The 57671-nt window shown below is 38.3% G+C and carries 57 protein-coding genes, 1 tRNA gene and 1 pseudogene (2 of these 59 only partly in view); 31 read left to right on the top strand and 28 right to left on the bottom strand.

From position 1 onward, the window contains the following. Positions 1-78, bottom strand: partial view of an acetyl-CoA C-acetyltransferase gene (locus O1450_RS06155; RefSeq protein ID WP_269230090.1) — the beginning only. The gene continues 1449 nt to the left of window position 1, outside the view; 78 of the gene's 1527 nt are visible here — the first part of the coding sequence; it begins with the start codon at positions 76-78; its stop codon lies beyond the left edge, outside the window. A gap of 224 nt (positions 79-302) precedes the next feature. On the opposite strand from O1450_RS06155, the gene O1450_RS06160 reads away from it, so the two are divergent. From O1450_RS06160 to O1450_RS06175, 4 genes are all read left to right on the top strand, one after another. Beyond that, positions 303-1694 (top strand): 3-oxoacyl-ACP reductase, encoded by a 1392-nt coding sequence (locus O1450_RS06160; RefSeq protein ID WP_269230091.1) that lies wholly within the window; start codon positions 303-305, stop codon positions 1692-1694. Between the two features lie 66 nt (positions 1695-1760). Continuing rightward, positions 1761-2615, top strand: coding sequence for a MaoC family dehydratase (locus O1450_RS06165; RefSeq protein ID WP_004661494.1), 855 nt, complete (start codon positions 1761-1763; stop codon positions 2613-2615). An 82-nt stretch (positions 2616-2697) separates the two neighbouring features. Continuing rightward, on the top strand, positions 2698-3951 hold the full coding sequence (locus tag O1450_RS06170) for a serine hydrolase domain-containing protein (protein ID WP_269230092.1): 1254 nt from the start codon (positions 2698-2700) through the stop codon (positions 3949-3951). A 218-nt stretch (positions 3952-4169) separates the two neighbouring features. Then, positions 4170-4586: a hypothetical protein gene (locus tag O1450_RS06175; protein ID WP_269230093.1), complete on the top strand. Its 417-nt coding sequence runs from the start codon at positions 4170-4172 to the stop codon at positions 4584-4586. 84 nt (positions 4587-4670) lie between these two features. Here the strand turns inward: O1450_RS06175 and O1450_RS06180 are convergent. Both O1450_RS06180 and O1450_RS06185 read right to left on the bottom strand, forming a co-directional pair. After that, positions 4671-5177: pseudogene (locus tag O1450_RS06180) on the bottom strand (GNAT family N-acetyltransferase). Positions 5178-5192: 15 nt separating this feature from the next. After that, complete coding sequence (locus O1450_RS06185; protein ID WP_269230094.1) at positions 5193-5783, bottom strand: TetR family transcriptional regulator; 591 nt, start codon at positions 5781-5783, stop codon at positions 5193-5195. Positions 5784-5908: 125 nt separating this feature from the next. Here O1450_RS06185 and O1450_RS06190 point away from each other — a divergent pair, with 125 nt between their 5' ends. Further along, a complete protein-coding gene (locus O1450_RS06190) occupies positions 5909-7399 on the top strand; it encodes an MFS transporter (protein ID WP_269230095.1) in 1491 nt (496 codons plus the stop codon). Positions 7400-7597: 198 nt separating this feature from the next. After that, a complete protein-coding gene (locus tag O1450_RS06195; RefSeq protein WP_269230096.1) occupies positions 7598-7975 on the top strand; it encodes a hypothetical protein in 378 nt (125 codons plus the stop codon). Positions 7976-8044: 69 nt separating this feature from the next. Here O1450_RS06195 and O1450_RS06200 read toward each other — a convergent pair whose 3' ends face one another. Both O1450_RS06200 and O1450_RS06205 read right to left on the bottom strand, forming a co-directional pair. Then, entirely contained in the window at positions 8045-8638 is a 594-nt protein-coding gene (locus O1450_RS06200) for a Maf family protein (protein WP_269230097.1), read from the bottom strand. Further along, on the bottom strand, positions 8638-9021 hold the full coding sequence (locus O1450_RS06205) for a DUF2237 family protein (RefSeq protein WP_269230098.1): 384 nt from the start codon (positions 9019-9021) through the stop codon (positions 8638-8640). Before O1450_RS06205 ends, O1450_RS06200 begins: the two co-directional genes overlap by 1 nt. Positions 9022-9160: 139 nt before the next feature. Here O1450_RS06205 and O1450_RS06210 point away from each other — a divergent pair, with 139 nt between their 5' ends. From O1450_RS06210 to O1450_RS06225, 5 genes are all read left to right on the top strand, one after another. Beyond that, the gene (locus O1450_RS06210) at positions 9161-10348 is read left to right on the top strand and encodes a phosphoglycerate kinase (RefSeq protein WP_004661505.1); all 1188 of its coding nucleotides are present in this window, start codon (positions 9161-9163) and stop codon (positions 10346-10348) included. A gap of 139 nt (positions 10349-10487) precedes the next feature. Continuing rightward, positions 10488-10730 carry a hypothetical protein gene (locus tag O1450_RS06215; protein ID WP_269230099.1) on the top strand — a complete coding sequence of 81 codons (243 nt, stop codon included), beginning with the start codon at positions 10488-10490 and terminating at the stop codon, positions 10728-10730. 115 nt (positions 10731-10845) lie between these two features. Next, entirely contained in the window at positions 10846-11295 is a 450-nt protein-coding gene (locus O1450_RS06220) for a transposase family protein (protein ID WP_269230100.1), read from the top strand. Positions 11296-11300: 5 nt separating this feature from the next. Continuing rightward, complete coding sequence (locus O1450_RS16545; RefSeq protein ID WP_442865405.1) at positions 11301-11396, top strand: hypothetical protein; 96 nt, start codon at positions 11301-11303, stop codon at positions 11394-11396. A gap of 180 nt (positions 11397-11576) precedes the next feature. Then, positions 11577-11966 (top strand): hypothetical protein, encoded by a 390-nt coding sequence (locus O1450_RS06225; protein WP_269230101.1) that lies wholly within the window; start codon positions 11577-11579, stop codon positions 11964-11966. 129 nt (positions 11967-12095) lie between these two features. Here O1450_RS06225 and O1450_RS06230 read toward each other — a convergent pair whose 3' ends face one another. Next, the gene (locus O1450_RS06230) at positions 12096-13526 is read right to left on the bottom strand and encodes a pyridoxal phosphate-dependent aminotransferase (RefSeq protein ID WP_269230102.1); all 1431 of its coding nucleotides are present in this window, start codon (positions 13524-13526) and stop codon (positions 12096-12098) included. 238 nt (positions 13527-13764) lie between these two features. On the opposite strand from O1450_RS06230, the gene msrB reads away from it, so the two are divergent. Next, the gene (gene msrB, locus O1450_RS06235) at positions 13765-14184 is read left to right on the top strand and encodes a peptide-methionine (R)-S-oxide reductase MsrB (RefSeq protein ID WP_269230103.1); all 420 of its coding nucleotides are present in this window, start codon (positions 13765-13767) and stop codon (positions 14182-14184) included. Next, a complete protein-coding gene (locus tag O1450_RS06240; protein ID WP_087536210.1) occupies positions 14181-14669 on the top strand; it encodes a glutathione peroxidase in 489 nt (162 codons plus the stop codon). The genes msrB and O1450_RS06240 overlap by 4 nt, the downstream gene beginning before the upstream one ends. Before the next feature lie 51 nt (positions 14670-14720). Here O1450_RS06240 and O1450_RS06245 read toward each other — a convergent pair whose 3' ends face one another. From O1450_RS06245 to O1450_RS06255, 3 genes are all read right to left on the bottom strand, one after another. Beyond that, positions 14721-17870, bottom strand: a complete 3150-nt coding sequence (locus O1450_RS06245) for an efflux RND transporter permease subunit (RefSeq protein ID WP_269230104.1) — start codon at positions 17868-17870, stop codon at positions 14721-14723. A gap of 1 nt (position 17871) precedes the next feature. Then, positions 17872-19062 carry an efflux RND transporter periplasmic adaptor subunit gene (locus O1450_RS06250; RefSeq protein ID WP_269230105.1) on the bottom strand — a complete coding sequence of 397 codons (1191 nt, stop codon included), beginning with the start codon at positions 19060-19062 and terminating at the stop codon, positions 17872-17874. A gap of 161 nt (positions 19063-19223) precedes the next feature. Next, entirely contained in the window at positions 19224-19676 is a 453-nt protein-coding gene (locus O1450_RS06255; RefSeq protein WP_004661566.1) for an Lrp/AsnC family transcriptional regulator, read from the bottom strand. Positions 19677-19810: 134 nt separating this feature from the next. Here O1450_RS06255 and O1450_RS06260 point away from each other — a divergent pair, with 134 nt between their 5' ends. After that, the gene (locus tag O1450_RS06260) at positions 19811-20431 is read left to right on the top strand and encodes a LysE family translocator (protein WP_269230106.1); all 621 of its coding nucleotides are present in this window, start codon (positions 19811-19813) and stop codon (positions 20429-20431) included. Positions 20432-20481: 50 nt separating this feature from the next. On the opposite strand, the gene dapC is transcribed toward O1450_RS06260, so the two are convergent. From dapC to O1450_RS06280, 4 genes are all read right to left on the bottom strand, one after another. Further along, the gene (gene dapC / locus O1450_RS06265) at positions 20482-21651 is read right to left on the bottom strand and encodes a succinyldiaminopimelate transaminase (RefSeq protein WP_269230107.1); all 1170 of its coding nucleotides are present in this window, start codon (positions 21649-21651) and stop codon (positions 20482-20484) included. A gap of 81 nt (positions 21652-21732) precedes the next feature. After that, the gene (glnD, locus tag O1450_RS06270; RefSeq protein ID WP_269230108.1) at positions 21733-24396 is read right to left on the bottom strand and encodes a [protein-PII] uridylyltransferase; all 2664 of its coding nucleotides are present in this window, start codon (positions 24394-24396) and stop codon (positions 21733-21735) included. A gap of 24 nt (positions 24397-24420) precedes the next feature. Further along, on the bottom strand, positions 24421-25638 hold the full coding sequence (purT, locus tag O1450_RS06275) for a formate-dependent phosphoribosylglycinamide formyltransferase (protein ID WP_269230431.1): 1218 nt from the start codon (positions 25636-25638) through the stop codon (positions 24421-24423). Positions 25639-25758: 120 nt separating this feature from the next. Next, positions 25759-26148: a tautomerase family protein gene (locus O1450_RS06280; RefSeq protein ID WP_269230109.1), complete on the bottom strand. Its 390-nt coding sequence runs from the start codon at positions 26146-26148 to the stop codon at positions 25759-25761. A gap of 194 nt (positions 26149-26342) precedes the next feature. Here O1450_RS06280 and O1450_RS06285 point away from each other — a divergent pair, with 194 nt between their 5' ends. Then, positions 26343-26807 (top strand): hypothetical protein, encoded by a 465-nt coding sequence (locus O1450_RS06285; protein WP_269230110.1) that lies wholly within the window; start codon positions 26343-26345, stop codon positions 26805-26807. A gap of 55 nt (positions 26808-26862) precedes the next feature. Here O1450_RS06285 and O1450_RS06290 read toward each other — a convergent pair whose 3' ends face one another. Together O1450_RS06290 and O1450_RS06295 are read right to left on the bottom strand one after the other, a co-directional pair. Beyond that, positions 26863-27147 (bottom strand): hypothetical protein, encoded by a 285-nt coding sequence (locus O1450_RS06290; protein ID WP_269230111.1) that lies wholly within the window; start codon positions 27145-27147, stop codon positions 26863-26865. Positions 27148-27358: 211 nt separating this feature from the next. Beyond that, positions 27359-28063 carry a Crp/Fnr family transcriptional regulator gene (locus tag O1450_RS06295; protein WP_269230112.1) on the bottom strand — a complete coding sequence of 235 codons (705 nt, stop codon included), beginning with the start codon at positions 28061-28063 and terminating at the stop codon, positions 27359-27361. Between the two features lie 106 nt (positions 28064-28169). Between O1450_RS06295 and O1450_RS06300 the strand changes: the two genes are divergently transcribed. Continuing rightward, positions 28170-28703, top strand: a complete 534-nt coding sequence (locus O1450_RS06300) for an Mpo1 family 2-hydroxy fatty acid dioxygenase (protein ID WP_269230113.1) — start codon at positions 28170-28172, stop codon at positions 28701-28703. Positions 28704-28837: 134 nt separating this feature from the next. Next, on the top strand, positions 28838-29413 hold the full coding sequence (locus O1450_RS06305; protein ID WP_269230114.1) for a hypothetical protein: 576 nt from the start codon (positions 28838-28840) through the stop codon (positions 29411-29413). A 28-nt stretch (positions 29414-29441) separates the two neighbouring features. Here O1450_RS06305 and O1450_RS06310 read toward each other — a convergent pair whose 3' ends face one another. Next, the gene (locus O1450_RS06310; protein ID WP_269230115.1) at positions 29442-29603 is read right to left on the bottom strand and encodes an alpha/beta fold hydrolase; all 162 of its coding nucleotides are present in this window, start codon (positions 29601-29603) and stop codon (positions 29442-29444) included. A gap of 61 nt (positions 29604-29664) precedes the next feature. Between O1450_RS06310 and O1450_RS06315 the strand changes: the two genes are divergently transcribed. Beyond that, positions 29665-29853 (top strand): helix-turn-helix domain-containing protein, encoded by a 189-nt coding sequence (locus O1450_RS06315; RefSeq protein ID WP_269230116.1) that lies wholly within the window; start codon positions 29665-29667, stop codon positions 29851-29853. On the opposite strand, the gene O1450_RS06320 is transcribed toward O1450_RS06315, so the two are convergent. The 8 genes from O1450_RS06320 to O1450_RS06355 all read right to left on the bottom strand — a co-directional run bounded on the left by O1450_RS06320 (position 29846) and on the right by O1450_RS06355 (position 38344). Then, complete coding sequence (locus O1450_RS06320; RefSeq protein WP_269230117.1) at positions 29846-30691, bottom strand: GGDEF domain-containing protein; 846 nt, start codon at positions 30689-30691, stop codon at positions 29846-29848. The genes O1450_RS06315 and O1450_RS06320 overlap by 8 nt on opposite strands. A gap of 21 nt (positions 30692-30712) precedes the next feature. Next, entirely contained in the window at positions 30713-31804 is a 1092-nt protein-coding gene (gene ychF / locus O1450_RS06325) for a redox-regulated ATPase YchF (RefSeq protein WP_250748766.1), read from the bottom strand. Between the two features lie 99 nt (positions 31805-31903). Further along, positions 31904-32563, bottom strand: coding sequence for a methionine ABC transporter permease (locus O1450_RS06330; protein ID WP_269230118.1), 660 nt, complete (start codon positions 32561-32563; stop codon positions 31904-31906). Then, positions 32544-33614 carry a methionine ABC transporter ATP-binding protein gene (locus O1450_RS06335; RefSeq protein WP_269230119.1) on the bottom strand — a complete coding sequence of 357 codons (1071 nt, stop codon included), beginning with the start codon at positions 33612-33614 and terminating at the stop codon, positions 32544-32546. The genes O1450_RS06330 and O1450_RS06335 overlap by 20 nt, the downstream gene beginning before the upstream one ends. An 11-nt stretch (positions 33615-33625) precedes the next feature. Further along, the gene (locus tag O1450_RS06340) at positions 33626-34456 is read right to left on the bottom strand and encodes a MetQ/NlpA family ABC transporter substrate-binding protein (RefSeq protein ID WP_169111052.1); all 831 of its coding nucleotides are present in this window, start codon (positions 34454-34456) and stop codon (positions 33626-33628) included. Positions 34457-34483: 27 nt separating this feature from the next. Next, complete coding sequence (locus tag O1450_RS06345; protein WP_269230120.1) at positions 34484-35896, bottom strand: LLM class flavin-dependent oxidoreductase; 1413 nt, start codon at positions 35894-35896, stop codon at positions 34484-34486. Next, complete coding sequence (locus O1450_RS06350; protein ID WP_269230121.1) at positions 35896-37119, bottom strand: SfnB family sulfur acquisition oxidoreductase; 1224 nt, start codon at positions 37117-37119, stop codon at positions 35896-35898. The genes O1450_RS06345 and O1450_RS06350 overlap by 1 nt, the downstream gene beginning before the upstream one ends. 13 nt (positions 37120-37132) lie before the next feature. Continuing rightward, a complete protein-coding gene (locus tag O1450_RS06355) occupies positions 37133-38344 on the bottom strand; it encodes an SfnB family sulfur acquisition oxidoreductase (protein WP_269230122.1) in 1212 nt (403 codons plus the stop codon). Positions 38345-38702: 358 nt separating this feature from the next. Between O1450_RS06355 and O1450_RS06360 the strand changes: the two genes are divergently transcribed. Beyond that, complete coding sequence (locus O1450_RS06360; protein ID WP_269230123.1) at positions 38703-39473, top strand: glutathione S-transferase family protein; 771 nt, start codon at positions 38703-38705, stop codon at positions 39471-39473. A gap of 457 nt (positions 39474-39930) precedes the next feature. Further along, positions 39931-40401, top strand: coding sequence for an Lrp/AsnC family transcriptional regulator (locus O1450_RS06365; protein WP_004911804.1), 471 nt, complete (start codon positions 39931-39933; stop codon positions 40399-40401). Between the two features lie 42 nt (positions 40402-40443). On the opposite strand, the gene O1450_RS06370 is transcribed toward O1450_RS06365, so the two are convergent. Together O1450_RS06370 and O1450_RS06375 are read right to left on the bottom strand one after the other, a co-directional pair. Then, positions 40444-41193 (bottom strand): YebC/PmpR family DNA-binding transcriptional regulator, encoded by a 750-nt coding sequence (locus O1450_RS06370; RefSeq protein ID WP_005054547.1) that lies wholly within the window; start codon positions 41191-41193, stop codon positions 40444-40446. A gap of 142 nt (positions 41194-41335) precedes the next feature. Further along, positions 41336-41881, bottom strand: coding sequence for a 1-acyl-sn-glycerol-3-phosphate acyltransferase (locus O1450_RS06375; RefSeq protein ID WP_269230124.1), 546 nt, complete (start codon positions 41879-41881; stop codon positions 41336-41338). Between the two features lie 279 nt (positions 41882-42160). Between O1450_RS06375 and O1450_RS06380 the strand changes: the two genes are divergently transcribed. After that, a tRNA-Ile gene (locus O1450_RS06380) sits at positions 42161-42237 on the top strand. Positions 42238-42335: 98 nt separating this feature from the next. Here the strand turns inward: O1450_RS06380 and O1450_RS06385 are convergent. Beyond that, positions 42336-43181: a hypothetical protein gene (locus O1450_RS06385; RefSeq protein ID WP_125269827.1), complete on the bottom strand. Its 846-nt coding sequence runs from the start codon at positions 43179-43181 to the stop codon at positions 42336-42338. A gap of 110 nt (positions 43182-43291) precedes the next feature. Here O1450_RS06385 and O1450_RS06390 point away from each other — a divergent pair, with 110 nt between their 5' ends. Together O1450_RS06390 and O1450_RS06395 are read left to right on the top strand one after the other, a co-directional pair. Next, positions 43292-43471: a helix-turn-helix domain-containing protein gene (locus O1450_RS06390; protein WP_269230125.1), complete on the top strand. Its 180-nt coding sequence runs from the start codon at positions 43292-43294 to the stop codon at positions 43469-43471. Between the two features lie 148 nt (positions 43472-43619). Continuing rightward, complete coding sequence (locus O1450_RS06395; protein WP_269230126.1) at positions 43620-45785, top strand: DUF3987 domain-containing protein; 2166 nt, start codon at positions 43620-43622, stop codon at positions 45783-45785. Positions 45786-45971: 186 nt separating this feature from the next. On the opposite strand, the gene O1450_RS06400 is transcribed toward O1450_RS06395, so the two are convergent. Next, positions 45972-46298: a hypothetical protein gene (locus tag O1450_RS06400; RefSeq protein ID WP_269230127.1), complete on the bottom strand. Its 327-nt coding sequence runs from the start codon at positions 46296-46298 to the stop codon at positions 45972-45974. Positions 46299-46584: 286 nt separating this feature from the next. Between O1450_RS06400 and O1450_RS06405 the strand changes: the two genes are divergently transcribed. The 8 genes from O1450_RS06405 to O1450_RS06440 form a co-directional block, all read left to right on the top strand. Continuing rightward, a complete protein-coding gene (locus O1450_RS06405) occupies positions 46585-46911 on the top strand; it encodes a helix-turn-helix domain-containing protein (protein WP_269230128.1) in 327 nt (108 codons plus the stop codon). A gap of 64 nt (positions 46912-46975) precedes the next feature. Continuing rightward, on the top strand, positions 46976-49180 hold the full coding sequence (locus O1450_RS06410; protein WP_269230129.1) for a type I restriction-modification system subunit M: 2205 nt from the start codon (positions 46976-46978) through the stop codon (positions 49178-49180). Beyond that, positions 49180-50343, top strand: a complete 1164-nt coding sequence (locus O1450_RS06415) for a restriction endonuclease subunit S (protein ID WP_269230130.1) — start codon at positions 49180-49182, stop codon at positions 50341-50343. Before O1450_RS06410 ends, O1450_RS06415 begins: the two co-directional genes overlap by 1 nt. 44 nt (positions 50344-50387) lie before the next feature. Next, entirely contained in the window at positions 50388-53678 is a 3291-nt protein-coding gene (locus O1450_RS06420) for a type I restriction endonuclease subunit R (RefSeq protein WP_269230131.1), read from the top strand. Between the two features lie 170 nt (positions 53679-53848). Continuing rightward, positions 53849-55798, top strand: coding sequence for a hypothetical protein (locus tag O1450_RS06425; RefSeq protein WP_269230132.1), 1950 nt, complete (start codon positions 53849-53851; stop codon positions 55796-55798). 9 nt (positions 55799-55807) lie between these two features. Further along, positions 55808-57049, top strand: coding sequence for a hypothetical protein (locus tag O1450_RS06430; protein ID WP_269230133.1), 1242 nt, complete (start codon positions 55808-55810; stop codon positions 57047-57049). Further along, positions 57042-57422: a hypothetical protein gene (locus tag O1450_RS06435; RefSeq protein ID WP_126132582.1), complete on the top strand. Its 381-nt coding sequence runs from the start codon at positions 57042-57044 to the stop codon at positions 57420-57422. Before O1450_RS06430 ends, O1450_RS06435 begins: the two co-directional genes overlap by 8 nt. Further along, positions 57423-57671: the beginning of an AAA domain-containing protein gene (locus tag O1450_RS06440; RefSeq protein WP_269230134.1), read on the top strand. The gene runs 1503 nt beyond the window's last position; only the first 249 of its 1752 coding nucleotides appear in the window; the start codon lies at positions 57423-57425; the stop codon falls past the right edge of the window.

A 57671-nucleotide genomic window follows, 5' to 3' on the forward strand; every position in this document is an offset into this window, starting at 1 on the left:
AGTTGCTTTTGATGTATTTGACACAGTCTCTTGAGCAGAATTCTCGACTGCTGGATTTTCTTGAGTTGTTTTGCTCATAAGGCTTTTCCAAGCATAATTGCGATATTCTTGCTATAACCATAGCATATTTCCAATACTGCTGTATTGACTAGAATGACGCTTTAGACCACATTCAGGTCAAGACATCCAGACATGAAGTCAAGTATGATTTATTGTGAGTCAATCAAACATTGGTTTCATGTTATTTTGCTGACATGGTTTAGATGTTTGTAAAAAATTCATTTGTATGAGAGATAATAATCATGACCGATCAATACCAAGCATTTACACAATCACCTTTGGGTAAATTTGTTGTAAAAAATTTAGGTTTACCATCACCAGTTAGCTTAGATCGTTTTGAAAGTGCCCAACCTGTTGTAAATGGTGCCGTATTGCTTGGCGCAGCACCTTCAAGCACTATTTCTGCTTCTATTGCACAAGTTCTTAGCAATATCCATGCAGATAGTTATGTCGGCAATAATGTTGAATTACAACAAACGGCTGCAAAAGTAGGTTTAAATCTTCGTCCTTTAAATGCGGATGATAAAGAGTCTAAATTTAAAGCAGTGGTGTTTGATGCATCTGGTATCCAAGATTCAGAACAATTAAAAGCGTTGTATAACTTTTTTAATCCAATCGCTCGCCAAATTTCAAGTTCAGGTCGTGTGATTGTCATTGGTACAACACCTGAAACAGCAAAGACTGTAAAACAAGCAATTGCACAACGTGCGCTTGAAGGTTTTGTGAAGTCTGCTGGTAAAGAATTCAAAAAAGGTATTACTGCTCAAGTGGTTTATGTAGACCAAGGTGCAGAAGCAAACTTGGAATCAACGCTACGTTTCTTAATTTCACCACGTTCAGCTTATGTTTCTGGTCAAGTGATCCGTATTTCTAAAGCAGAAACAGTGAAATTAGATTGGGCTAAGCCACTTGCGGGTAAAACTGCACTCGTAACAGGTGCAAGCCGTGGTATCGGTGAAGCAATTGCACAAGTATTGGCACGTGACGGCGCACATGTGATTTGCTTAGATGTTCCTCAACAACAAGCTGATCTTGAGCGTGTTGCGGGTTCAATTGGTGGTTCAGTATTGGCAATCGATATTACTGCTGCTGACGCTGGCGAGAAAATCAAAACTGCTGCTGCTAAACAAGGCGGTTTGGATGTAATCGTACACAATGCTGGTATTACTCGTGACAAAACTTTGGCAAACATGAAGCCAGAGCTTTGGGATCTAGTCATCAACATTAACTTGTCTGCAATTGAACGTGTTAACGATTACTTACTTTCTAATGATGGTTTAAATGCAAATGGTCGTATCGTTTGTGTATCATCAATCAGTGGTATTGCGGGTAACTTGGGTCAAACCAACTATGCAGTGTCTAAAGCAGGCGTAATTGGTTTGGTTAAATTTACTGCACCAACATTGAAGAATGGTATTACGATCAACGCGGTTGCACCAGGCTTCATTGAAACTCAAATGACTGCCGCGATTCCATTTGCGATTCGTGAAGCAGGTCGCCGTATGAACTCAATGAACCAAGGTGGTTTACCTGTAGATGTTGCTGAAGCAATTGCTTGGTATGCTTCTACTGGTTCAACAGGTGTGACAGGCAACGTTGTTCGCGTATGCGGTCAAAGCTTGTTGGGCGCTTAAGCGTTAAAAGTTTTGAAGAGGGGTGCTTGTGCATCCCTTTTTTATAAAAATATAGAAAGGTTCATTATGAATACACGCCATTTTAGTCAATTACCAAAGCCTTACTTAGCTTATCCAAAAGTTATTCAAGGTTTAATTTTTAAAAAGCCAAAAGGCGAAAAAGTATTACCACAAGTTGAATACGTGGTAGATACACTTAACATTGATGCAAAACATTTAGAAAGCTATAACGAAATTTGTGGTTTTAAAAATGATGGTTTTGTTCCTGCAATTTATCTAGCTGTGTTGTCTCAAAGCTTGCAAATGCACATGATGACCAGCGAAGCATTTCCATTCGCAATTTTAGGTTTGGTGCATATTCGTAACCAAATCAAACAAACACGTAAAATCGCTGTAAATGAGCAAATTACGTTGTCATGTAAATTTGGCGAACTTCAGCCACATGATAAAGGCTTACAATTCGATTTCATTACAACTGCCAAAGTGGGCGGTGAAGTGGTGATGGAAAGTTTAACGACTTATTTATCACGTCAAAAAACTGAGAAAAAAGCTTCTGAAAAATCGAAAGAATCTAAAGAGCCTGCATATCAGCCAAAAGCAGAATGGAATATTTCTGAGAATACTGGTCGCCGCTACGCATTGATTTCAGGTGATTTTAACTTGATTCATATTCATGCTGTCACAGCTAAAGCCTTTGGTTTTAAACAAGCGATTGCACATGGCATGTGGAGTAAGGCGAAAGCGTTAGCAAGCATTGAGTTACCTGCGGCTTATGAAGCAGATGTTTGGTTTAAATTGCCAATGTATTTACCATCAACTGTTGAGTTTTTAACAGCTGCTGAATCAAAACAAACTGATTTCTTGATTCGTAACGTTAAATCTAAAAAGCCGCATGTTGCGGGAACAGTAAAAGCACTTTAATACTGAATAGTATTATTGAGTCAGCCCTTTTGTTCGCAAGAGGGTTATTCTAAAAAATATAAATATCATAAGGATATGTGCATTGATTAAAGAGATTTTATTTGCCGATACGCATAACTATCATGGCAAGGTTGATGAGCGTTTTATTGACTTAGCAATCCAATTCAGTCGTTTTCAGGATGCGAGAAGCCATCAGGGTGGCGCTGCATTGGTGGTATATTTCCAAGGTCAGAAAGTTGTTGATATTTTTACAGGCAAAAAATCTCAAGAACAAGATTGGCAATCTGATACTTTGGCAATGTGTTATTCGACAGGTAAAGGAATTTTAGCAACGCTTGCACATATTTTAGTAAGTGAAGGCTTACTGGATTATGATCAGCCAATTGCACATTATTGGTCTGAGTTTGCCCAAAATGGTAAAGCCAATATTACATTACGTCATGTTTTATCGCATCAAAGTGGTTTATTCGATATCCGCAATACGATTGAGACAGCAACAGAAATGTTGGATTGGTCGCATATGTTAGAGGTAATGGCGGCTGCTACGCCACGTTTTGCAGCAGGACAAAGCTTTGCTTATCAACCGCTGACTTATGGTTGGCTCGTAGGTGGGGTCATTGAAAAAGCAGCGAAACAGCCTTTAAGTTGGTTAATGCAGCGTTATCTGGTGCAACCGCTTGAATTGGATGGTGCATATTTTGGTACACCAAACTCTGAATTACAGCGAGTTGCTCGGTTACTTGAAAAACCTAAAAAACCATCTGCACCAAAGCCACAAGTTAAAAAAACTGATCAACCTCGCAAAGCCTCATTATCAGAAAAGTTCTTAGAACTTTCAGGGCAAAGCCCTCAAGATTTCCAAGATGCCATGATTCCAAAAGGCATGCGTAATTTTAGCTTCTATAGTGATGCTGGTTTACAAGCTGTTATTCCAGCGGCAAATGGAGTCTTTACCGCAGATAGTTTGGCAAAAGTCTATGCGATGCTTGCCAATCAAGGACAGTGGAATGGTCAACAATTGATTCGTCCAGAAGTGTTTAAGCAGTTAAGCACCGTACAATCTAAAGCACGTGATCGAGTGATGCCAATTCCAATGCATTGGCGTTTGGGTTATCACCGTATTTTGACGATGGGCAAACGTGCGCCACATGGTTTTGGTCATGTTGGTTTTAATGGTTCTGGAGCGTGGTGTGATCCAGATCGTGAACTGAGTTTTGCTTATACGCATAATTTTAATATTACCTCTGCAACGGGTGATTATCGTTTGTGGGGTTTAAGCCAAGAGACCTTGCGTTGTGCAGATGCTATTTTAAATGGAAAGAAAGGGTGGTTTTAGATTGGGAAAACCATTTATTTAATTGCAAATAAAAATGATTTTATAAACTTTGATTAGGAAAAGTCTATAAAAAAGTCTTTTTATCCATGATGGTGAGTGCAAAACTTGGTTGGATGATATAGGACATTACTCTATTTGGGAAGGTTAGTCGATTCAGCTAATATCTTTTAAAGTTGATTAAATTTAACTTAATTTTTTAGAGAGTTTGGGCAATAAATATGAGTCAAATTAGATCAAAAGATTTAAGTCTAGTCGATTTACATAAGCATGGAGTGTGGACTTGGAGTTCAGATTTATACCAAGCGGAAGATTTGCTAGTAGCTGTGTCGATGAAATCAGAAGAAGGATTGGCTGAGTTTGAAACATTGCTAATTCATGCAGTGTTTACATTAGCAAATGGACAAATATTAGAAGGAATCATCGTTTATGATCTAGATTTAGAAACGGTGTTTGCGATTGAATTATTTATTGAAGATACCAGAATTGCTTTAAACCAATATTTACCAGACATTTCTTTAAAAGAGCTAAAACAAAATACTACGTTGAATACAGAGATAAATAGCCAAATTTTTCCAATAAGGTTTGAAGCAATCCCAAGGACATTTTCAACAATAAAAGGGGAATTTAGCTTTTAATTGTCTGACTAATTTATAAACTACCAAGCTAGTGATTATTGAATTTGACATAAGCTTAACTTTACATTTCTCTTTTTAACTAACTTAATCTTGATAGGGCGGAATATGATAAATCACCGACTCATATTTCCTTTGCATCTCGTATCCAACAATAGTTCCACCTAGAAAATTAGCCAGTTTACGACTAGGCTGATTTTCGACTGTAACTGGATATAAAAAATATTGAACTGGATGGCTAGAAGCCTAACACAATACTTCTAAAATCGCTTCTTTGGCAAAACTTTGATTGTGACAATTTTCCCGAATCCATAAGCCAAATTCTGGTGTCGAAGTGTGTAAATGATGAATACCAATTAAGCCAATAAACAGATGGGTTCCTTTATCACGTAGAACAAAATGATGGTCGGTATACTTTGTTTCAGCAATTAGCCATTTTTGACCGATTTGCTCCAACTCTTTGAAGCTTTGAGCAGGTTCCCAAATCATATAACGGGTTAAAGTTGTTGTTACGTAAGGATAGATGTCGGCAAGATCATCCATTTGAAATAGAAATAAATCGAATCTTTGACTTTGTAAGAATGGTACTTTCATTTTTATTTCATTTCTTTAGATTCTATTCTTAAAAAGTTCTGCCTGAATAATCGCGTCAGTATGTCTTTTAAAATCTACCTCATTTAAACCATTCAAACCCAGTTTATAAATGCCTTCTAGTCCACAGACAAAAGCAATCAATCGCCAAGCAATATCATGACTATTCGTGTCAAATTGAAATTCCCCTTGAGCTTGACCTTCATCAATCATGCGTACAATCGAAAGATGCCAATCTTGCATTGCAATATTATAGGCAAATTTAATTTCTTGATCCTGATCAATTAAAACTTCAGCTTCATTCCACAGTCGTAAGTAGGGTTGAATTTGTTCAATATTTTCACATCCAAGTAGAAGTGAAAGACGTTGTAAATAATTTGTTGTATTCACTTGGCTTTCAATCTCATCAAGTTGCTGCATAAGCTTAATAAATGCTTCTGCTTTGAGGTGTGAGTTAGATGCAAAGTGATGGTGGACTTGTCCTGTCGAGGTTTGGGCTTCTGTGGCAATACGGCGAACGGTCATCGCAGAGAAACCTTCATTCAAAGCAACTTGCATGGCTGCTTGTAGAATCATTTCACGACGTTGTTCTTTATTTAAATAAGCCATACTTTCAGTGCCTTAGGCGATAGTCACAAACACGAACAAAATAACGTATATTTTGAAATTGGACAAGTGTCCAGTTTCGCTTATAATAATGCTAATTTGAACGCGTGTCCAATTTAGAGAAATTTATGTCTAGCAAGTGGTTAATTCTTGCAATCGTTGTATTGATCTACCTCCCTGTATCAATTGATGCAACTGTCCTCCATGTCGCAACACCGACGTTGAGTGAGTCACTTTCATTATCGGCAAATGAGTTGCTGTGGATTATTGATATTTATTCTTTGGTCATGGCAGGTCTTATTTTGCCGATGGGGGCATTGGGAGATCGTATTGGCTTTAAAAAGCTCATGGTGATTGGTGGGATTTTATTTGGTCTAGCATCATTGGCCGCTGCCTTTTCTTTTACCGCATATGCACTGATTGGTTCTCGTGCTTTATTGGCTGTTGGTGCAGCCATGATTTTGCCTGCCACTTTATCTGCGGTTCGTAATACTTTTCTTGATGAAAAACAACGTAATTTTGCTCTAGGCATTTGGGCGACAGTCGGCGGTGGTGGTGCAGCCTTTGGCCCATTACTGGGTGGTTTTCTATTGGAGCATTTTCATTGGGGTTCAGTCTTCTTGATTAATGTTCCGATTATGCTTGCTGTCATTATTTTTACTATATTTGTCATTCCGAAACAGACGGGGCAACCCAAACAACATCTCAATTTATTACAAGCTATTGTTTTAGTGATTGCCATCCTAAGTATGATCTATGCGATCAAGACTGTAATGCACGGCTTTAGCATCTGGTCAGTTTTGATCTTTGCAGTGGGTTTTAGTTTGTTGATTGGCTTTATTCGTACACAGCTCACATCAACCTCTCCAATGATTGATATTCAATTATTCAAACATCCTGTGATTGCGACAGGTGTCGTGATGGCGATTGTATCAATGATGGCTTTGGTTGGCTTTGAGTTGCTGATTTCTCAGGAACTGCAATTTGTTTATCAGCTTTCACCATTGGCAGCAGGGGCATTTATTCTACCCTTTATGATTGCGATCAGTTTAGGAGGCCCAGTCGCTAGTATGCTGGTCAACCGTTTCGGTCTGCGCTCAGTTGCATCGCTTGGTATGTTGATGAGTGCTTTAAGTTTATGGGGCTTGGCAAATACCGACTTTATACAGGCGAAGATACAGGTCTGGAGTTGGATGGTGGTATTGGGTCTGAATGTTGAAATTGCATTATTGGCTTCAACTTCTGCAATTATGTCCTCAGTTCCACCAAGTAAAGCCACAGCAGCAGGGGCAATTGAAGGGATGGCTTATGAACTGGGGGCGGGTCTGGGAATTGCCTTTTTCGGTTTGATGTTGTCATGGTTTTATGCCAACTCGATTGTGGTGCCAACCGATGTGCCACATAACATCATTGAACAGGTAAGCAGTTCGATTGGTGAGGCGGTTCAAGCTGCCAAGCAATTACAGCCAGTGATTGCTGAGCATGTGATTGAAGCTGCAAAACAGGCTTTTAGCCAATCGCATCGTTCAGTGCTGAACGTGGCTGCGCTCTTGTTCTTGATCTTGTCGATTTTTATTTGGTTTGCATTGCCGAAAAGAGTTTATTCAGTTGAAGAATAGTTGGTTTACCCTTATCCAAATTGGGTTTGGGTAAGGGTGTGGCTAAAATAAGCGGTTAGTATTAAAATTTGATAGCGTTAAAGCAAAATCGCATATTAATAATTTGTTATGCTGTAATAAAGGTTCATAAATGTAGTTTTCAGTGCTAATAATGAAATGCTATACTAATTTTTCATATATTTTGCAATAACTTATAAAATGAAAAAAATTTCGCTATTTCTTGCATTAATCGCTTTGATGGGATCAACCTCAACACAGGCTTATGAAGCAGAGCCAACAAAAAAAGATATGAAGGAATTTTATGCTTTATTAAAAATTATTTATAGCGATATGCCTGCATTAATGAATGGATTTGAAGTTTTAATAGATAATGATTTTGATTTGAATAAAATAAAAGATAAAAAAACTGTTTGTGATGCGGTACAGGCAGCGGAAAGGATTACTTATATAGCTAATCAATCTAAAGTTCATCCATATTTTCAGAAATCAATCGACCAGTTAAGAGAAACAATGCCTGAAGATAATGCAAAGGTTATTAAACAAGGTCTTCAGGATAGTGGCTATAAGTGTTTATAGTAAATAAAAAATTGGTGTTGGCATCTTTTTGAAAAAATACCTTGTCTCAATAATCTTAGATAAGGTTTTCTAAGGAACTTTAAGCTCGAAAGCACGTAAGATCTTGCATAACTGAATCATGGGTAGACCCATCAACGTAGTTTGATCGTCACCAACCATTTTATCAAATAAGCTAATCCCCAAGCTTTCACATTTAAAACTACCCGCACAATGCAAGGGCTGATCTATTTCAATATAACGCTCAATTTCAGCCAGCGTCAGTTGACGAAATTTCACTTGGTAATGCTCAACCAGTGTTATTTCAAACCTTGATTGCAAGTGCTGAACACTGAGAGCGGTGCTAAAAAATACGATTTTCCCTGAGTTTTCTTGTAATTGTTGAATGGCATTTTCAACACTTAAAGGCTTACCAATAAAATCATATGGTGCGTGTTCACGCCAAGCGACTTGATCAGAACCAATCACAATCGCATTTGGATGTTGTTGTGCAATAACTTGCGCTTTCTGAAAAGCGAGACGTTTAGCTAAATCATCGGCATGCAATTCACCCATTGCAGATTCATCAATATCGGGTGAAATGCAATGATAATCGAGCCTTAAACGATCCATCAAGTCTTTACGGGTTTGGCTGCTCGATGCCAAAATCAATTCAAACTGATTCATTAGACCGCATATTCCACGAGAATATTCAGTGGTACATAATGTAAAACAGCATTATGACAAGCATTCAATTTAATTGGTGGGGCATGACCTGCTTCGTATGCTTCAACCCAACGTGTGATGCAAATACACCAAAAATCACCTGGTTTTAATCCAGGGAAACCCACTTCTGGTAAAGGTGTAATTAAATCATTCCCAACTTTTTGTGAGAAATTTAAGAAATCTGAAGTCATTTGTGCGCACATGGTGTGCTGACCTAAGTCCGTGACCGCCGTATGGCAAAAACCATTACGAAAATAGCCCGTGATCGGGTCAAAGCAACAACTAGATAAAGGTTCGCCAAGAACATTTAAACGATTAATTTTTGGATCAGGATGAATAGACATAAGAATACAAAGATTTAATGACGATGATTATGATAATCAAAAGTGAAATTTTAGACAGCTTTTCTGCAAAAAAACTCACCTTTATTTCAGAGAATCATTTAAAATTGTGCCGTTTTTAAAATCAACTAGAGAGCCATCCATGAATTTTCAGCGCATGACTGACCTTGATTTAGCAGGTAAACGTGTTCTTATTCGTGAAGACTTAAACGTTCCTGTAAAAAATGGGGAAATTACCAGCGATGCACGTTTACGTGCTGCATTACCAACAATCAAAGCTGCGTTAGATAAAGGCGCTGCGGTAATGGTATTTTCTCATCTTGGTCGTCCTGTAGAGGGTGAGCCAAAGCCAGAGCAATCACTTGCACCAGTTGCAGCTTATTTAAGCACTGCTTTGGGTCAGGATGTTAAATTATTTACTGATTATTTAGATGGCGTTGAGGTTGAAGCGGGTCAAGTGGTATTACTTGAAAATGTACGTTTCAATCATGGCGAAAAGAAAAACAAAGAAGAGCTTGCACAAAAATATGCAGCACTTTGTGATGTATTTGTTATGGATGCATTTGGTACTGCTCATCGTGCAGAAGCGTCAACAGAAGGCGTAGCACGTTTTGCAAAAGTTGCTGCTGCTGGTCCGTTATTAGCCGCTGAATTAGATGCGCTAGGTCGAGCAATGCAAACACCTGAAAAACCAATGGTAGCAATTGTTGCAGGTTCTAAAGTATCAACAAAACTCGATGTATTAAATTCACTCTCTACTATTTGTGATCAATTGATTGTGGGTGGTGGTATTGCTAATACATTCCTTGCTGCTGCTGGTTTCAATGTTGGTAAATCTCTCTACGAAGCTGATTTAATTGACACTGCAAAACAAATTGCTGCAAAAGTAAGTGTTCCATTACCAACTGATGTCGTTGTTGCTGATGCAACTCAAATCGACTTCAGTGACTTCTTGGGTTCTTTAGCAAATGCTCAGGCAGTTGTTAAGAAAGTAGAAGATGTTGCAGATACTGACATGATTTTAGATGTTGGTCCTGAAACGGCACAAGCTTTTGCAGAAATCTTAAAAACATCAAAAACGATTCTTTGGAATGGTCCAGTAGGCGTATTTGAAGTTGATCAGTTTGGTGAAGGAACCAAGACACTTTCGTTGGCAATTGCTGAATCTGCTGGTTTCTCAATTGCAGGTGGTGGTGATACATTAGCAGCTATTGATAAATATGAAGTTGCTGATCAAATCGGTTATATCTCAACGGGTGGTGGTGCATTCTTAGAATTTGTAGAAGGCAAAACTTTACCTGCGGTCGCTGTACTGCTTGAGCGTGCTTAATAAAGATTTACCCTTTGATATATAACGAAAGATAAAAAAGGAGTCGATGCAAATCGGCTCTTTTTATTTTGTCATCAAATTGTCATATATTTGCAATATGATTGTCATCAACTTAACCAACTAACTGTGGAAAGCCGTGATGAAAATGAAATTAACCCTTGCCGCTTTAATTATTGCTCCAATCATGTTAACTGCATGTGGAAAGAAAGAAGAAGCAAAAAATGTTGAACAGCAAGAGCAAGTAGCTTCAGAAGTATCAGCACCGACTACTCCAGAGCAACAAGCTGCGATCAATGCAATTGATAAGCCAGAATTACAAGATAAGAAAAATGCTGAAGCAGTAAGCCCAGCTTCGGAAGAGGCGGCGAGCGAAGTTCACTAAGCTGAATGTAATAAAAAAGCCGATATTAATAGATCTCTTGCATAAATCAAAGAACGATCAGTTCATTGATTTTTTTTGAACTAATAAGTGGGCTATTTTTGTTTATAATGACGGCATGAAATATACCGATATCAAATTATTACCCGAGCATCAATTTAAACGATTGATTGGCATTAAACCATCAACATTCTATCAGATGATTGATATGCTTAATGCCAATCAACCTGAGCATAACCGTGGCAGACCTAGCAAACTTACCATCGAAGAACAACTATTACTGACTTTAAGTTATTGGCGCGAGTATCGAACCCTCTTTCATACGGCAATGAGCTTCGGTATTCATGAATCTAGTGCTTGTCGTGCTATTAGAAAAATAGAAAATATACTGATAAAATCTTATTTATTTCATTTACCTAAAAAGTTACCACGTGGTGAGGGCGCGGATTGGGAGGTGGTGGTGGTTGATGCAACATTTCATAAAAGAGCGGATACTCAGGCGTTATTGGAACAACAAGGGCATCAGATCTTTGGCTTCCTGCATACAGTCCTGATTCAAATCCTATAGAAAAGATGTGGGCATGGGTTAAACGCAAGCGTAAAGAGTGGTTGATTGATTCAATTGATCAATTATTTCGGTTATTTTTCAATAAATGTATGAATAATTAAACGGTTTTACTATAATTCTATATTAGATCATCCAAAAGAAATTCCTATCCAATGATAAATTTTAATAATATTATTTATTAATTAAATATAAGAGATTAATAAAGCTAATAGTTAAAGCGGATTAAAATTATAGATAGAGTTGTGATATTTAATTAAATAAAATTTTACAAGGATAGTTAAGTGAATATTAAATTTATTAAAATAGGGTTGGTACTATTTAGTATAGTATGCATTAATGCTTCATGTTATTTAAATAAATTTTCAGAATCAGCCAAAAGAGAGTCTGAGCAACGAAATTTACTAGGAGTTAAATATTTCTCCAAGGCTAAGATAAAAGGAAAGGTAAAAGAAATAAATTTTATAGAGGATAGAGAAATATATGCATATGATATTATGGTTATAGGTGATGTTGATAATATGTTGAAGATCAATCCAACATATTTGTTTGTATATTATGATAAGGGTGATAATATGAAAATGTTAACTATTTATCTAAGTTCGAGTCTTAATATTAAAGTTGGTCAAACTATCTGTAAGGATGAAAATAGTTTATATTTTTATCCTTGTTAAAATTTAAGTAAACTAGCTAAATAGTGGTTAATATATTAAATTCTAATTAAATTACTCTAAGCCATTAAATTGAGTATATATATCTTAAAAAAGGAAGCGATTTGCTTCCTTTTTTATTGCTAATTTTGCTTAACGCATTTTCGCCAAGAAACGGCTTAAACGATTAATTGCTTCACGTAGCTCATTTTCAGCAGGTAAGAACACTACACGGAAATGATCTGGTGTTGGCCAATTAAAACCTGTGCCTTGAACCAATAAAACTTTTTCAGCTTTTAATAGATCTAACATCAGTTTTTCATCATCTTCAATTGGATAGATCTCAGGATCAAGTTTTGGGAAACAGTACATTGCTCCATCAGGCTTAACACAACTTACGCCAGGAATCTCATTCAACATTTCCCATGCAATATTACGCTGTTCATACAGACGACCGCCTGGACGAATTAAATCATTAATAGACTGATAACCGCCGAGTGCGGTTTGTATAGCATATTGTGCTTGATGATTCGCACACAAACGCATTGAAGCGAGCATGTCTAAACCTTCAATATAATCCGCTGCACGTGATTTATCACCTGTGATCGCCATCCAACCTGCACGATAACCAGCAATACGATAGGCTTTTGATAAACCATTAAATGAAATGCAAAGTTGATTGCCAGCTAAAGCTGCAACTGCAACATGCTCAATGCCGTCATAAATGATTTTGTCGTAGATTTCATCAGCAAATAAAATCAAATCATGTTTTTTTGCTAAAGCAACAATTTGCTCTAATACATGACGTGGATAAACTGAACCTGTTGGGTTATTTGGATTGATGATAACAATACCACGTGTATTTGCTGTGATTTTGCTTTCCATATCCGCAAGATCAGGATACCAATAGTTTTCTTCATCACATTTATAATGAATAGCTTTACCGCCAGACAGATTGACTGCTGCTGTCCATAATGGATAGTCAGGCATAGGAACGAGCATTTCATCGCCATCGTTCAGTAAGCCTTGCATCGCCATCACAATCAGTTCAGACACACCATTTCCGACATACACATCATTAACGTGCATATCAAAAACGCCTTTTTGCTGATAATACTGGCAAATGGCTTTACGCGCAGGGAAGATCCCTTTTGAGTCTGTGTAACCAACCGCATTCGGTAGGTTTAATGCAACATCATTGATAATTTCTTGTGGAGCTTCAAAACCAAAAGGTGCAGGGTTGCCGATATTGAGCTTGATGATCTTGTGTCCTTGCTCCTCCATTTCATTGGCGGCGCGTAATACTGGTCCACGAATGTCATAGCAAACATGCTCAAGTTTCGATGATTTCTTGATTTCACGACTTGATTGAGCGAAGTGGGATGTAACAGTATTTTTAGACATAGCAGGATTCACTTTTGCATATCGGTATAAATAACTTTTAAAGGTTTCGACACTTACCAAATCAAGATCATGTTGATCTCTAAGTAATTCAACAATTTTTTCATAGGTAAAACCTGATTGTTGATATTGTTTAATTGTTGGTAAGAGTTTTTGAAAAACCACACTTTTTTTCTGAGACATTTTTTGTCCTATACAACCGTGCCCAACAAGAATAACACTATCTTTGCTTACGAGAAAGATAGTTTTGTTAAAATTTGCTTACCTCTTAATTTTAAATTGCTTTCTTTTTGCTATTGAAAATTAATGCTTAAATTTCACTAAATTGTACGTTATGAGACTAGAGTTTTTGTTATGAATGGCGTAAATATAAAACCTGATCATCGAGATATTTTTAACATCAGAATAAAAGGTGTAGGTTATGGGAAAAGTCAATAAAACAGACCGGGAATGGCAAAGAGAACTATCATCAGAAGAATATCGCATTACTCGTCAGAAAGGTACAGAACCAGCATTCACAGGACAATATTGGAATAACAAACAGCATGGTATTTATGTCTGCCGATGTTGTGGTGCAGAACTATTTTCATCTGAAACGAAATACGATAGCGGTTGTGGGTGGCCGAGCTTTTATAGAGCAATTGATAGTGTGGCGATAGAAGAACATGAAGATTTATCGCATGGTATGGTCAGAACGGAAATTGTCTGCCATGATTGCGATGCACATTTGGGTCATGTGTTTGAGGATGGCCCACAGCCGACAGGACTGCGTTATTGCGTGAATTCGGCATCATTACAACTTAAAACAGAAGAAAAGAATGATGAGGAAACCTATCCATGAGTAACATTTATCAGTTTGAAGCTGAATTGTTAGAGGGAGAAACAAAAGCGCTCGCTGATTATAAAGGCAAGGTCATGCTAATTGTAAATACTGCAAGTAAGTGTGGTTTTACGCCACAATTTGCAGGACTTGAAAAGTTGCATGAAAAATATAAAGCTCAAGGCTTAGAAGTTTTAGGGTTCCCTTGTAACCAATTTGGTGGTCAGGATCCCGGCACGAATAAAGAAATTGGCGCATTCTGTCAAAGAAATTATGGTGTAAGTTTTCCAATGTTTGCAAAGGTCGATGTAAAAGGTCCTGAAGCACATGTTATTTTTCGATTTCTAACGCGTGAAGCGAAAGGCATTTTAGGTAGTCGCAATATCAAATGGAACTTCACCAAGTTTCTTGTTGGGCGTAATGGCGAAGTTTTAGGGCGTTATGCTCCAACGACTAAACCAGATGCCTTAGAAGCAGATATTGAAAATGCATTAGCAAAAAAATAATATTGAGCAACAAAGAGACGGTCATTTGACCGTCTTTTTGTTGAATATTGCTTAAGCCTGTTCAATTGATGTGGGCTTTGTTTTTCTAAAGCTGTGTAATTTACGGTTGATATCATCAATGAAGGTATAGACTACAGGAATAACCAATAACGATAAGAAGGTACTGGTAATCAACCCCCCAATAACAGAAATTGCCATTGGCGCACGGAAACTTGGATCTGTTCCGATACCCAACGCAATCGGTAACATACCTGCACCCATTGCTAGAGTTGTCATGATAATTGGGCGTGCTCGCTTATGGCAGGCATCCAACAACGCATTTAATCGAGAATAATCTTTTTCCTTTCTTGCGATAATGGCGTAATCAACCAGTAGAATCGAGTTCTTACTGGCAATCCCCATCAACATAATCAAACCAATGAGACTTGGCATCGAAAAGCTACTTTTTGCTAAAAGCAATAATACGAATGCACCGCCAAGAGATAAAGGTAAAGCGACCAGAATTGTGATCGGTTGTAGGAAGTCTTTGAATAAAAGAACAAGAACAACGTAGATACACAATACACCTGTCAACATTGCTAAACCAAAGCTTGAGAATAACTCTTGCATGACTTCAGCATCACCAATATTGGTACGTTTAACTGTTGGCGGTAGATTTTTCATGGTTGGAAGTTGATCGACTTTAGCAGCAATATCACCCAACGGTTGATTATTCAGCTCGATATTAAAATTGATATTACGCAAACGATTGAAGCGATCAATTTGCGATGGTCCACTTTCAATATTCACATCTGCAATCGTACCTAACATCACAGGGCCGTGGCTGCCTTTGATCATCAAGCGTTTCATTAACTCCTGATCTTGGCGAGCAGCCAAAGGAAGTTTAATGACAACGGGAACTTGACGTTGAGATAAGTTTAATTTTGCTAGATTCTGATCAAAATCACCTGCGGTGGCGATACGCAAAGTTTCAGCAATATCATAGGTGGTCACACCTAAATCTGCGGCTTTGGCAAAATCAGGGCGAATCACCAGTTCAGGACGAATCAATGCTGCACTTGAGGTAATACCTCCGATATTTGGAATCGTTCGTAATTCACGTTCAAGTTGGCGTGCAGTCGACATCAAAGCTTCTGGATCATCGCCTGAAAGTGCAAGTTGATACTGGGTGTTATTTCCTGCTAAACCGACTTGAATACGTGCACCCGGCAATGGCGCTAAACGTTGACGAATCTGATTCTCAATCTCTTGCAAGCTAGCACTTCGATCAGAGCGCTCAGTAATTTGAATGGTTAATGTAGCTTTTCTTGGTTCGCTCGAAGCTCCCCCTGAAAAAGGATCTGTTCCTGCTGCACCACCACCAATGGTTGTATAAATACTCTTGATTTCAGGATGATCTTTAATCAGATTGCGTGCATATTCTGCTGTTTTTAAGGTATCAACAAATTGTGAACCGGGTGCGAGTTCTAGACGAACTTGGGTTTGCCCTGTATCTGGTGGTGGAACGAAACCAGTAGGTAGTAAAGGAATCAGCATCACTGAGCCAACGAAAAAGGCAATTGCCCCAAATAAAGTGACCCAACGATGATTTAAACACCATGTGACTAAACGCATATAGCCACGCATGACACGTCCATCGTTGGCGCGGTCTCTGGCTAATTTTGTTGTGCCATGATCTAATTTTGCTTGGTTGTCTACAGTTTCATCTTGCTTGTCAATTTGACCAATCCACGGTTTTAAAATGTAAGCCGACATCATTGGTGTAAGCAGACGTGCAACTAATAAAGAAGCAAAAATTGCCAATGCAGCCGTCCAACCGAATTGAACAAAGAACTTACCTGCAATTCCACTCATAAACGCTGTTGGTAAAAATACTGCAATTAAGGTGAAGGTGGTTGCAATGACCGCTAGACCAATTTCATCGGCAGCTTCCATAGCGGCTTCATAAGGTGTTTTTCCCATTCGCAGATGCCGAATAATATTTTCAATTTCAACAATTGCATCATCGACTAAGATACCTACAACCAATGACATGGCGAGTAAGGTCACGGTATTTAGGGTAAATCCGAAGTAATACATCCCAATCAGAGCAGGTAATATAGACAGTGGTAGGGCAGTTGCAGCGATAATTGTTGCACGCCAATCACGTAAAAATAGCCAAACCACCAAGATTGCTAAAATTGCCCCTTCATAAAGAAGCGACATTGAACCTTTATAGTTATCTGCAACTGGTTTAACAAAGTTAAAAGCTTCTGTAATTTTAATATCAGGATGTGAGGCTTTTAGTTTCTCTAATGCTTGAGCTACACCTTTTTCAACATCGACTTCACTGGCACCTTTGCTGCGAGTAATTTCAAAACCAATCACAGGTTTACCATTCAATAGCGCAGCAGAGCGTCGTTCTGCAATTCCATCACGAATAGATGCAACTTGATCAAGGCGAATATGGCGACCATCGCTGAGTGCAAGGTCCATTGCGCCAATCTCTGCAGCCGTTTTAACGGTTGCAATAGTACGAATTGATTGTTCGCTGCCCCCAATTTTGGTTTGACCGCCTGAGGCATCTTGCTGAATCAAGCGTAATTGACGGGTAATATCAGTAGCAGTTGCATTCAATGCCAATAATTTTTCAGGGTCAAGTTCAACTTCAACTTGGCGTGTAACACCACCTACACGTGCGACAGCACCGACACCTTTCACCTGTAACATGGCACGGGCAATATCGTAGTCTACAAACCATGACAGTGCTTCTTCATCCATCTTGGGTGATTGAATGGTGTAGGTAAGAATTGGCGAGCCTGACAAATTGATTTTACTGACAATCGGATCGCGTAAATCGGCAGGTAAATCAGAACGAACTTGAGACACTGCATTTCGAACATCATCAACCGCTTCTTGGAGTGGTTTTTCGAGTTGAAATTCTGCTGTAACCGTAACAACACCATCTTGAATATTGGTGTATTGATTTCTCAAACCTTGCAAAGAGGCAATCGAGTTTTCAATTTTACGTGCAACTTCTGTTTCCAGTTGTGGTGGGGCAGCACCCGGTAGCGCTGCGCTTACGGTGACCATCGGAAGTTCAATGTCTGGGAATTGTTGTATTTTCATCCAGTGAAAACATAACAATCCTGCCAAACCAAGCATGATAAACAATAAAATGCCCGGAATTGGATTGCGGATTGACCAAGCAGAGAAATTCATCTTATTTCTCCTGTGTGGTCACAAGCTGTTTGCTGAGAGGTGTGTCAGGAATATCTTTAGCAACAGTGACCAAATCGCCATCCGTTAAGAAACCAGTTCCTGAAGAAACCAATTTTACTTGTGTTGGTAAATCCATAATCTCAACGCGATCACCCAAACGGCGACCTACAGTGACTTTTTGCTGTGTTACACGATTATTGTGATCAACAATAAACACATAAGAAAAACCATCTCGTAGTAATAACCCCGTTTGCGGAATAGTGAGAGCAGATTTTTCACCGAGATCAAATTCACCTTTCACAAACATACCCATACGAACTGCTTGAGTTGTTGGAATATCGACATAAACCAAACCGTAACGAGTTTGTGGATCAATCACAGGTGCTATCATCCGAACTTTGCCTGTGACTGTTGCTTGGGCTGGGTCTGGTGAAATGATGCGTGCAGTCATCCCTTGTTTAAGTTTATATAAATCAGATGAGGTGACTTCAGCGCGCCATTCTAAGCGATGATCTCGAATTAAACGGAAAAGTTCTTGTCCTGTCTGTGCCAAAGAACCAACGGTTGCGGTACGTGCTGAAATAACGCCATTATCAGGTGAAACCACTTGGGTTTGAGCTAGGCGTAATTGATGACTTTCAATTTGAGCTTTGGCTGCATCAAGACGGGCTTGTGCAGTGGCTTGAGAGGTTTGATATTGCGTAGATTCCTGCGCAGAAATCGCCCCTGTATTTTTAAGTTGTTGAATGCGTTTGTTATTGGTGATCGCATCAGCTAACACCGCTTGTGCTTCGGCATAACTTGCCTGAGCTGCGGCGAGGTCAGCACGTATTGTTTCACTGTTAATTTCAGCTAAAACTTGACCGCGTTTTACCTCATCACCAACATTCACATTGACGCGAGTAAGCCGTTGACCTGATAGCTCGCTCCCAATGACGACTTCTTGCCATGCTGCAATGTTTCCATTTGCAGTAAAGCTTTGTTTCCAATTTTGCTGTTCAGGTTGAACTACCGTTACCGTCAGAGCTGCTTTTTGTTCTGCTGAATTTGCCCCTTTGCGCTTTTCCATATTTGCTGAGTTTTTGGCTTTATTTGTTTGCCAAAACATGATTGCGATTATTAGAAAAACAACAATGATCGCTAAAATAAACCAAATTTTTTTCTTAGTTTTCTGGGGAGTTTGAGAAGCCATCTTTCCATAATCGCCAAATATTGATGGCCTAAGTATAGACGAAGATTTCAACAGATGGTCAATAGTAAACTGACAGATGAAAAAATTAATAAAGGGCGAGTTTCAACACAATATAATAGGATACGGCTTATAAAGTAATCACTCGCTATAATTTCAGATTGCTATAAAGGAAGTAAGCGATTAGTCACCACGCTTTTCATTACAATCGTGGAGGTAAGGCGCTGTACATTCGGTAAAGCAGATAGACTGTCGTCATAAAGTTTTTGAAAACTTGCCAGATCTTTGGTCACCACATGCAACAAATAATCAGGATTGCCAAACAGTCGCTGTGCTTGAATCACATTTGCAATTTCACTGACCTTTTCTTCAAAGCTAGACAAAGCCCGCTTATCACCATCTTTTAAAGTCACAAAAATAATTGCCGCAAAATTAAAGCCAATTTGAGACGCTTCAAGGTCGGCATGATAGCCCTTAATGACCCCAGATTCTTCTAAAGCTTTCACTCGGCGATGGCAAGGGGATAGACTTAAGCCTATTCTTTCAGCTAATTCGGTGATAGATAATCGCCCATTTGCTTGTAGTTCAGCAATAATTTTCTTATCAATGCGATCCATTTGGAATAATCTACCTTTTGGGTTTAAAAACAAGCAAACATTTGGAATAACATTTTAAGCATTAAAGCCTATTCTCTCAAATCTATTTTCACCAAATGGTGAAAAATAATAATGATGACGAGTAGGTGTCTGATATGGATCTAAGTGTAATTTTTGCTTTTTGGTGTGTTTCAATTTTATTTGTTTTAACACCGGGTGCAGATTGGGCTTATGCGATTCTAGCTGGCATAAAGGGGCAGTTTGTTATGACAGCGGTGATTGGCTTGGTGTTGGGTCACTTAATCGCTATTTTATGTGTTGCAGCTGGTGTTGGCACTTTGCTTAACCATTATCCTATTCTTTTAAGTACCATGACGATTGCAGGTGCTTGTTACTTATTTTGGATGGGTATAAGTCTATTGATTCGCCCCGTGGTGATTTCAAATGAGACTAAACAAAATCAGTCACTTGAATCTGCTCAATCATGGCTAATTAAGGGAGTGGGGATTAGTGGATTAAACCCTAAAGTGCTGTTGTTATTCTTCGCTTTATTACCTCCATTTATCCATCCCAAAGTCGCACTTTCCCCAACAGCACAAATTATTGTGTTAGGAATGATTCATTTGCTAAGTTGTGCTGTAGTTTATATTTTGGTTGGAATCGCAGCGAAGAAATTATTAAGTACACGACCTCAAGCTGTAAAAATAGTCAGTCGTATTTCGGGGAGCTTAATGATTTTGATTGCCACCATATTGATGATTGGACAGCTTTCATAAGTTGCTGAAGAATCCATGCTTTGACATAGATTCTTCAGATATTTTATTGATTAAAGAATTGCTTTTAGTCGTTTTACCACTTCTTCACACTGTGCTAAATCTGCGACTAGTGCCATCCGAACGTGTCCTTCGCCCGGATTACCTTGTTCGGTATCACGAGATAAATAGCGACCAGGTAACACCTTAATATGGGCTTTTTCCATCAACATTTTTGCAAAAGTTTCATCATTATCAACTTTCAACCAATAATAAAAACCTGCATCAGGTTTTTGTAACGGTAGCAAATGTCCTAACTCTGTTTGGAATAAATCAAATTTAGCACGGTATTGTTGACGATTTTCTTCTACATGTGCCTCATCATTCCATGCCGCAATCGAAGCCAATTGATGTTGAACAGGCATCGCAGCGCCGTGATAGGTACGATATTGCAAATAAGGTTTTAAGAGTGCCGCATCACCTGCAACGAAACCAGAACGCATACCCGGGAGGTTTGAACGTTTAGAAAGGGAATGGAATACGATACAATTTTTATAATCATCACGTCCTATTTCAGCACAAACTTCTAAAAGCCCAATCGGTGCTTCATCAAACCATAACTCTGAATAACATTCATCAGAAGCAATCACAAAACCATATTGATCAGACAGCGCAATCAACTTTTTGAATTGCTCTTTTGATAGTACTGTCCCTGTCGGATTACCCGGTGTGCAAACGAATAATAATGCTGTGTTTTCCCAGACTTCCGCAGGAACGGCATCAAAGTCGCCTAAATAACCATTTTCCTCGGTGCAGTTGATAAAGTAAGGCTTTGCACCTGCCAATAATGCAGCACCTTCATAAATTTGATAGAACGGATTTGGCATCACGATGTACGGTGCATCTTCGCGTTTAATTAAGGCTTGCACAAAAGAAAAGATACCTTCACGTGTACCAGAAACAGGCAAAATATGTTCTTCTGCACTAATATGATTCAGTTTGAAACGATTACTAAGCCATTGTGCAATACTTTGGCGCAGTTCAGGTTGCCCTTTACTATTAGGATAAGTCGACAAATGTGCAAAATTATCAATGATTGCTTGTTTAACGAACTCTGGTGCAGGATGTTTTGGTTCACCAATTGATAATGGAATCAATGGTAAATTGGCAGGTTGCACATCTTTAAAAAGTTGATTTAACTTTTCAAAAGGATAGGGATGCAATAAAGACAAGCTGGAGTTCATTTAAACAATTACCCAAAATAAGCGTTATAAGTCCCCAAAGATACGACATGATCATCATACCCAAGGGGGATTCAGGGGATTTTAAGATGGATTACAAATTTGATTCGATGCTTCATCTAAAGCTGCTTTCAACGTTTCCGCAAAAGCTTTCACCTCTTCATGGGTGAGTAATATACCGTTTTTCTTGGTCACAAAGAAAATATCTTCGGCTCTTTCACCTAGTGTTGCAATTCTTGCTGAGTGAATATCCAAACCTTGGAGCATAAACAATGCCCCAATCCGAGCTAAGAGACCCGGTTGATCGAGTGTTGAGATTTCAACCATATGTTGTTGTAACGTCGGATTCAGTACGATATCCACGGTATTTTGTACATCGAAATGACGTAAATGACGTGGAATGCGGCGTTGCATAATACCCGGATATTGATCTGAATGGCTCAGTGCATCTACAAGCGCAGCTTTCACTTTACGTTCACGATCAGGGTCGGTGAGTAATGTGCCAAAACGATCAAGGACTAAGTAGGTGTCTAAACTAAATGAGGTGGTTGCAGTAATAATTCTTGCATCTTGAACATCAAGATTCATGCGATCTAAGACAGCAACCGTGGTCGCAAATAAGTTCGGTTGATCACGGGTATAAATAAAGATTTGAACGGCGTCATCAGCAGCATTTCGATGTGCGCGTAATAAAACCAAAGGCTCTGGGTTATCGCCATGCTGTAAAATCGCTTGAGTATGCCATGCAATTTCATTGGCTGATTCTTTAACGAAGTATTCATCACCAAGCTCTTGCCAAACTTTTTCGACTTCCGCGAGAGAGAAGTCATTGACCAATAATTCACTGGCAGCAAATTTGGTGTCTTCAATTAACATTTGATAGTCAACAGGACGACCTAAGCCTGAACGAATGACATCTCGCGCATAGGTATACAACTGGCGCATAAGGGAAGCACGCCACGTATTCCAAAGTTTAGGATTGGTGGCATTAATATCAGCGACCGTTAAAGTGTATAGATAGTCCAAATGTTCCATGTCACCGACTTTTTCGGCAAATTCTTTGACTTCATCTGGATCAGAAATATCTTTTTTCTGTGCAGTAAGGGACATGAGTAGATGATTGTTAATCAACCATGCTACAAGTTTACATTCACGTTCAGTAAAACCATGCGTGCGACAGAACTCGATGGCATCTAATGCCCCTAATTCACTATGATCACCGCCACGACCTTTCGCAATATCATGGAAAATTGCTGCCATATAGACAATATCGTGACGCGCAATACGTTGGAATACTGAACTCACCACAGGAAATTCTTTAGCGAATTCAGGTTCTTTAAAGCGACTTAAGTTTCTGAGCAATAATAAGGTGTGTGCATCTACAGTGTAGATATGGAACAGATCGTACTGCATTAATCCTGTAATCTGTCCAAACGAAGGAATGTAGTTCCCTAGTACGCCATAACGTTTCATCGCCACCATCGTGTCATATAAGTGCGGTGAGCGAATAATTGACATGAATAATGCTTGATGTTCTGGATTGTCCCTGAAACGTTGGTCAATCCGTTTTGCTGCGAGCACAAGAAGACGCAAGGTACGGGCACGTATGCCTGTAATTTCTGGTCGATTGGCTAACAGATAGAATAGTTCTAAAATTGCACTCGGCTCTTCAGAAAATACTTTGTGATGCTGAACAGCGAGTTTGCCGTCTACAATTTTAAAGCGGTCATTAATGTCGATAATTTGGCGTTCATAATCAGGCAGACGAGGAGTAATGACTGATTCATTGAAATAGGCAAGTAACATCTCATTCAGCGTTGAAACTTGTTGAGCTGTTCGATAATAACGTTTCATGAATTGTTCAACTGCAAAGTTCACAGGTTGACCTTCTTCGCGAACATAACCAAATTTTGCTGCTATATCTCTTTGATATTCAAATAATAAGCGGTTTTCATCTCGTTTAGCGATACGATGCAAATGGGTTCTAATCTCCCATAAGAAACTTTCAGCTTCTTCCAGTACGCCTAATTCAAATTCAGTAATAAAGCCTAAGTGGACTAAATCATAAATACGATTGACACGGAAGTGACGTTTGGCAATCCAACCAATCTGATTAATATCACGAATACCGCCAGGTGCATTTTTGATATCTGGTTCTAAATTGCTTTCAGTATTATTGTGTTGAGCGTAGCGCTTGGTCTGTTCCACCATTTTGGCATCATAGAACGTTTTATCTGTCCATGTTTGGGCGACAATACGACGTGGCCATTTAGCCAGTTGTTCATTGCCTGTAATTAAACGTGCCTCGATTAAAGTTGAAGCAACAGTTAAATCATTTGCTGCTTGTTCAACACAGTTTTGAATCGTACGAACGCTAATTCCTGGTTTAAAATTACCAACATCCCATAAGGATGAAATAAAAGTTGAGATCAGTTTTTCTTGTTCTTCGCTGATTTCATCTTCAGATAAAATCATAATGTCGGTATCGGAATATGGCAGCATTTCGCGACGGCCATATCCTCCGACCGCAAATAAACCTAATTCAGTTTTATTTAATTCAGCATGATTCCATAAAAAGACTAAGGCCTCATCAATCGAGTTTGAACGAGCCTTAATCACTTCACGAATGGCTTGCCCATTTTCATAACTCTCTTGTAATTGCTTTTCTACATCTGTTCGCCATTGATTAATGGCTTTAATATCTTGATGACTGGTGACATAGTTCAGCAAAGGAGATGTATTGATCATGAAAATGGGTCTACTCAATTTAAGTTAAGAGTTTGTGTGTACGCTCACTTGGTCAGCAGCTTGTTGCGCTAATTTACGTGCTTGGTCTGTTGTTTCAGCGCGTGCTGTTGCAACTCCCATACGGCGACGTTTAAAACCTTCAGGTTTACCAAATAAACGTAAGTCAGTATTCGGATTGGCTAAAGCAAGATTCAAGCCATCAAAGCTGAGGTTATTCGCATCTACACCTGCATAAATCACGGCACTTGCAGCAGTGCTATGGCGAGCTGTATTAACAGGTAAACCTAAAATAGCACGCGCATGCAATTCAAATTCGCTTTGGAATTGAGAAGCTAAAGTTACGAGACCTGTATCATGTGGGCGAGGGGAAACTTCGCTGAACCAAACTTTATCGCCTTTGATAAATAGTTCTACACCAAAGATACCACAGCCACCTAATGCAGTTGTTGCTTTGTGTGCGATACGTTTAGCTTCTTGTAAGGCAGCAGCAGTCATTGGTTGAGGTTGCCAGCTTTCGACATAGTCACCCGCATCTTGACGGTGTCCAATCGGATCACAGAAATGTGTTTCGATTTCGCCAGTCTTAGGATTTTTTGCACGAACTGTTAATAAGGTGATTTCAAAATCAAAATCAATTTGTGATTCGATAATCACTGTACCTTGGTTAACACGACCGCCTTGCATCGCATATTCCCAAGCGGCATCAACTTCATCAAAGCTTTTAACGCGAGACTGACCTTTACCCGATGATGACATCACAGGTTTTACAAAGTTTGGATAACCGATGTCATCACATGCCGCGCGGAAACTTTCTAAAGTACTGGCAAAGCGATAAGCTGATGTTGGTAGACCGAGTTCTTCAGCAGCTAAACGACGAATTCCTTCGCGGTTCATTGTGAGATTGACTGCTTTAGCTGAAGGAATAACGGTTGCTGTTTGGCTTTGTTCAATTTCTACAAGCACTTCAGTTGCAATCGCTTCAATTTCAGGAACAATCAAATTGGGTTGAATTTTTTCAATGAGTTGTTTTAATTCAGTTGGATCAGCCATATTCAAGGTATAAGAAAAATGTGCAACTTGCATGGCTGGTGCATGATCATAACGATCTGCGGCATGAACTTCGACACCTAAGCGTTGTAAAGAAATCACAACTTCTTTACCTAGCTCCCCAGAACCTAACAGTAAAACCTTAAATGCAGAAGATTGAAGTGGAGTTCCAAGAGTGACGCTCATGCGTGTAATCCTATCCTGAGTAATTTGTGGTTAAGCATAGCAGAACTTTTTGATGAATTAAGCTTGCCTGATACAAAAAAACAAGGTTTTGTTAGACAAAAAATATGACTTATCATCGTGTTGATCTGTTTAGACATTGACTTGATAGTTAAGTCGTAAGTCATCTGCATTTTGACCACGGATTCCCCAATTTGATTTTGGGGTTTCAAAAATTGTAATTTCAATATCTTGTGGGGAAATACCACATTGCTGCTGAATATTAGAAAAAATTGATTGAATAAATTGTTTTTTTGCCGAAGTTGTTCGCCCCTCAAACATTGAAATTTCAATAATCAAATATTGTTCACTGCGATCATTTGGATATATAAAATTTTCTGGGGCTAAAGCAATAAAGCGCTGAAATTTTTTTTCTACAGGATAATCGAGGCTTGTAACCAGTGCTTGGTGAATAGCATCTGACAATTGAGTTCTAAATTGTTGAATCGTTTGATGTAGTGCATAAATTTTGATTTGAGACATAAATAAGTTATTCCAAAATTAAGATTAGAAATTTTGATTCACATGATATTTTTATTTCACCACTTTAAATGATATTGGCATTAAATCAATTCTTTAGAGCGTAGATTGTTCTATGGGATAAATAAGTAACAACGATTGTGTATTGTTGCTGAATTGACTAGCATAATGCGCAGATGTTCCATTGGCGATTTTATATGTTTAATACAAAAACTCATGTAGCGACAATAATGTTGTTTAGCAGCCTTTTATTGACTGCATGTGATCATTCAAGCAATCAGCCAGAAAAAAAAGTGGAAATTAAAGCAGCTCCCAAACTTAATAATGATGCAACAAGTTACGCACAAGCTGCTTGGAAGCTCATTAATGAAATTGATCCAATTGTCTACAATAAACAATCTGCTGAGATCGAAGATAAAGTCAGAAAACCATTACGACAACTCAGTACCGATTGGCGAATTAATGTCAAAATGACGGATTCTGTGACTGAAGGAAAATATGCGCTATGCCGTAAAGCATTGACCAGTCTAGATACTTGGGCAAGAGATGTTAAAGATAATGCGAGTTCGTCAACGCAAAAGCAAGCTGACTACGAACGAGACAAGGCACAGTGTAAAGATGCAATTGACAATCCAGCTTTAGGCAATACCTCACCTAAATAAAAAAGCGAGATGATAAATCTCGCTTCAGCTGGTTAAAGCTATCATGAGTTTGGGGTTATGAGGTTTTTCCTGTTTTTGCGGCTTCCTGCTTGATTTGTGTGGTTGATGTTGTTGCTGCTTTTTTAGTATCCGATGACATTTTCATAGTGTCATGTTTCATTGTATCTTTTGCTTTCGTGGTTTCTTTTTGGGTTTTTACGACATTTGCTGCTACGCACTTGCCACCTTTATGATTTGGTCCTGTGCCACCCTGTAATTGAGTTCCTTTCGGGCAAGCAAATGCACTTGCGCTTAATACGGTGAATAATCCTGCTGTTAGAATTGTTGCGACTTTTTTCATAATTGTCATCTGAATCAGGTAAGCGATAGTGCTTAGGATTAATTTAGACGAGTTTTTAACAACAAAGCAAAATGATTTTGTGAATAATTTAAACTGAAGTGTAGTGTTTTATAGCGAGAGTTTATCTTTTAATTTATGTTTAAGGTTAAGCGGGTATTGCATAATAGATGATCTAATTTTCTAAATAAGATCATACTATCGCCGTAACACTTTATTGCTTTAGATAACCGACAGCAGCGACTTTCTTTAACTTTTCAATATCAATCACCTCAATTTTTTTAAAACCAAGTTGGATGATTCCTTGTTTTTCAAATAGATTTAATTCTTGATTAACGGTTTGTCTTGAGATTGTTAGCATATTGGCAAGTTGATCTTGTGAAATTTGAATATTGAAATCTTTGATACAAGAGCGATTGCCATAGCCTTCAAGTATAAATAATAAACGTTGTGCAAGACGCTGGCTGATACTTTGAGTCTGAATTGCAATTTGTTCTAAAAAGACATAACGGAGTTTTTGACTGGTAAGCAAAGCAAAGTAATACCAGTAATAGGGATTTTGCAGTAGAAATGCTTTAAGTGATTGTGCTGGAATTTGTAAAACGACACTTTTCTTGAGTGCAATAGCATCATGAGAGCGTGGTTGCTGGTCAATAAGAGAAATTTCTCCAAACCACATGATAGGTTCAGCAATTGCAGCAATCGCCTCATTCCCATTCACATCGATGTATCCCAAACTAATCGATCCTTCAAGCACACCATAAACACCATCAAAAAGGTCTTGAGCATGAAATACGGCAGCATTTTTTTCTATGTTATATTTTTTTCCATGCTTGATGATGAAGTTTTGAAATGGTAAATCTAGGTGACTGAACCAAGCATTTTGATGTAAATGTTTAATATAAATTGCATCTAACACAACATTTCCTTTGTTAAAAATAAATCCATTTGTCAGCTACATGACAATTTCACATATTCATTTCTTATAGATTAACAGCATAAACTAAATATATGAGGAATGAGCAATGACAAATTTGGAACGACAACTCAGTCAGTATGCTGCTTACCATTTAGATCGAAATAATATTATGACCCATTTTGTGGGGATTCCTTTAATTGTTTTCTCAATCTTATGTTTAACTGCGCGAGCAGGCATCGAGATATCAGGTTTTCCTATGACATTGGCAATGCTGCTCATTGTTTTAAGTAGTATTTATTATCTTACACTCGATAAGCTATTTGGCACTTTAATGCTGCTTTTGTTGGTATTGGCTTATCCTTTTTCAGTAAAAATTGCAGCTTTATCTATGTGGAGTTGGTTAGGTGCTAGCATTGGTATTTTTGTTGTAGGCTGGGTCTTTCAGTTTGTAGGACATTATTTTGAAAAGAAAAAACCAGCATTCGTTGATGATCTGATTGGTTTGGCAATTGGCCCATTGTTCGTTTTAGCTGAGTTCGTATTCTTACTGGGTTTCCGTAAACCATTACATCAGCGTATTTTGAAAGAAGCTGAAAGCAAACGTGCCGCGATGGATATGAAAGTCCAAACTGCATCTTAAGCCCTAGATGATTTTAAAAGAGCCGAGATCATTTAGATTTCGGTTTTTTTATTGCAATAAATAGATCATTTAAAATGTGCGATCGGCTTGTTATGCTGAATGGCCTTTAACCCAAGATTTATATTTAAAAGCAAATGACAGGACTTTACGAATATTGGTCATTACCGCACAAGTTAAGCATTAAATGTCCATCATGTCAGCGCAAAGCGAATTTTGAATTTGCTCGATTTGCCAAGATTCAGCTCAAAAAAGACATCGAGTATTTTCAGCAACATTCAGATTTTGAATATCAGCGTTTTCAAGATAGCTGTGGTGGTTATTGGAATGCTGCTTTTTACTATCCTAATTTATCAGTTGATCTTCAGCAGATTCGCGATTTACCTGAGACTTATGATCTACAAAAATGGTCTGTGCCTTACTCTGCAATGAATAAAGGCGGAGTGGTGTGTGAATCTTGTGGTTGTCGTCAAAAACATGAACTGAATTGGCCAAATGATGCCTATTATGTGGTGATGTATAGACAACAAGCGCTATGGGCATTTCATCGTGAAGCGGCGATAGATCTCTATGATTATTTAAAAGAAGATTTACGTGATCATAAAAAATATCGCCACTCTTTCTTTTTGTTGCATATCCCGACAATTTTTAAACAGAAGAAGGCAAGAGCGCATGTAACCAAACAATTACAGAATTTATTAAAAAATCAGTAAGACTAGATGACTGATTTTTAGTGTCATTTTAGGCGTAGAGTGCAACAAATTCCTTTATGATTTGAACAATCAGTTGCGGTTTTTCTCGATGGGGAACATGCCCGCACGCTTCAATCAAATGTAATTCTGCATCCGCATAATGAGCTAATCGTTCAGGTTGCGCTAAGCTGCCATGTGCTGCGGAAAACAAGATTGCCGATCTGGCCCAGCAATTTAATTTTAGTGAGCGGAATTTAAAACGGCGTTTTCAATTGGCGACGCAGATTTCTCTCAATCAATATTTGCAACAGGTGAGAGTTGATAAAGCCAAGAAGTTATTATTAATCACAGATATGACTATTCAGCAAATTGCTTATGAAGTGGGCTATGAAAATGTGAGTTTCTTTATTCGAATATTTAAAAAGATCACAGCTTGTACACCGACGCAATGGGTCAAATAAATGATTGAATCGTGGTTTGTGATTTACCTAAAGATTTTGATTGATACATGAGCTGATCTGCTGTCTTGGTTGCATCTTCTAGGTTTTCTGGCAATTCAGATAAAATGGCTAAACCCATACTAAAATCGACGCCATATGTTTGATTTAAGCCACTTTCTGCAAATGATGTTCGTAAGTGATGATCACAAAGATATGCTTGGGTTTCATCAATATCTAATAAAATAATTGCGAATTCATCACCGCCTAAACGGGCAACAATGTCTGAAGAACGACATGATTTTTTTAGAACTTGTGAAAATTGCAATAAAACTTCGTCACCACGATGATGTCCATGAGTATCATTCACTGCTTTAAAACCATCGAGATCAATAATTCCAACGGCGAATAACGACTGTTTACGAAAATTTAATTTACGCAAAATACGATATTCAATATCGAGAGCACGGCTATTATCGAGAGAGGTGAGCTGATCTTTCATTGCTAAATTTTTCATTTCTTGCCAGTTTCTTCTAACATTTATGAGCAAGAAAGCAACGATTGAGAACAAGCCTAGACGAACGATTGTATTCCAAAGGGGAATGATAGGGTTTGAATACAGATGACCTGCATTAATATCAGCAAATAACCATGTAATTGCTGATATTAAAATTGTAACTACGGTAACTTTAGCATGGTCGTACCATGCTGCAATTGAAACAGGCAGTAAATAGAACACCGAGAACGAATACTCATAACCTGTCGCCAAGTCAATCATACCAAGTACAGCAGTGATGAGCAGAATCAACAACCGCCGTATCATTGGATTATGCGCAAATAATCGTCCTAGGGTTTTTTCCATAGTGCCTTTATATTGAAATAATTACACGTTAAAACGGAAGTGTAATACATCGCCGTCTTGAACGACGTAAGTTTTACCTTCTAGACGCCATTTACCTGCTTCTTTGGCACCGCTTTCACCGTTGTATTGAATAAAGTCATCATAAGCAACACATTCAGCACGGATAAAGCCTTTTTCGAAGTCAGTATGAATCACACCAGCCGCTTGTGGCGCAGTCGCACCGACTTTAACTGTCCAAGCACGAACTTCTTGTACACCTGCAGTGAAGTAAGTTTGTAAGCCAAGTAAGCTATAACCTGCACGAATTACCACGTTTAGACCAGGTTCTTCCATGCCCATCGCTTCAAGGAATTCAGCGCGATCTTCATCTTCAAGTAATGAAATCTCAGCTTCGATTTGGTTGCAAAGCGGTACAACGATTGCATTTTCTTCAGCAGCAAGTTTTTTTACTGCTTCAAGATGTGGGTTGTTTTCAAAACCATCTTCTGCAACGTTGGCAATATACATGGTCGGTTTTAGTGTCATTAAACCAAAACCACGAACAGCTTTGCGTTCGTCATCAGAAAGGTCAGCGGCACGCGCTGGTTTACCTTCGTCAAGCAAAGGTTGGATTTTTTCTAAAGCTGCTTTGGTTGCAATCGCATCTTTGTCGCCTCCTTTCGCTGCTTTAGTTAAGCGTAACAGGGCTTTTGCAACCGTATCAAGATCAGCAAGTGCAAGTTCAGTATTGATGGTTGCGATGTCATCTAATGGGTCAATTTTACCATTTACGTGAATCACGTTTTCATCTTCGAAACAACGAACCACGTGTGCAATTGCATCTGTTTCACGGATATTGGCAAGGAATTGGTTACCCAAACCTTCACCTTTTGAAGCACCAGCAACCAAACCTGCGATATCAACGAATTCCATCGTAGTTGGAATAACACGTTGCGGTTTAACAATTGCTGTAAGCTTGTCTAAACGTGGATCTGGAACAGGGACAATGCCTGTGTTTGGTTCAATGGTACAGAACGGAAAGTTTTCAGCAGCAATCGCTGCCTTTGTTAATGCATTAAATAATGTAGATTTACCTACGTTTGGCAGACCAACAATACCGCAATTAAAACCCATGAAACCACTCACAAATGTGTTATTTAAAAATTGTTGCTGATTTTACATGAAAGCCATGACAAAGTCAGGTCATGGCTAGAGTGGATTTTTATTTCAAGCTTAAACTTTGCGTTTATCGAGCTGTTTGGCAATATTATCGCCTGTGGTTTGTACCAACATCACCAAGACAATCAGCACTAAAATTACCGCCAGCATGACTTGCATATCAAAACGTTGATAGCCGTAACGATAGGCAATATCACCGAGTCCACCTGCACCAATGGCACCTGCAATGGCAGAGGAACTGATCATGGTCACAATGGTCACGGTAAAACCTGCAACTATCCCTGGCAAGGCTTCAGGGAGTAACACATGCCAAAGAATCTGTTTACGATTACAGCCCATGGCTTGCGCTGCTTCAATCAACCCTTGATCGACTTCACGTAGGCTGACTTCGGCAATACGGGCGAAGAATGGAATAGCGGCGATGGTTAAGGGCACAATCGCAGCCAAGACCCCATAACTGGTGCCAACGATCCAACGGGTAAATGGAATCAATGCCACCATTAAAATTAGAAAGGGTACGGATCGAGTGATGTTAATCACCCAGCCCAAAGGCTGATTAATTTTCTTGGATGGGTAAATCCCAAAATCTGCGGTACTGACCAGAATCAAGGCAATCGGCAGACCAATCAAAAAGGCGAGAATCGCAGAAACACCGACCATGATTAAAGTATCGGTCGTACCTGTCAGTAGCAGATCAATGAGTTGATTGTACATAACCGATCACCTCAAGTTGTGTTATTGCAGGATGTTTTGCAAATTGGGCCCTGTTCAGATCAAAGTCGAGATTACGAATCCCGATGATCAAGGAGCCGATGGTACGTTGCTGAATGCTATCAATTTGACTGTGATAAATCTGAACTGGGCTATTAAAGCCATCCAATAGTTCATATAAATCAGGCACCGATTTCGATTCACTGACATATTTCAGTTTTAAAATCTGATGCGTACTCTCAGGCAGAATAGTTGGGCTCAGTTTAAAGGGTAAATTTACTTGTTCAAAGTTGAGTAATTCCTGCGTGATCTGTTGTTGCGGATTGGAAAATACCGACCAGACTTGCCCTGACTCGATAATCTCACCATGATCAATCACGATCACCTGATCGCAAATTTCTTGAATGACCTGCATCTCATGCGTGATCAAGACAATGGTTAAACCGAGGTCTCGGTTAATCTGTTTTAATAAGGACAGAATATTGGCGGTACTTTCAGGGTCTAGTGCTGAGGTGGCTTCATCACAGAGCAGGATCTCGGGTTGAGAAACCAAGGCCCGTGCGATCCCAACACGTTGTTTCTGTCCACCTGAGAGTTGAGCAGGGTAATCATTTCGCTTTGCTTCTAAGCCAACCAATGTCAGTACATCACCGACCCGTTGTTCAATCTCAGCCTTGTCATAACCCGCAACACGGAGTGGTAAAGCCACATTTTCCCACACCGTTTTGGCAGACATCAAATTAAAATGCTGAAAAATCATGCCAATTTTCTGCCGGGTCTTGATCAATTCGGCATGGTTGAGTTCAGCAATATTTTGTTGATGAATCAGGATGCTGCCAGTATCAATCGACTCTAAGCCATTTAAGGTGCGGAGTAGGGATGATTTACCAGCGCCACTTTTCCCGATAATCCCAACAATCTGTGCTTTGGGAATATCAATATTAATGTCTTTTAAAGCATGTAAGCGTTGGCCCTGTACATCATAAAACTTATTTAAACCGCGTATTTTCAGATGCGGGACTGAAAAATCGACCTGTGAACCAAAACTCACCATGATTGTTCTCCTTATTTCCAACCTGGGAACCACAACGTTGGACCGAAATCGCTATCCAAGGCTGCTTTAACTTTTGCTGAGTTTTGATAAATCTCGACAAATTTCTGTAGCTTGTTGTCTTTGTCCTGATAATCATCACGAACCACAAATAAAATCGCATAACGTTTATTGGTATTGTCATCAAACAATAAGGCACTTTCAGGATCAGCCGTCTTAGCTAAACGTAAGTAATGAGGATAGCCAAAAGCGAGATCAACATCATCAATGGCACGTGCAGTTTGTGGGCCTTCAACTTCAGTAAATTTCAGGTTTTTCGGATTTGCGGTGATGTCTTTCAGTGCTGAAAGGTGATTATTACTGTCTTTCAATTCAATCAACTTGGCTTGTTGTAATAGTAATAAAGCACGTCCTTGATTAACGGGGTCATTTGGAATAGCCACCGTTGCACCATTCGGGAGTTCATCAAAACTTTTATATTTTTTTGAATACAGTCCGACATGCGATGCTGCACCTGCAGCAAATGACTTTAATTTAAAGCCAGTTTCTTTAATCGCATTATCTAAAAAGGGCTGATGCTGGAAAAAGTTAGCATCGATATCACCATGATTCAAAGTGATGTTAGGCGTATTCCAATCGGAAAACTCGACCAATTTGACATTCAAACCTTGCTGTTTGGCTTCATCCGCTGCAACTTGCAATGGATGGGCAAAAGAAGGACTGATCCCAATCACCAGTTCACTGCTATGGTTCTGTCTTTGTTTATTCCAAATCAATAAGGCAATAATCGCAACAACGACGACAAGGCCAATACCAAGCCATTTTTTAGAGGCTGTTTGAGCCATATATTTCTCCAATTCTTTTCTTAAATGTTAAGCACTAATTTCTTCAATTATTTTTAGGTCATCTGCGTTGTTATGTGGTCTACATCGGAACTGATCAGCAGGATGGCTTGCAGCTAAATGATCGCCTTGAGCAAACAGTTTGTTCCGCAGTGAGCCCGTTGCATATTCAGTTTTATAACGTCCACGTTGCTGTAACTCCGGAATCACCAATCGAATAAAATCATGGTGTGATTCAGGGGCAACCGTGCGAGTCAGGTTAAAACCATCAATGCCAGTTTGATCGAGTAGCTCAATCAAATATTTCGCAACTTCAGCACCACCGCCAACAATGAGCGGATAACGTCCACCCAGAATATGTTGGGCTTTTAAGTCATTCTTGCTGATGCGCTGTTCTTTAAACTTCTCATTGACGGAAGCAATGCTATTACTCTTTTGATAAGGAATCGCTTCATCATCTGCAAACTTGGCAAGATCAATTCCGACTGAACTGGCATAATGTGCTAAACCTGCTTCAGGGCTGGCATATTGGCGGTATTCAGCCAGTTTTTGCTGGGCGAGTTCATGTGTTTCAGCCACAACCACAGTAATGCCGACAAAGATTTTAATCGCATCTTCATCTCGACCTTGTTGCTGTGCTTGTAGTCGTATTTTATTAACTTGCTGACGAATCTTTTCTGGCTGATCACCGCCAATAAAAATACATTCGGCATGACGCGTTGCAAATTGTAGTCCCTTCGGTGAAGCCCCTGCTTGGAAGAGTGTTGGCGTACGTTGAACCGAAGGTGCAACTTGAAACACACCTTGGCTTTGGTAATATTGCCCTTGATGATTGATGGAGTGGACTTTATTGGGATCAGTAAAAATGCGTTGTTGCTTATCTTTCTTTAAGGCATCATTTTCCCAAGAGCCTTCCCAATATTTATAGCAAAGCTGTAGAAATTCTTCGGCCTGATCATAACGGGCATCATGGTCTTTTAAGCCTTTTTGTCCAATTAAGCGTTCGGCACTATCCAGATAACCTGTGACAATATTCCAACCCAAACGACCTTGGGTTAAATGATCCAGACTGGCAAAGCGCCGTGCAAATTGATAGGGCTGTTCATAACTTAGATTGACGGTCACGCCAAAACTCAAATTCTGCGTAACCAAAGCCATCGCCGAAATCAGGGTGGAAGGATCATGGCTAGGTAACTGAATCGATTCTTTCAGGGTGAGATCGATGCCATTTTGATAGACATCATAAACACCTGTAATATCTGCAAGGAATAAGCCATCAAACAAACCTTGTTCCAGAGTCTGTGCCAATTCGGTCCAATAACTCAGCTCATTAAAGCGATGTGATTGATCCCGCGGATGCGTCCATAAGCCATGATTGATATGACCGACACAGTTCATATCAAAGGCATTTAACAAGATTTTTTTAGCAGCCGTTTGACTCATTACAAAGTCCCCCGACGTGGAGGCAGAATGCCATTCAACACATAATTACCGATAAAGTAATATTTCCAGCGTGCAGCATCATGCAAGGTATGTACCCGTGCATTACGCCAATGACGATCAAGACCATCAGCACGTTGACTGCCACGACTACCCGCCAACTCAATCAATTTCGATGATGCCTTTAATGCAGTTTCAGTACTATGCGCACGTACTTTTGCCACATCAATTGAAGCCTTGGCTAAGCTTTCAGCGTTGAGATTCTGTTTGGCGGCATCTACAGACTTGGCGGCCTGTTTAAGTAAAAGTTCACTGGCTTTGACATCGGTTGCTACACGACCCAACTCAGATAGGGTTAAGGGGTCTTGAGTGGCCGATTCAATATTGGCATCAATCCAAGGGCGGGCAACACGCACACGCTCCAGTGTTTCGTCAAATGCAGCACGAGCAATCCCGACTTCAATGGCAGCATGCATGATTTGAGCAAATGGCCCCACCAAAGATAGCTGCTTAAAGGCAGTATCAAAAGGAATCACATCCTCTTTGGCAACAAAGACCTGATTAAATTTGACTGTACCACTGCCCGTAGTCCGTTGCCCAAAGCCAGACCAGTCATCAATCAATTCTAGTCCTTGGCTATCTTTTTGTACAAAGGCTAAAAACTCATTGCCCGTTTCATCAGCCACTAAGGTTGGAATACGATGGGCGAATAGGCTACCCGTGCAGTAAAACTTTTCTCCTTGAATCAGATAACCGTTTTCGCTTGGGATTAAGGTGCTTTGTTTATGTGCAGAAGTGCGGGTTTTAAATTCCGCCAGCGCATTACCAAAGCGTGCACCTTGTAACACTTCTTGATAGAGGCGTTTCTTTTGCGCTTCCGTACCAGTATTGCGTAATACTTCCAATGCATAAAAATGGTTTTGCGGAATCTGACCGATTGAACCATCTGCACCACTAAACAACGCAATCACTTTAGCGACGGTGAGGCTGGAAACCTCTGCACCACCATATTGCTTAGGTACCGTAATTGCCCATAAACCTGACTGGCTATAGGCTTCGATTTCTGTAAAAGGTAAGTTTCGATTGGCATCGCGTTCAACCGCAGCTTGTTTAAACTTTTGACTGAGCTGGGTTGCAATTTCTAGGGCTTCGGCGTCGCTTTGAATAATATGTGCCGCTTTCAGATGGGCTTTGGCAAAACCTTGTAATTCTTGATATGAAGTCATGACGATTTACTCCTTAAATCCAAGCATGGCGAGCAGGGTATGTACCGTTGAGGTAATAGTCACCAATGGCATGGAATTTCCAACGCACAGGATCATGTAAGGTATGTACACGGGCATTACGCCAGTGTTGATCAAGATTATGTTGGCTCAGGCTGGCACGGCTGCCACCAAGTTCGAGTAATTTTTCTGAGATATGCAGGGCAGCGTCATTGGCATAGATCTTTGCTTCTGCCACTAAAATAGAGGCGCGAGCGGCTTGCTCGGCAGAAACCTCAGTGACTTGATCCAGTTCATCTAGATATTCGGCAGCATCGTCCAGTAATAAAATGGCAGCATCGAGCAGGATGTTGAGCTTGCCAACTTCTTGTAAGGTGTAGTGCTCTTCACTGGCTTTTTCTACACCTGCATCAATAATGGGACGTGCTTTACGAATGCTGGATAAGGTGTCGTCAAAAGCTGCTTCGGCAATGCCAACATCAATCGCGACTTGCAACAGTTGTGAATACGCACCACGCACATTTGGAGTGTCGGCAATAATGCGTTCATCAAAAAATAATGCAGGATCGGTGATGACGTTGTGTAGTTTTACTGTTCCACTGGCTGTGGTGCGTTGACCAAAGCCATTCCAGTCATTAATCACTTCAACACCAGCGGCATGTCGATCAACGATCGCCAATACCGTATAGCCATCTGGATGTAAGGCACGAATCGCTAACCAATCTGCAAAGCTGGTTCCAGTCGAGTAAAACTTTTCTCCATTTAAAAAGTATTGACCATTTTCCAAGCTTAAAGTGGTTTGAATGGCTTTGGTGTCTCTTGAGTTTTTCTCAGGCCCACCATTGGCAATGCGTTTACCTGCCAGAATTTCAGCGTAGATAAACTGCTTTTGTACATCTGAACCAGTGATATTCATAAAATTTAAAAGGCCGAATTGGTTTTGTGGAATTTGTCCCACATTCGCATCGCCTTTAGTTAAAATACGAAATACATGGACCAAGGTCTTATTGGAGACAAAAGCACCGCCATATTGTTTTGGAATACGAATACCGCCTAAGCCTTTTTGACTGAACTGAATAATTTGTTCGATGGGTAAAATACGATTTTGGTCTCGTTTATTTCGATCTTCTAATGCAAAGTCAGCAACTTGATAGGCAGCATTAATCGCCTGCTGATCATTTGAAATCAGTTGTACTTGAGTTCTAATGGCTGATGGTTTACTGGACATGTGAGTACCTCTAATAGCTAAGAAATACTTTATAAAAATTTTACTTTTCCATTAAACTAGTAGTTATGCCTTGTATATCACAATAATTCCTAAGCATTTTTTATGAGAAAAATAACAAAAAAATTCATATACAATCAAAATATAAAACAATAGTTTATGTAGATTTAAACTTTATTAATGAGTATGAAAAGCTCTTTTCTATGAAAGAAACGAATATTCTCACCACGAATATTCATAAAGAAACTTTGCCAAAATTAAAAATGATAGAGCAAAAAGGACATTGTATTGATTAGCTTTTACTTCTAAAGTAGAGCAAACCTTAGGTTTGATCGAGTAGAAAAATAAATTTGGAGAATTTATGCGGGTTTTATACCAATTTCCTTTGTCTCATTATTGTGAAAAAGCTCGCTGGTTGTTAGATCATAAGGAATTGGATTATGTGGCACATAATTTAATTCCTGGTTTTCACCGAGCATTTACCTATCTCAAATCTGGGCAATATCTATTGCCGATGTTGAAAGATGATAAACGCTGGGTTGCTGATTCAACACAAATCGCTTTATATCTTGATAGTACTTATCCTGAACATGCATTATTGAGACGTGATGAACAGTTACGCGAGCAAGCTCTAGAAATTGATAAATTATCGGGTGAGCTGGGTGTGCATGTCCGACGTTGGTCATTGGCGCAAGCGTTATCTGTTGGCGATCATCCACTTGAAATTATGATGGGTGAGCAAGGCTATTTACGCCAGTTTGAAAAAATTTCTAAACCAATTTTAAAGAGTTTAGTTTCTTCCAACTATAAGTTAAATCCTCAGAAAGTCGCAAAATCTAAATTGAGAATGACCGAGTTGATTACCGATCTCAATCAGCGCCTGATTGATAATCAAGGGCGTTATTTGGTTGGCGATCGTCTTGGTTTAGCAGATATAGCAGTTTGTTCAATTCTTGCGCCTTTACTCGTGATTAAAGGTACGCCGTGGGAATTGGAAAATGATGATATTGAACAATTCACGGGTGAATTGAAGGAATATCATGACTATCTATTAGATTTGCCAATTGGACAATATGTGCAACGTATTTATGCGACTGAACGTAATGCAAGGGTTGATTGGCGCGGTTTGTAAATCAAATTTTGAGTCGAAAAGCCCTGATGAATAAAATCGGGGCTTTTTTATGAGAAAGAAAATTGAAAAATTGTTGATAAATCAAAAAATAATTAGGGAATAAAATTAATAATTAAAAGAAAATTCGTTTTAAGCAGAAAATATTAGAAATTATTGCCAAATTTACTTTAAAAAAACTGAAAAGAGGGAAATAATTATAAAAAGGCTTTGCTATCTTATGTTTCAGGGTGTGATGGGGATCGAAACAAGTTGTTCACTATTGGGAGATGAGTTGAACAGTTGCTCAAAAGGTCTTGTTTCGGCTTTGAGACAAAGATAAACCAAAAGTTTATCGGAATCATGTTTGCGTTATCCGTGCAGCATCGTCAAAAGTTAAACGAATGTTTTCCCTTGACCCTTAAAAATTACTGAGTGAGCAGTTCCGATAGAAGCATAAATTCAGAGTGAGAACTGTAGAATGGAATTGGATCGTTTTGATAAACAAATTCTTGAAATTTTGACCCATGAAGATGTCAATCTAAATGAGCTTTCAGAGCGTATTAATCTCTCAGTGAGTTCGGTGCATCGCCGCATTAAAAACCTGATTGAATCCCAAGTAATGGGGCAGCTCAAACGAGAAATTAATTTTAATAAGCTCGGCTTTAGCTTACATATACTTTTACAGGTTTCTTTGAGTAAACATGACAGTGAAACCTTTGATAAGTTTTTAGAAGAAATTGAAGATATTCCAGAGGTGACCAATGCATTTCTAGTGACAGGGCAGAGCGCCGATTTTATTTTAGAGTTAGTTGCGAGAAATATGGATGATTATAGTGAAATCTTACTACGCCGTATTGGTAAGATTGACAGCGTGGTGGCTCTACATTCAAGTTTTGTGATTAAAGAATATAATGTATTTAACTGCTATAAACTTTTAAATAAGCTATAAAAAATGCATCTAAAAAGATGCATTTTTACTGATCTGAATGAATTAAGCATCAAGTTGAGCTAAAACTTCTTCAGTAAACTCCACGTTTGTATAAACGTTTTGAACATCATCAAGATCTTCGAGCATATCAATCATTTTCATGATTTGTTTAGCTTGATCAATATCATTGATTTCAGCTTTAGTCGATGGGCTCATCACAACTTCAGCATTATCAGATTTTAAACCTGCTGCGGTAAGTGCATCTTGAACATCACCAAAGCTTTCTGGGCTAGTAATGACTAAGATACTATCTTCATCGATCTCGATGTCATCAGCACCTGCCTCTAAAGCGACTTCCATGATTTTGTCTTCTAAAGAGACATCTTCAAAAGAAATTTCACCACGTTTTGTGAACAGGTAAGCCACCGAACCGTTGGTTCCCAAGTTACCATTGGTTTTAGAAAAACAATGGCGAACATCTGGAACAGTACGGTTTAAGTTATCTGTCATGGTTTCAACGATAACCGCAACACCACCCACACCATAACCTTCATAGGTTACTTCTTTTAAATCATCGTTATCATCACCGCCAGCACCACGTTGAATTGCACGATTAATCGTGTCACGTGTCATATTTACTGAAAGTGCTTTTTCAACAACAGCACGTAAACGAGGGTTACTCGCCGCATCTGGGCCGCCCAATCTAGAAGCGGTTACGATTTCACGGATATATTTGGTAAAAACTTTACCGCGACTTGCATCTTGTTTAGCTTTACGATGCTTAATATTGGCCCATTTAGAATGACCCGCCATGGAAGTAACTCCAAAAAATTAAAACTCAAAAAAGTGCGTGAATATTAGCATAGCGATAGTTTTCTTGAAAACTGCCATAGCTCATATTCAAAATTTAAAATTTTGATTAAGCATCAAAAAATGATCATATAGTTCAGACGATTTAGTTAATTTTTACATCAATATCATATTCGGCATATAGTGCTTTGATTTTTTCTAAATCCTGTTGCAGATCAGTAGGGTAAATTTTACCTAAAATGCCGCCTTGTTTGGTTCTGGCATTTGCATACATCAAGATGATGGGAACATTCGCTGCTTTTGCTATATGCCAGAAGCCTGTACGAATTGGTTTGCGTGCTTCACCATCTTTAGCGCGTGTGGCTTCGGGTGCAATCACCAGATTAAAATGGTCATTTTGATTAAATAGATCAACCATTTGAGTCACGATATCTTTATTTGCTTTACGATCGACAGGAATACCACCAAGTTTTTCTAAAATAGGCTTGAGAGGACCTTTGAATAGTTCTTTTTTTATCAGTGTATGTATTTTTAATTCTAAAATTTCAAATAAAGCCAGAGAAAGGATGGTATCTAGGTTTGAGGTATGCTCAAATCCAATAATGACTTGTTTTTTTTCTAAAATGGTTGGATCAACCTTGTATTCCCAACCTGTTGCTTTAAAAATAGATTTTCCTAAAATTTTTCTCATGTTTATCATCGTAGGTTTTGAGTCGCAGCAGTGTAATACGACTTTTCAGGAAAATACATATCCGAAAATACCATATCAAAATAAATTTAGATGTCTTATTAATGATCAAAATAGTGCTATATGATCTTTACTCAAGCCGTAAAGATCATATAGAATCAGCTCAGTTTATGATTTTTAACATTATTTTAGTAATTTGATAAAATCATCTGCTTGTAATTTAAGTTAAATTTAACTAAGATCTAGTCGCATTTTTCATATCGAGTATATGATCAAAGTTTAGGGCCTATAGCTCAGTTGGTTAGAGCAGCGGACTCATAATCCGTTGGTCGACAGTTCAAGTCTGTCTGGGCCCACCATATAAAACAACCACTTACGTGTACTAATCGTAAGTGGTTTTTTGTTTTATGAATTTAGTAAGCACATGGTAAGCAAAATATATCAACTATTATGACTATTATGGGTAGCTGATATTATCCTCAAGAAAAATGTAAGTATTAGGATTTTTATAAGAATCACCATCTAAACGAAAAGTATCAAATTTTTCTGTGAGGGGTTGATATCTTTTTGGATTCAGATTTATCTCTTTTAGTATGCGTGATAGTGTCTGCTGTTGATTTAAATTGGATTCGATAGTAAAGCTACTTGATACAGAATCTTCTGGTTGAAGAAGGTGAAGTCGCATTAATTTTAATAAAAAATATCCGATTGTGCCAAATTGGTTCAAAATGTGATTGGTATTTCTAGAGAAGTAAAAATAAATTTTTTCTACCTCTTTGGGATCGATTTTAAATTTAGCTTGGTAATACCTATAAATAATACAACTATAAAATTCTAGCAAATTTTCAAATTTTGAAAAATCATTTCCGTCTGTATAAGTAAAATTGAATAAACAAGTTACTTCATTACTTTCTAAAAGTTGTCTAGAGTTTTCACTTAATTGAGAATAAAAAAATCGTAAATCAAGTTTGCCAGTAGGTAGAGCTTTTAAAAAGTTCCAAATCGGGTGGTTAAAGTATATTGAAGAGCATGGAATTTTATTGTCGACCAAGGCTAGGCTTTCACTGTTTGGACTGTTTGAGCCAATCGAATATTTGTACCAAATATTTGAGTCCTCTTGATCAAAAAAAACTTCTAAACTTTTTAGACTTGCTTTATTAGATTTTTTTTCGTTCTGTGATGGAGTGACATTTCGTTTTTGATATGTTTGGAAAACTTGAACGGCTACATATTCAAACCAGACTAATGTTTTCAAGATATCAATTACTGTCTTCTGTGGGCGCCCACTTTTTTTTAAATTCATTTAATGCTTTGTTTGTCAAGTGTCAAGAAATTAACATATATCTGTACACTAATAAAAACAATAGAAATCAACTAAAAAATACTTAATTCAATTGAACAGGATGCTTCATCATGAAGCAAGAAAGCTTATTACTAACAACAACTGAAGCGGCTAAGCTTCTTGGCATGCAACCCCAAACCCTTCGTAAATGGGCTATCTATGAAAATGGACCGATAGTTCCAAAAAGGCATGGTCGTTTGTTACGTTGGAATCGGAATGAAATTTTGAAATTTGCTGGAGAAATTGAATAGTTTTCTCCTGAAAAGCAGGATTTTTTTGAAATTAATTCCCTAGCATAGATCCCTCCTTAAAAATTCAATATGAAGTTTTCTGCTTGTTAATTCTATAAGTGGAGTGGAGGGGTTTTGCTTTAATTTAAGGTTGAATAGGTAGTATAGAATGCTTAAAGATAATTCTAAAAAAATTGAAGTTATTGTTAATCAAAGCGAATGTGATGATCGTGTCTTCTGTGTTGAAGGTACTGCCTCTTTGGTTGTTAACACTGATCCGGTGACGGGAGTCAAAACTGAATATTTTTCTTTAGATGAATTTTCTAGAGATTGTCTTGATTTAATAAAATTTGTTGTTAAACAAGAGTGCTATATTTATTCAAAACATCCTTTTCATGATTGTGCGGGTTGTATTGTCTTACCTTTAGTTAATCCTAAAAAATTGATAGAAGTAACTGGTTATCAGATTTTTGGAAACATTCGTCAATATGATATGGAACAAGAACCCTATCAAATTATAGATTCCCAAAAAGTATCTTTTTCAATTGGAAAGGGTGTGGTTGCTGCAAATATTAATAATAAACGTATGAATCATGTCATAAGTACTGATGACCTAAACTTATTTCTCCAAATTGCGAAGGCTAGTGAACCAATTGTATTTCATGAAAATATTGATATGGCTTATCAAATTGCAAATGAGGGTATTCCTGAATCGATATTCCGTATTATGGTGGGTATCAATGAGCCTATGCATAACCAAGATCTTTTTATAAAACTGGATGCCAGCTTTAAGGTGCTTTCAAGGGGTGATATCAATAAATTGCTTATTGAAAAGGTTAATTATCTTAAACAGACAATTGAAGCTGATACATTTAAACATGGTTCAGTGAAGGACTTAACAAAGCAGCATCGAGTTTATTGGGGTGACTTAATCCCATTGGTACAGGCAGATGCATCTATCACACAGCCCTACCCAATACATGCACTACCCCCATTGGCGAGAGGAGCTATGTACGCTATTGCTGAGCATGTACAAGCCCCCATTGGCATGGCTGCCCAATGTGTCATCGGTGCAATGTCACACATTGCACAAGGATATGTTAATGCACCTCATCCATTCGATGAGCATGGTGAACCCTGTAGTTTATATTTACTAACTGAGGGGCAAAGCGGAAGCCGAAAAAGTACCAGCAGAAGCTTGGCAGATAAAGCTATTATCGAACATGAACGCAGACTATATGAGCAATATTGCCAAGAGCTTAATCAATGGAAAGCCAATCTAGCCGGATTAGATAAAAAAGAGAAAAGCGAATTTTTAATAACTAATCCAGCACCATCGGATCCCATTACACGGTTCAGTGATATCACATTAGAATCGTTGATGGGGCTATACGTGGATGGTGTTATTAAAAATGCCTCAGTTGCAAGTGATGAAGCAGGGCAGTTTTTTGGCGGTTATACGATGAAGTCAGATACGCGTAATCAGGCAATTGGTGGGTTTGCCAAGCTTTTTGACGATGGTACGGTAGATCGGATACGCTCAAAGTCTAACCTCAATGGTAGTGGTAGAGCGTATGACGTTCGGTTAACTTTCAACTTACAAGGTCAGCACGAGGTTTTAGCAGATGCACTAAAGGATCCAGTATTAAGAGGACAGGGCTTTTTACCTCGATTTATTCTGACTATTCCTGATAATTTAGCAGGCACACGTTTACAGGATGAAACATACCAAGCCAATAATGCGAACCTAGACTATAGGCTGATTGCTTATTGGGCAAGGTGTACTTATTTGCTGGAAGACTGTCCTCTACCTCGTACAGCAGAACAACCAACAGGTGGGCGTTATGTCATTCCCATGAATAAAGAAGCCCAGTGTTTAGATAGAGATTTTTATAATGAGGTTGAACGTTTACAAGCCAAAGGTCAGCGCTATGAATATTTACAGGCCTTTGCCAGTCGAGCCAGTCAATTGGCACGCCGTATGGCGACTGTATTTGCATTCTTTGAGGGATTGACTGAGATAGACCGTAAAACATTATCAGGTGTATGTGAGGTTATCCGTCACTCATTAGGTGAATGGGAGAGATATGCAGAGATTGAACGGGCTAAAGAAAGTGAAGCTGAAAAACTCTTTAAAAATATTTTAGCTAAATGCATCAAAGCTAAAACAAGTCGCATCTTAAAAACTTTAGCCTTAAAAGGTGCACCATCAAAGTTGCGAAAAGTGAACCAGTTTGATTCATGTTTGAATGAGTTAATTGATTTTAATTATGTTCGATTGGTGACTATTAACCGATCGACTTACATTGAGTTAAACCCATTATTGCTAAAATAATCGCGATTTTGTGATTTTTGCTTGTAACCTTTATATAGTGCTGTCTTTTATATCGCAAAGGGATTGCGAAACTATGGTTTAAATTGCGACAGGCATAGTAAATCGCAATACAATACAAAGATATTGCGAAGCAAAAAGCCTTGCAGTGCAAGGCTTGCAGAGGTAATCGCAGAATCTCAGTTATCTCTAATCAATAAATGACATAATTGATAATTTAACTTTAGCGTTAAATTGAAAAATTATTTCTTCATAAACTTTCTGAAAATTGGATAACTTTGAAGGCCTAAACCCATATGCTTCAAAATATTGATTATCCGTGAAGTATGCAACCGCCTCATAAGTATTAAGATGTTGAGCTACGTCTAGCTGACTACAAAATATTGGATTAAACTGAAGTTGTAGCCCCGTAGTTTTAATAATCTTTGTAGCTATGATTTTAGAAATTTGACGTACATTCAAATTTCGAATTGCTGGATGAATAGTAATAGGGATGTGGCCTGGTGAATTGCTCATAATAGACTCCAAGATAAATTTACTTCAATGGTCTGTTATGAAAGAATGCAAAGGTAAAACGTCGAAATTTTACATCTTTCATTTCAGCGATTTGATATGAAAAGCATGAGTGTTTTATTGTCGAGATAAGACACTCATGCACATACACTATTCTTCATATTAAATTTCCTCTTTTAAATTCTTTTGATGATGTCTTTTTGTCGAAATAGACAATAAAATGCTGTCATGTATATATATGAAAACTTGTCGATATAGTCAAGTATTTATTGTCGATTTATGGTGTTTTATGTTGATTGAGATGGATTCTGAGCTGTTTTGTGCACGGCTTAAAGAAATAAGAACACAAAGAAAAATGACGCAGCAGGATATTTCTGACAAAACAGGTATTCCTTCAACATCTATTTCACATATCGAAGCTGGCTCTCGAAAGCCATCTTTAGAGAATTTTTACAAGCTTGTGGTTGTTTTGAATGTGTCTGCTGATTATTTATTAGGGCGTACAGAGCATTCTTCAGATCTGGGCACTGATCCTATTTCAAAATCTATTCAAGAGTTACCAGAGTCTGAAAGAGAGATAATTCAGAAATTCATCTTGTCTTTGCAAAAGGCATAACTGGAAAAAATAAATGCTCAAAGAAAATGAGCAAATCAGATATATAAATTGATGTGGAAAAATTATGAACCTTAATGAACTAAAACAGTTAGAAGGTCAACTTTGGTCGGCAGCGGATAATCTACGTGCAAATACAGACTTAAAACCGAATGAGTATTCAACACCTGTACTTGGTCTAATTTTCTTAAAATTCGCAGATAACAAATACGGCGCTGCTGAAGAAGCGATTTTAAAAGAGTTTAATGAACTTAAAGGGACACGCCGTGAAAAGCCTCTGGCTGAAATTGCGATTAAACATTGTGGTTTCTATTTGCCGGATAATGCCCGTTATAACTACTTACTCGAACTTCCTGAAAGTGAAGATTTAGCATCAAAAATCAAAGAAGCGATGCAGGCGATTGAAGATCATCAAGGTCAAGAAGATTTTAAAGATGTCTTGCCTAAAAACGATTATCAGGCATTTAATCGCTTAGCTCAAAGTAAACAGGCTTTAAAAGCTTTGGTTCGTAGTTTTTCAAATATTCCTTTTGATGCTTCAGGGGATGTGTTTGGTAAGATTTACGAATACTTCTTAGGTAAGTTTGCTTTGTCTGAAGGTCAAAAAGGTGGTGAATTCTTTACACCAACTTCAGTTGTTCGATTGATGGTTGAAATGATCGAACCGTATAACGGCTCTGTATATGATCCTGCCTGTGGTTCGGGTGGTATGTTTGTTCAGTCTTTACAATTTGTAGAGCGCCGTAAAGAGCTGAGCAAAAAGCTAGGTGAAGCTGAGACAAACAATAGCTTATTTGTCTACGGTCAAGAAAAGACACTAGATACTGGCAAACTTGCCAAAATGAACTTGTTCGTGAATGGCCTTAAAGGCGATATTCGCCAAGCAAACTCTTATGCAGAAGATCCGTTTAAAGGGTTTGAGAAGTTTGACTACATCATGGCGAATCCACCATTTAACGTGGATGACGTAGCACTTGCGACAGTTGAAAAAGATCCTCGTTTTAATACCTATGGGTTACCACGTAATAAGACTAAAACTAAAAAAGCAGATGATAATGCTAAGGCTGAAACAGTGCCTAATGCCAACTATCTTTGGATTAACTTATTTGCCACTTCACTAAAGAATGCAGAACAAGCGAAGCTATCTAATAGTGGTCGTGCAGCGTTAGTTATGCCTAACTCAGCTTCAGATGCACGTAATTCAGAAGCTGATGTACGTCAGACATTGATCGAGAATAATTTGATTTATGGCATGCTGACTTTGCCTTCAAATATGTTCTATACCGTAACACTGCCTGCAACCTTGTGGTTCTTTGATAAAAATAAAACAGATGACAAGATTTTGTTTATTGATGCCCGCAACATCTTTAGACAGATTGACCGTGCACACCGTGATTTTACCGATGAGCAGATCCTGAATATTGCCATGATTAGTAAGCTACATAAGGGGCGTAATCATGAATATATTAGTTTGGTGGATGATTACTTTAGACAAGGTATGGCAAAGCTTGAAGCTACTGTGCCACACGTAGAGCCGAGCTTTAAGAAGCTTAAAGAAGCTTTAAAAGATGATGCGGCCATTGTTCAAAGTGTTGATACGCTAAATACACATTGGCATGCGCTTAAACCACTTCAAGAAAGCTTTGATGCTTATGTGAAAACTTTCCCTCAAGTGGTCACAAAGGATTTAGTGAACCAATTGAATGAAGCTCAAAAAACATTAAGAGCTAGTTTTACGCCGTTCTTTAAAGCCATTGCTGATGAAGCCAAAATTTTAGACAAAGCCATTCGTGAAAAAGAAAAAGCACATAATGAGTTAGTTAAACAGACTCGTGCTGAAGTCGCTGAAGCGAAAGCAAATGACAATAAAGATCTGCTTAAAGTGAAGGATGCGAAGCTTAAAGAATTAAATGCTTTATCCGCAGATATTAAAGAAGTCAAAGCATTGCTTGCCGATATTAAAGCTGACCGTAGTGAAGCTGAGTATTTCTTTAATCATATTTCATGGTTACAAGAGCGTTTCCCAAATGCGGAATATGAAGATGTAACGGGGCTTTGTAAGTTAGCAACGCCTGAAGAGGTAAAAGAGCAAGATTATTCTTTAAATGCTGGACGTTATGTTGGAGTTGTTATTGAAGAGGATGGTAAAACACAAGAAGAATTTATTGAAGGATTGTTGAACCTTAATGATGAATTCCTAAATCTTTCAACCACAGCAAAAGACATTGAAAACGTAATTGCTCAAAATTTTAAAAATATCGTGGAGGCGTAATGGACGGTTTTAATGAAACAACATTAGGACAAATTCTTACGTTTCAGCGTGGATTCGATATAACAAAAAAAGAGCAAACTTTGGGTGAAGTACCAATCGTGTCTTCATCGGGTATATCTAGTTATCACAATGAGTTTAAGGTTAAAGCTCCAGGGGTGGTTATTGGTCGAAAAGGTACATTAGGTACGGTGCACTTTATTAGTCAAAATTTCTGGCCACACGATACAACTTTATGGGTAAAAGACTTCAAAGATAATGATCCTAAATTTACTTATTATTTTTTGCAGACGTTACATTTAGAAAAATTTGATACTGGATCCTCTAATCCAACCTTAAATAGAAATCATGCCCATAAGATTAAAGTGTTATTTCCTAATATTTGTATTCAAAAGAAAATCGCAGCTATTCTTTCGGCTTACGATGACCTTATTGAAAACAATAAAAAACGTATCCAAATTTTAGAAGATATGGCTCAAGAGCTGTATAAAGAATGGTTTGTACGTTTTCGTTTTCCAGATTGGGAAAATACAGAGTTTGAGAAAGGGGTTCCTAAAGGTTGGGATGTTGTTGAACTAAAAGATATTGCTGTTGAATGTTCAAAATCGACGAAAGCTGGTGAGCATCTAGAAAATAGATATTATTTGCCTTTAGATGTAATGTCCACAAAAGCTTTTTTACCTGATGACCATTATGATTATCAAGAAGCTCAAAGTAGTTTGGTTACTTTTGAGAAAGGTGAAATCATATTTGGAGCGATGCGTCCATATCAACATAAGGTGAATATCGCTCCATTTAATGGAATTACACGTACAACATGTTTTGTAATTAAGCCAAAGAATGAGTACGTATTTTCATTCCTATATTTACTACTCTTTCAAAAAACTACAATAGATTATGCAATGTTAATTAGTAACGGAGCAGATAGACCCTATGCAGTTTGGAATAGAGCATTTGAACGTTTAAATTTATTATTGCCAACAGAAGATTTGCTCTTGTCATTTAATAATCTTATTAAACCTATGTTGGATAAAATTTTAAGTTTCTACTTTATTAATAGAAATTTAGAGGAAACTAAAAATGAGTTATTGCCTCGATTGATTTCAGGAAAGATTTCAGTTGAAGACTTAGATATTCAGTTTCCACCATCAATGCAAGAACAGTAAGTTATAAAAAATAGACGTATTTAGAGGGATATAGGGGATTAATTGTGACAAAAGTAACACGTAATTTCATAAGTGAAGACGACATTGAACAAGCAACAATTGCATTTTTAAACACTGAATTTGATTATCAGCATCTCAATTGCTATACCGCAGATTCAAGTGATTTAAATGATGGTTCAGGTCGTACAGACAAAAAAGATGTCATTCTAAAAGATCGTGTTATTGCCAAATGCGTGCAATTAAATCCCCAAGTCCCTTTAGATGTCATTGAAACAGCTGTTTCTAAATTGATGGATCGCCGTGGTTCAATGTCGGCAATTAAAGCCAATATGGAACTATATACAGCGATTCGTGATGGTGCATCGATTACTTACGAAGATGCCCACGGCGAAAAACATGAAAATGTCCCTTTAAAACTGATTGATTTTGAAAACCCTGAAAATAACGAATTTTTGGTGGTGTCTCAGTTATGGATTCAATCTACAGGACGTACACCTCATTGTGCTTATCGCCGTCCTGATCTCATTTTATATGTAAATGGTTTACCACTCGTATTTATTGAGCTGAAAAACTCCAATGTAAAGCTCAAGAATGCCTTTGATGACAATTTAAAAAATTATAAAAATGACATTCCACAACTGTTTTTAACCAATGCTTTTTGTGTGCTATCCAATGCAACAGATACCAAGCTCGGAAGTTTTACGGCTGAGTGGGAGCATTTCTTTAACTGGTTGCGTATAGATCAAGAAAAAGAAAAGGTCAACAAAGAAGAAATTGAGGGACAAGGCACAAGTATTGAGTACTTGTTACGAGGTCTTTGCCGTCCTGAAAGACTATTAGACTATATTGAAAACTTTATCTTATTCCAAAATGAAAAACATAAAATTATCGCTCAGAACCATCAGTTCTTAGGAGTGAATCATGCCTTTAAAAAATTTTTAAAGCGTGATGAGTTACAAGGTCGTCTTGGTGTGTTTTGGCATACTCAAGGCTCTGGTAAAAGTTTCTCGATGATTTTTTATGTCAGAAAGATTTATCGTAAAGTCACAGGTAATTTTAGCTTTGTGGTGATTACGGATCGTGAAGACTTGGATTCACAGATTTATAAAAACTTTATACAGACCAAAGCAGTTTTAGAAAAAGAAGCAGCACAACCGAAAAACAGTACCCATCTTCGCACCTTACTCAGTCAAAATACCAAAATTGTATTTACCCTAATTCAAAAGTTCAGATACGAGAAAGGTCAAGAGTATCCACAGCTATTCAATCCTGCTGAGCGGGAAGTGATTGTCATTGTCGATGAAGCGCATCGTACACAATATGAATCTCTTGCCGAGAACATGCGTAAAGGTTTAGACGGCGCACATTTTCTTGCTTTTACGGGTACACCGATCCTTAAACAGAAAAAGACCAAGCAATGGTTTGGTGAGTATGTTTCGGAATATACCTTCCAACAGGCAATTGAAGATAAAGCAACGCTGCCACTGTTCTATGAAAAACGAGTTCCAGAAGTATTACTTCAAAATGATGATCTGAATGAAGAGCTCGCTGAAATTTTAGAAGATGAAGAGTTAAACGAAGCACAAAAAGAAAAGCTTGAGCGGAAGTATTCTACGGAACTTGAAGTTATTAAACGAGATGATCGTCTAGATCGTATTGCCCAAGATATTGTCTACCATTTCCCACGCCGTGGATATTTGGGTAAGGGTATGATGGTCGCCGTAGATCAGTTTACGGCTGTACGAATGTATGAAAAAGTTTCAAAACTTTGGAAAGAAGAGCTTAAACATTTACAAACACGTATTCATAACTCTAAAAATGATGTTGAAAAACATCGTTTAAAGCAACGCCAAAAGTATATGAGCACGGTGCAAATGGCGGTGGTCATTAGTGATCCGAGTGCAGAAAAAGAACGCTTTGATAAACAAGGTCTAGATATTCAGACACATATTGACCGCCTGAGTAAAGTTGATACGAATGGGGCTGATATTGAGGATAACTTTAAAGATCCAGCGCATCCGCTACAACTTGTTTTCGTCTGTGCAATGTGGCTGACAGGTTTTGATGCGCCAACGGTATCTACGCTGTACTTAGACAAGCCAATGAAAGGTCATACCTTGATGCAAACCATTGCTCGTGCCAACCGAGTAACGTCATATCGTATTCAGAATACCGACGGCGAGTTTGTAGAGAAAAGAAATGGTGAAGTTATTGATTACTACAACGTATTTAGGAATCTAAAAACAGCTTTAAAAGATTACGGCCAAGGCACTGGTGAAGATGGAGAAACAGATGCGCCCGTCCAGGATAAAACCGTACTTTTCGATATGCTGGATGAAGCGATTACGAAGACCCTAGAATATTGTGAGTCTAAGGATATTGATCTAAACAAAATCTTAGAAACTCGTAATGAGAATGGCGGTACGTTTAAAGAGAATACTTTATTTGGTGAATATGCCGATCGGTTACTAGAAAAAGATGAATATCGAAAAACATTCAATGTTCACTTTAATACCGTTGCTGCCTTATATGAGGCATGTAAGCCTAATATCTTAGCTAAGCCACGCCCGATAGTATCTGTAATTCAATTTTTACATGGATTTATTGAAGCCACCATTGAACAGCAGGATCTGGAAACAGCAGGTGTAGCAGTTGTGGATCTCTTAGATCGAAGTGTGATTATAGATGCAGATACAGCGAAGTCGGTTAAGGATTTTAAGCAAAGCTATAGTTTGATCCATGGTCAAAAATGGGATTTAAGCACGGTTGATTTTGAAAAGCTAAAAGAACAATTTAAAGAAACCAAACACAAGAACATTGCTATTGCAGATATGCGAGCATTTCTTGAAAAGAAAATCATTCAAATGCTGAAGCAAAATGGTGGACGTATTAATTTCGCTGAACGTTATCAGCAAATGATAGATCGTTATAACTCTGGTGCCACGGCGACTGAACAACTGTTTGAAGAAATTCAAAAGTTCACAAAAGGGTTGCAGGAAGAAGACCAACGTCATATCAGAGAAGGTCTGACTGAAGATGAGTTAGAAATCTATGATCTGCTCTTAAAAGACAAACTCACCAAAGATGAGCAACAGCAGGTCAAGTTAGCAGCGAGAGATTTGATTACAGCACTTTTGAATACAACACCTAAAGTTTTGGTTCAGGATTGGTGGAAGGATGGGCAGACCCAAGCATTAGTTAAAGATGAAATTGAAAAGGTATTGGATAAAGACTTACCAGTCAGCTATGACGTGACACAATTTCAGGAAAAAGTTTCAACAGTTTTTGAGCTAGTTAAAAATTTAGCTATGAATGATGATAAATGGGTGAGTTAAAAGGAATTATAAGATGAATCTTAAAGAGGATATGGATTTAGTAAATCAGCCTTTTGAGAAGGTGCTACTTATATAGAATTTGGTGAGATAGATCGTAGATACACATGATATTACTCATAATTAAATATTGAGCAGTGTAAAAGTTAAATAGCATACATAGATAGAGCTTTATGAAAAAAAACGAAGAGTCACTAGATATCGCAGGGCAGAGTATTTCTTATTTTCAGGGTGCATGGAACCAAGTACAGGGTGATGCTTTAAACCAAGCTTTGAATGAGTATAGTAAAGGGATAAAAGATGCCATCTCTCAAAAAAATGGAGGATTTACTAGCCAAACAATTGATGTTCAGCAAGGATTTGCAGCAGAAGCTCATCATGCAGGCTCATTTAATATCGAAGCCGCAGCTAAGGGACATAATAATCATCGGGCTACACTAGATGTTGGAATGCATAACGATCCTGTTGCAGATATCCATGTTGTAACGCCGGATGGTACAACCAAACATCAAGTGAAATTTTATAAAGATGGTGAAAAGACGGCAGGTGCTCTATCACCAGAAAAATATGATGGTGTTGGTAAAATTGTACCAAAAGATCAGGTTGACTCTGTAAAAGCGGCGTCACGTAAACAGGCACTGAGAAATAAAGAAATACGTCCTGAAGTATCTAAGAGTTATCAGGATACTGCTGATAATGCGACAGATAAACTAACATCGAGTGATGGTAAAGTGTCCAGCACAGGTCTGAACCGAAAGGGTGAAGGTAGTGCTGAAGAATTGGTACAGGAAACTAAAAAAAATCAAGAAGGGCCTGAATACAAAGATAAGCAGCGAGTACGTTCTGAGTTTAACACAATGCAATATCGTAATGCAGCAAAGGCAGGGGCGATTGGTGGTGCTGTTAGTGAATCAGCAACGATCTTGCTAGAAGTTTTGCGTAGCGATGATCCTTTAACGATGGATCAATGTATGCAGATAGCACAGCGTATTGTAGCTAGCTCAGTCAAAGGGGCTGGTAATGCATTGTTGGTCACTAGTATTCAGCATGCAGGCCAAGCCATGGTTGATGCGGCAACTCAGCAAACGGGTAAGGCGATAGGGCAAACAATCGGTAAGCAACTTGTTAAAGGCAACGTTGCAGCCGCCGTCGCCCAAATTACATTTCAGCTAGCTCAAAACATCTATAAGTTTTCAAAAGGTGAAATTGACAATCTTCAATTTGCTTCATCCACGATTGGGGGGGCTGTACAGGTTGTTGGTAGTAGTTTGGCATTTAGCTTAGGAGTGGGTGCGAGCTCTTACCTTGGTGCTGTTATACCAGCAGCAATATCTGGTTATGCAATTGGGGGAACGACTTTAGGTGCATTAGGTGTAATGGCATGTGGAACTGTATTTGCGATTGGCTTTGCTGTTGCAGCTGGGGCATATGTTAATCATTTCTCATCTAAGGGGGTTGCGATTGCCAATACTGAACTGAAATCTGCGCTTGAATTGCTAAATGGTGGACAAATCGATCTCACCACTTATGTAGGTAAAGTTGGCAAGCTGTCAGAGTTGACTTTTAATTGGAGTGACATGCTACCACTGAGTGGTGCAATTTCTGTAATTTCAGAGTATGGGGTTCGTAAGAATCAATTGCGAGCTGTTCAAAGTAATATATATGCCCAGCTTAAGGCTTTGCCTGAACAAGAACGAGAAATGATGCAAGAGTTAGCTCTGCAGTATGAGAAGGCGATTACGACCATCGACTTACAGTATGAAGCGGCTAGAGCAAGCATAACAGAGCAAGCATTTGATCAATTTGATGCCATGAGTAAAGACCTTAATCAACATCTTGAAATGCAATATTTAATGTTCACATCTGTACGTAAGACTTATATCGAGCATACAGAGCTAATGGATATTGAGCGACGTAAGCAACAACAAGATCAACAACGTTCCGAAGCTTTTGCAGATGAACTTGAAGAGCTGCAGAAGAAAATAAAAGATTTGGCCATCTCGGATCAAATCGATGTCACTATCCAGAAAACAATGCAACAAACGATTCTCACACGTATGGGAATACTTATTCCCCATAGAACTGGCTGGGATCAAGCCTGTGAATTTTTAGAAATGCAGTAAGGGGGGATTATGATTTTTAAAGCTATTGCTCATTGGTGGGCAAGTTCAAATTTAAAAAAAGAAGAGGCTCGTACAAAGTCTTTAATCCGTGAGTTAGATCGTGAAAAAGAAGCCATAAAACAGCGACTTCAAGTTAAAAAAGATGGCTATTTAGAGAGAATTCAATCTCACCAGGAAAAGAGAAATAAAGAGCTTAAAGAACATATTGAGTTTATGAATCAACAATTAACTATTACCACTGGTTATTTGCCTAGACTTAATAGATTTCAAGATTTGATGTTTAGTTGTGTGGATTCTTGGATGTATATGGATCTATACCAACAAGAGTTAAAGATTCTTGCAAAAAAAATAAGTAATTTATTTTCCATAATTAATCTCCTTGATGCCTATATGTCTGAGCTTAAAAAGTTATCTCAGAGTCAGGGTAGATATGATTGGAGAGAATTAACAGCTAATCGAGAACTTACTGTTAAAAACGATTTTATTTTAAAAACGAATGAACGTATTGAACGTACTTCTAAATCTAGCTACGAAGAGTTTAAAAATGAGCTTAGACGTCTTCAAAGTCATCGTAGCGCCCTTTTAAAACAAGTCAATGAGCTACGTGCAGAACGTAGTGATCTAGATGAGAAGAAAAAGGTGGCTGAAGAAGAACATAAAGCGAATAAAGATACTTTGAAAAAAGAGTATGAGCTATGTGTGGATGCTTGGGGTCAAATTGCTAAGAAGTTTGAAGCTTATTATGCCTTCAAGGATTGTGATCTTGAACAGGTGAATATGTGGATGATGGGGCTTAGTGAAGGGGGGACGTTGACAGAAATTAGACAGATCGTTTTGAAAATGGCAAATGAAGATGTAGCACATGCTACTCAAAACTTTAACGAGATTAAAAACGAATTCCAACTGTATAAACGTCGAGTTCAAGATGCACATGATACTAAGGAATATCCAGATAGTTTTTCCAATGATAAAGCTAGACGTGATTATTTAAAAATACAGCACAATGAAGCATTTGATGAAAGAAAAAAACTTATTGAGGCTCGAACATTTCTATATACTCGGCGCGATGAATTGAGGGGTTATATCGAACGTATACAACCATTACATCCAGATGCTGGGATTGATTCATTGTTTGAAATGTTATCGCTAGATCGTGATTTTGATGCCTGGTCGATCTTTGGAGTTAATACAGCTAAACAAAAACGTAAATATTGGGAGGAGAAGCAAAAAAGGAGTGAAAAATATGTCTAAAGTCGAATTACAGTTTTATTGGAGATATTTTGCTATAGAAGAGGCTGTCTTTGCAGTCACCAAAGCAGTAATGAGTGGATATAACACCAAAGATAAACTTCTTTCTGTATTACCTCAGTTCTCACTCCATAGAATTGCTTTAGCTATAGATCTTTTGATCACAGCAGATATGTTGGAAAATAATCTTGGTGAACTCACTATTCATACAGATATGAATATTATCTTTGAATTACTGAATAATAAATTTGAGTTGCCTTTATCTATGGATGAGATGCAGATTCCAGGTATACGCCGTTTACTTCTTAATAAATTGGGCTGTAAAAATCCTGCAGGAGTAGAGATGCTTCTAAATACAAAATACGTCGAGGCATAAATGGGTCTCCATAATTCTCAAATATGTGATGAAGCTAAACAGGTAATTGATTTTATTGATCATATTGATCATTGGTTGGAATATCTTACAGAGTTGCTTGTTAATGTTGATCGGGCTACTAGAACCAAGCTTGAGCGTCAAATAAGGTGCTTATTAGGTTTCCGTGCAGGCACTAATTGTAATATCAATCATAATCGAATCCTGCATTATTATTACGACAATAACGCCGTTGATGGGGATAAGCTTTTT

Source organism: Acinetobacter sp. TR11, assembly GCF_027105035.1.
Classification (GTDB): domain Bacteria; phylum Pseudomonadota; class Gammaproteobacteria; order Pseudomonadales; family Moraxellaceae; genus Acinetobacter.

Coding starts and splice junctions, on each gene's coding strand:
- O1450_RS06160 (WP_269230091.1), top strand. CDS start 303: ATGACCGATCAATACCAAGCATTTACACAATCACCTTTGGGTAAATTT.
- O1450_RS06165 (WP_004661494.1), top strand. CDS start 1,761: ATGAATACACGCCATTTTAGTCAATTACCAAAGCCTTACTTAGCTTAT.
- O1450_RS06175 (WP_269230093.1), top strand. CDS start 4,170: ATGAGTCAAATTAGATCAAAAGATTTAAGTCTAGTCGATTTACATAAG.
- O1450_RS06185 (WP_269230094.1), bottom strand. CDS start 5,783: ATGGCTTATTTAAATAAAGAACAACGTCGTGAAATGATTCTACAAGCA.
- O1450_RS06190 (WP_269230095.1), top strand. CDS start 5,909: ATGTCTAGCAAGTGGTTAATTCTTGCAATCGTTGTATTGATCTACCTC.
- O1450_RS06195 (WP_269230096.1), top strand. CDS start 7,598: ATGAAAAAAATTTCGCTATTTCTTGCATTAATCGCTTTGATGGGATCA.
- O1450_RS06200 (WP_269230097.1), bottom strand. CDS start 8,638: ATGAATCAGTTTGAATTGATTTTGGCATCGAGCAGCCAAACCCGTAAA.
- O1450_RS06205 (WP_269230098.1), bottom strand. CDS start 9,021: ATGTCTATTCATCCTGATCCAAAAATTAATCGTTTAAATGTTCTTGGC.
- O1450_RS06210 (WP_004661505.1), top strand. CDS start 9,161: ATGAATTTTCAGCGCATGACTGACCTTGATTTAGCAGGTAAACGTGTT.
- O1450_RS06215 (WP_269230099.1), top strand. CDS start 10,488: ATGAAAATGAAATTAACCCTTGCCGCTTTAATTATTGCTCCAATCATG.
- O1450_RS06220 (WP_269230100.1), top strand. CDS start 10,846: ATGAAATATACCGATATCAAATTATTACCCGAGCATCAATTTAAACGA.
- O1450_RS16545 (WP_442865405.1), top strand. CDS start 11,301: ATGTGGGCATGGGTTAAACGCAAGCGTAAAGAGTGGTTGATTGATTCA.
- O1450_RS06230 (WP_269230102.1), bottom strand. CDS start 13,526: ATGTCTCAGAAAAAAAGTGTGGTTTTTCAAAAACTCTTACCAACAATT.
- msrB (WP_269230103.1), top strand. CDS start 13,765: ATGGGAAAAGTCAATAAAACAGACCGGGAATGGCAAAGAGAACTATCA.
- O1450_RS06240 (WP_087536210.1), top strand. CDS start 14,181: ATGAGTAACATTTATCAGTTTGAAGCTGAATTGTTAGAGGGAGAAACA.
- O1450_RS06245 (WP_269230104.1), bottom strand. CDS start 17,870: ATGAATTTCTCTGCTTGGTCAATCCGCAATCCAATTCCGGGCATTTTA.
- O1450_RS06250 (WP_269230105.1), bottom strand. CDS start 19,062: ATGGCTTCTCAAACTCCCCAGAAAACTAAGAAAAAAATTTGGTTTATT.
- O1450_RS06255 (WP_004661566.1), bottom strand. CDS start 19,676: ATGGATCGCATTGATAAGAAAATTATTGCTGAACTACAAGCAAATGGG.
- O1450_RS06260 (WP_269230106.1), top strand. CDS start 19,811: ATGGATCTAAGTGTAATTTTTGCTTTTTGGTGTGTTTCAATTTTATTT.
- dapC (WP_269230107.1), bottom strand. CDS start 21,651: ATGAACTCCAGCTTGTCTTTATTGCATCCCTATCCTTTTGAAAAGTTA.
- glnD (WP_269230108.1), bottom strand. CDS start 24,396: ATGATCAATACATCTCCTTTGCTGAACTATGTCACCAGTCATCAAGAT.
- O1450_RS06280 (WP_269230109.1), bottom strand. CDS start 26,148: ATGTCTCAAATCAAAATTTATGCACTACATCAAACGATTCAACAATTT.
- O1450_RS06285 (WP_269230110.1), top strand. CDS start 26,343: ATGTTTAATACAAAAACTCATGTAGCGACAATAATGTTGTTTAGCAGC.
- O1450_RS06290 (WP_269230111.1), bottom strand. CDS start 27,147: ATGAAAAAAGTCGCAACAATTCTAACAGCAGGATTATTCACCGTATTA.
- O1450_RS06300 (WP_269230113.1), top strand. CDS start 28,170: ATGACAAATTTGGAACGACAACTCAGTCAGTATGCTGCTTACCATTTA.
- O1450_RS06305 (WP_269230114.1), top strand. CDS start 28,838: ATGACAGGACTTTACGAATATTGGTCATTACCGCACAAGTTAAGCATT.
- O1450_RS06320 (WP_269230117.1), bottom strand. CDS start 30,691: ATGGAAAAAACCCTAGGACGATTATTTGCGCATAATCCAATGATACGG.
- ychF (WP_250748766.1), bottom strand. CDS start 31,804: ATGGGTTTTAATTGCGGTATTGTTGGTCTGCCAAACGTAGGTAAATCT.
- O1450_RS06330 (WP_269230118.1), bottom strand. CDS start 32,563: ATGTACAATCAACTCATTGATCTGCTACTGACAGGTACGACCGATACT.
- O1450_RS06335 (WP_269230119.1), bottom strand. CDS start 33,614: ATGGTGAGTTTTGGTTCACAGGTCGATTTTTCAGTCCCGCATCTGAAA.
- O1450_RS06340 (WP_169111052.1), bottom strand. CDS start 34,456: ATGGCTCAAACAGCCTCTAAAAAATGGCTTGGTATTGGCCTTGTCGTC.
- O1450_RS06345 (WP_269230120.1), bottom strand. CDS start 35,896: ATGAGTCAAACGGCTGCTAAAAAAATCTTGTTAAATGCCTTTGATATG.
- O1450_RS06350 (WP_269230121.1), bottom strand. CDS start 37,119: ATGACTTCATATCAAGAATTACAAGGTTTTGCCAAAGCCCATCTGAAA.
- O1450_RS06355 (WP_269230122.1), bottom strand. CDS start 38,344: ATGTCCAGTAAACCATCAGCCATTAGAACTCAAGTACAACTGATTTCA.
- O1450_RS06360 (WP_269230123.1), top strand. CDS start 38,703: ATGCGGGTTTTATACCAATTTCCTTTGTCTCATTATTGTGAAAAAGCT.
- O1450_RS06365 (WP_004911804.1), top strand. CDS start 39,931: ATGGAATTGGATCGTTTTGATAAACAAATTCTTGAAATTTTGACCCAT.
- O1450_RS06370 (WP_005054547.1), bottom strand. CDS start 41,193: ATGGCGGGTCATTCTAAATGGGCCAATATTAAGCATCGTAAAGCTAAA.
- O1450_RS06375 (WP_269230124.1), bottom strand. CDS start 41,881: ATGAGAAAAATTTTAGGAAAATCTATTTTTAAAGCAACAGGTTGGGAA.
- O1450_RS06385 (WP_125269827.1), bottom strand. CDS start 43,181: ATGAATTTAAAAAAAAGTGGGCGCCCACAGAAGACAGTAATTGATATC.
- O1450_RS06390 (WP_269230125.1), top strand. CDS start 43,292: ATGAAGCAAGAAAGCTTATTACTAACAACAACTGAAGCGGCTAAGCTT.
- O1450_RS06395 (WP_269230126.1), top strand. CDS start 43,620: ATGCTTAAAGATAATTCTAAAAAAATTGAAGTTATTGTTAATCAAAGC.
- O1450_RS06400 (WP_269230127.1), bottom strand. CDS start 46,298: ATGAGCAATTCACCAGGCCACATCCCTATTACTATTCATCCAGCAATT.
- O1450_RS06405 (WP_269230128.1), top strand. CDS start 46,585: ATGTTGATTGAGATGGATTCTGAGCTGTTTTGTGCACGGCTTAAAGAA.
- O1450_RS06410 (WP_269230129.1), top strand. CDS start 46,976: ATGAACCTTAATGAACTAAAACAGTTAGAAGGTCAACTTTGGTCGGCA.
- O1450_RS06415 (WP_269230130.1), top strand. CDS start 49,180: ATGGACGGTTTTAATGAAACAACATTAGGACAAATTCTTACGTTTCAG.
- O1450_RS06425 (WP_269230132.1), top strand. CDS start 53,849: ATGAAAAAAAACGAAGAGTCACTAGATATCGCAGGGCAGAGTATTTCT.
- O1450_RS06430 (WP_269230133.1), top strand. CDS start 55,808: ATGATTTTTAAAGCTATTGCTCATTGGTGGGCAAGTTCAAATTTAAAA.
- O1450_RS06435 (WP_126132582.1), top strand. CDS start 57,042: ATGTCTAAAGTCGAATTACAGTTTTATTGGAGATATTTTGCTATAGAA.